Source organism: Paenibacillus sp. B01, from assembly GCF_009649995.1.
GTDB classification, from domain to species: Bacteria; Bacillota; Bacilli; order Paenibacillales; family Paenibacillaceae; genus Paenibacillus_O; species Paenibacillus_O pasadenensis.
In genome coordinates this window covers 2,260,689-2,318,359 of the sequence record NZ_CP045802.1, presented here as the reverse complement: position 1 = coordinate 2,318,359, position 57,671 = coordinate 2,260,689, and the positions used below count along the sequence as shown (strand labels likewise).

The 57,671-nt window shown below is 49.4% G+C and carries 53 protein-coding genes, 3 pseudogenes and 1 riboswitch (2 of these 57 cut by a window edge); of the genes and pseudogenes, 3 read left to right on the top strand and 53 right to left on the bottom strand.

The features are described from left to right. The 14 genes and pseudogenes from GE073_RS09895 to GE073_RS09830 all read right to left on the bottom strand — a co-directional run. Window positions 1-277, bottom strand: partial view of a type II toxin-antitoxin system RelE/ParE family toxin gene (locus GE073_RS09895; RefSeq protein ID WP_153783389.1) — the 5' portion only. The gene continues 41 nt to the left of window position 1, outside the view; 277 of the gene's 318 nt are visible here — the first part of the coding sequence; its start codon is at window positions 275-277; its stop codon lies off the left edge, out of view. Further along, window positions 255-545 (bottom strand): type II toxin-antitoxin system Phd/YefM family antitoxin, encoded by a 291-nt coding sequence (locus GE073_RS09890; protein WP_029197863.1) that lies wholly within the window; start codon window positions 543-545, stop codon window positions 255-257. Before GE073_RS09890 ends, GE073_RS09895 begins: the two co-directional genes overlap by 23 nt. 160 nt (window positions 546-705) lie before the next feature. Then, window positions 706-1,656: a DUF3991 and TOPRIM domain-containing protein gene (locus GE073_RS09885; RefSeq protein ID WP_153783388.1), complete on the bottom strand. Its 951-nt coding sequence runs from the start codon at window positions 1,654-1,656 to the stop codon at window positions 706-708. Window positions 1,657-1,676: 20 nt separating this feature from the next. After that, complete coding sequence (locus GE073_RS09880; RefSeq protein ID WP_153783387.1) at window positions 1,677-1,964, bottom strand: hypothetical protein; 288 nt, start codon at window positions 1,962-1,964, stop codon at window positions 1,677-1,679. Between the two features lie 250 nt (window positions 1,965-2,214). Further along, window positions 2,215-3,393: an IS110 family RNA-guided transposase gene (locus tag GE073_RS09875; protein ID WP_153783386.1), complete on the bottom strand. Its 1,179-nt coding sequence runs from the start codon at window positions 3,391-3,393 to the stop codon at window positions 2,215-2,217. A gap of 329 nt (window positions 3,394-3,722) precedes the next feature. Then, window positions 3,723-5,080: pseudogene (locus GE073_RS09870) on the bottom strand (transposase). A gap of 215 nt (window positions 5,081-5,295) precedes the next feature. Beyond that, the gene (locus tag GE073_RS09865) at window positions 5,296-5,733 is read right to left on the bottom strand and encodes an Hsp20/alpha crystallin family protein (protein WP_054943631.1); all 438 of its coding nucleotides are present in this window, start codon (window positions 5,731-5,733) and stop codon (window positions 5,296-5,298) included. A gap of 194 nt (window positions 5,734-5,927) precedes the next feature. Further along, window positions 5,928-6,971, bottom strand: a complete 1,044-nt coding sequence (locus GE073_RS09860) for an ATP-binding protein (protein ID WP_101807382.1) — start codon at window positions 6,969-6,971, stop codon at window positions 5,928-5,930. A gap of 158 nt (window positions 6,972-7,129) precedes the next feature. After that, window positions 7,130-9,349: a PAS domain-containing protein gene (locus GE073_RS09855; RefSeq protein ID WP_228551413.1), complete on the bottom strand. Its 2,220-nt coding sequence runs from the start codon at window positions 9,347-9,349 to the stop codon at window positions 7,130-7,132. Between the two features lie 124 nt (window positions 9,350-9,473). Next, window positions 9,474-10,832, bottom strand: a complete 1,359-nt coding sequence (locus tag GE073_RS09850; RefSeq protein WP_153783384.1) for an IS4 family transposase — start codon at window positions 10,830-10,832, stop codon at window positions 9,474-9,476. 158 nt (window positions 10,833-10,990) lie between these two features. Then, entirely contained in the window at window positions 10,991-12,037 is a 1,047-nt protein-coding gene (locus GE073_RS09845) for an HD-GYP domain-containing protein (RefSeq protein ID WP_228551411.1), read from the bottom strand. Window positions 12,038-12,045: 8 nt separating this feature from the next. After that, window positions 12,046-13,584: a flagellar assembly protein A gene (locus GE073_RS09840; protein WP_228551846.1), complete on the bottom strand. Its 1,539-nt coding sequence runs from the start codon at window positions 13,582-13,584 to the stop codon at window positions 12,046-12,048. Window positions 13,585-13,614: 30 nt separating this feature from the next. Further along, on the bottom strand, window positions 13,615-13,905 hold the full coding sequence (locus GE073_RS09835) for a hypothetical protein (protein ID WP_153783382.1): 291 nt from the start codon (window positions 13,903-13,905) through the stop codon (window positions 13,615-13,617). 30 nt (window positions 13,906-13,935) lie between these two features. Continuing rightward, a complete protein-coding gene (locus GE073_RS09830; RefSeq protein ID WP_194843334.1) occupies window positions 13,936-14,292 on the bottom strand; it encodes a response regulator in 357 nt (118 codons plus the stop codon). A 60-nt stretch (window positions 14,293-14,352) separates the two neighbouring features. Then, window positions 14,353-14,438: riboswitch (cyclic di-GMP riboswitch) on the bottom strand. Window positions 14,439-14,582: 144 nt separating this feature from the next. Here GE073_RS09830 and GE073_RS09825 point away from each other — a divergent pair. Further along, on the top strand, window positions 14,583-14,834 hold the full coding sequence (locus tag GE073_RS09825) for a helix-turn-helix domain-containing protein (RefSeq protein ID WP_153783380.1): 252 nt from the start codon (window positions 14,583-14,585) through the stop codon (window positions 14,832-14,834). A 430-nt stretch (window positions 14,835-15,264) separates the two neighbouring features. On the opposite strand, the pseudogene GE073_RS09820 reads toward GE073_RS09825, so the two are convergent. The 14 genes and pseudogenes from GE073_RS09820 to GE073_RS09755 all read right to left on the bottom strand — a co-directional run. Continuing rightward, window positions 15,265-16,047, bottom strand: a pseudogene (locus GE073_RS09820) (hypothetical protein); the annotation flags it as partial. A 108-nt stretch (window positions 16,048-16,155) separates the two neighbouring features. Continuing rightward, window positions 16,156-17,292 carry a Ger(x)C family spore germination protein gene (locus tag GE073_RS09815; RefSeq protein ID WP_153783378.1) on the bottom strand — a complete coding sequence of 379 codons (1,137 nt, stop codon included), beginning with the start codon at window positions 17,290-17,292 and terminating at the stop codon, window positions 16,156-16,158. Then, window positions 17,289-18,815, bottom strand: coding sequence for a spore germination protein (locus GE073_RS09810; protein WP_153783377.1), 1,527 nt, complete (start codon window positions 18,813-18,815; stop codon window positions 17,289-17,291). Before GE073_RS09810 ends, GE073_RS09815 begins: the two co-directional genes overlap by 4 nt. Window positions 18,816-18,817: 2 nt before the next feature. After that, on the bottom strand, window positions 18,818-19,891 hold the full coding sequence (locus GE073_RS09805; protein WP_153784709.1) for a GerAB/ArcD/ProY family transporter: 1,074 nt from the start codon (window positions 19,889-19,891) through the stop codon (window positions 18,818-18,820). Between the two features lie 471 nt (window positions 19,892-20,362). Beyond that, the gene (locus GE073_RS09800; protein ID WP_153783376.1) at window positions 20,363-21,304 is read right to left on the bottom strand and encodes a ParB/RepB/Spo0J family partition protein; all 942 of its coding nucleotides are present in this window, start codon (window positions 21,302-21,304) and stop codon (window positions 20,363-20,365) included. Between the two features lie 18 nt (window positions 21,305-21,322). Next, window positions 21,323-21,469, bottom strand: coding sequence for a hypothetical protein (locus GE073_RS09795; protein ID WP_153783375.1), 147 nt, complete (start codon window positions 21,467-21,469; stop codon window positions 21,323-21,325). A gap of 83 nt (window positions 21,470-21,552) precedes the next feature. Beyond that, entirely contained in the window at window positions 21,553-22,500 is a 948-nt protein-coding gene (locus GE073_RS09790; protein WP_153783374.1) for a DUF3991 and TOPRIM domain-containing protein, read from the bottom strand. Window positions 22,501-22,601: 101 nt separating this feature from the next. Further along, window positions 22,602-22,889: a hypothetical protein gene (locus GE073_RS09785; RefSeq protein WP_153783373.1), complete on the bottom strand. Its 288-nt coding sequence runs from the start codon at window positions 22,887-22,889 to the stop codon at window positions 22,602-22,604. Window positions 22,890-22,969: 80 nt separating this feature from the next. Then, window positions 22,970-23,923 (bottom strand): hypothetical protein, encoded by a 954-nt coding sequence (locus GE073_RS09780; protein WP_228551409.1) that lies wholly within the window; start codon window positions 23,921-23,923, stop codon window positions 22,970-22,972. A gap of 32 nt (window positions 23,924-23,955) precedes the next feature. Then, complete coding sequence (locus tag GE073_RS09775; RefSeq protein ID WP_153783372.1) at window positions 23,956-25,779, bottom strand: recombinase family protein; 1,824 nt, start codon at window positions 25,777-25,779, stop codon at window positions 23,956-23,958. 52 nt (window positions 25,780-25,831) lie between these two features. After that, window positions 25,832-26,017 carry a stage II sporulation protein R gene (locus tag GE073_RS09770; protein WP_153783371.1) on the bottom strand — a complete coding sequence of 62 codons (186 nt, stop codon included), beginning with the start codon at window positions 26,015-26,017 and terminating at the stop codon, window positions 25,832-25,834. Window positions 26,018-26,117: 100 nt separating this feature from the next. Beyond that, entirely contained in the window at window positions 26,118-26,978 is an 861-nt protein-coding gene (locus tag GE073_RS09765; protein ID WP_153783370.1) for a ParB/RepB/Spo0J family partition protein, read from the bottom strand. A gap of 208 nt (window positions 26,979-27,186) precedes the next feature. After that, the gene (locus tag GE073_RS09760) at window positions 27,187-27,486 is read right to left on the bottom strand and encodes a hypothetical protein (RefSeq protein ID WP_153783369.1); all 300 of its coding nucleotides are present in this window, start codon (window positions 27,484-27,486) and stop codon (window positions 27,187-27,189) included. A 163-nt stretch (window positions 27,487-27,649) separates the two neighbouring features. After that, on the bottom strand, window positions 27,650-27,982 hold the full coding sequence (locus GE073_RS09755) for a plasmid mobilization protein (RefSeq protein ID WP_153783368.1): 333 nt from the start codon (window positions 27,980-27,982) through the stop codon (window positions 27,650-27,652). A 298-nt stretch (window positions 27,983-28,280) separates the two neighbouring features. Between GE073_RS09755 and GE073_RS09750 the strand changes: the two genes are divergently transcribed. After that, window positions 28,281-28,499, top strand: a complete 219-nt coding sequence (locus GE073_RS09750) for a transcriptional regulator (RefSeq protein WP_153783367.1) — start codon at window positions 28,281-28,283, stop codon at window positions 28,497-28,499. A gap of 208 nt (window positions 28,500-28,707) precedes the next feature. On the opposite strand, the gene GE073_RS09745 is transcribed toward GE073_RS09750, so the two are convergent. The 5 genes and pseudogenes from GE073_RS09745 to GE073_RS25425 all read right to left on the bottom strand — a co-directional run bounded on the left by GE073_RS09745 (window position 28,708) and on the right by GE073_RS25425 (window position 36,938). Then, the gene (locus GE073_RS09745; RefSeq protein WP_153783366.1) at window positions 28,708-29,094 is read right to left on the bottom strand and encodes a hypothetical protein; all 387 of its coding nucleotides are present in this window, start codon (window positions 29,092-29,094) and stop codon (window positions 28,708-28,710) included. A 312-nt stretch (window positions 29,095-29,406) separates the two neighbouring features. Next, the gene (locus tag GE073_RS09740) at window positions 29,407-29,982 is read right to left on the bottom strand and encodes a hypothetical protein (RefSeq protein ID WP_153783365.1); all 576 of its coding nucleotides are present in this window, start codon (window positions 29,980-29,982) and stop codon (window positions 29,407-29,409) included. Window positions 29,983-29,998: 16 nt separating this feature from the next. Further along, the gene (locus GE073_RS09735) at window positions 29,999-31,036 is read right to left on the bottom strand and encodes a hypothetical protein (RefSeq protein WP_153783364.1); all 1,038 of its coding nucleotides are present in this window, start codon (window positions 31,034-31,036) and stop codon (window positions 29,999-30,001) included. A 431-nt stretch (window positions 31,037-31,467) separates the two neighbouring features. Then, window positions 31,468-35,448 (bottom strand): annotated as a pseudogene (locus GE073_RS25945) (N-6 DNA methylase); the annotation flags it as partial. Between the two features lie 1,214 nt (window positions 35,449-36,662). Further along, the gene (locus GE073_RS25425; RefSeq protein ID WP_232317042.1) at window positions 36,663-36,938 is read right to left on the bottom strand and encodes a TnpV protein; all 276 of its coding nucleotides are present in this window, start codon (window positions 36,936-36,938) and stop codon (window positions 36,663-36,665) included. Window positions 36,939-37,290: 352 nt separating this feature from the next. On the opposite strand from GE073_RS25425, the gene GE073_RS25420 reads away from it, so the two are divergent. Beyond that, window positions 37,291-37,527 (top strand): hypothetical protein, encoded by a 237-nt coding sequence (locus GE073_RS25420; RefSeq protein WP_228551407.1) that lies wholly within the window; start codon window positions 37,291-37,293, stop codon window positions 37,525-37,527. 337 nt (window positions 37,528-37,864) lie between these two features. On the opposite strand, the gene GE073_RS09725 is transcribed toward GE073_RS25420, so the two are convergent. From GE073_RS09725 to GE073_RS09630, 20 genes are all read right to left on the bottom strand, one after another. Then, entirely contained in the window at window positions 37,865-38,131 is a 267-nt protein-coding gene (locus GE073_RS09725; protein WP_084781212.1) for a helix-turn-helix domain-containing protein, read from the bottom strand. A 14-nt stretch (window positions 38,132-38,145) separates the two neighbouring features. Next, window positions 38,146-38,634 carry a hypothetical protein gene (locus GE073_RS09720; protein WP_049867106.1) on the bottom strand — a complete coding sequence of 163 codons (489 nt, stop codon included), beginning with the start codon at window positions 38,632-38,634 and terminating at the stop codon, window positions 38,146-38,148. Window positions 38,635-38,664: 30 nt separating this feature from the next. Next, window positions 38,665-42,495: a DUF5704 domain-containing protein gene (locus GE073_RS09715; protein ID WP_228551405.1), complete on the bottom strand. Its 3,831-nt coding sequence runs from the start codon at window positions 42,493-42,495 to the stop codon at window positions 38,665-38,667. Then, window positions 42,496-43,608: a copper amine oxidase N-terminal domain-containing protein gene (locus GE073_RS09710; protein ID WP_049867105.1), complete on the bottom strand. Its 1,113-nt coding sequence runs from the start codon at window positions 43,606-43,608 to the stop codon at window positions 42,496-42,498. A gap of 126 nt (window positions 43,609-43,734) precedes the next feature. Beyond that, the gene (locus GE073_RS09705) at window positions 43,735-44,706 is read right to left on the bottom strand and encodes a DUF916 domain-containing protein (RefSeq protein ID WP_049867104.1); all 972 of its coding nucleotides are present in this window, start codon (window positions 44,704-44,706) and stop codon (window positions 43,735-43,737) included. Window positions 44,707-44,775: 69 nt separating this feature from the next. After that, the gene (locus GE073_RS09700) at window positions 44,776-45,759 is read right to left on the bottom strand and encodes a hypothetical protein (RefSeq protein WP_049867103.1); all 984 of its coding nucleotides are present in this window, start codon (window positions 45,757-45,759) and stop codon (window positions 44,776-44,778) included. After that, window positions 45,746-46,294: a hypothetical protein gene (locus tag GE073_RS09695; RefSeq protein WP_049867102.1), complete on the bottom strand. Its 549-nt coding sequence runs from the start codon at window positions 46,292-46,294 to the stop codon at window positions 45,746-45,748. Before GE073_RS09695 ends, GE073_RS09700 begins: the two co-directional genes overlap by 14 nt. Beyond that, entirely contained in the window at window positions 46,291-46,683 is a 393-nt protein-coding gene (locus tag GE073_RS09690) for a hypothetical protein (RefSeq protein WP_049867101.1), read from the bottom strand. Before GE073_RS09690 ends, GE073_RS09695 begins: the two co-directional genes overlap by 4 nt. Before the next feature lie 67 nt (window positions 46,684-46,750). Beyond that, window positions 46,751-47,230, bottom strand: coding sequence for a hypothetical protein (locus GE073_RS09685; protein WP_049867100.1), 480 nt, complete (start codon window positions 47,228-47,230; stop codon window positions 46,751-46,753). A 72-nt stretch (window positions 47,231-47,302) separates the two neighbouring features. Next, window positions 47,303-49,372: a hypothetical protein gene (locus GE073_RS09680; RefSeq protein ID WP_049867099.1), complete on the bottom strand. Its 2,070-nt coding sequence runs from the start codon at window positions 49,370-49,372 to the stop codon at window positions 47,303-47,305. Further along, the gene (locus GE073_RS09675) at window positions 49,369-51,231 is read right to left on the bottom strand and encodes a Flp pilus assembly complex ATPase component TadA (RefSeq protein ID WP_153783363.1); all 1,863 of its coding nucleotides are present in this window, start codon (window positions 51,229-51,231) and stop codon (window positions 49,369-49,371) included. Before GE073_RS09675 ends, GE073_RS09680 begins: the two co-directional genes overlap by 4 nt. Beyond that, a complete protein-coding gene (locus tag GE073_RS09670; RefSeq protein WP_048743945.1) occupies window positions 51,228-52,067 on the bottom strand; it encodes a CpaE/TadZ family protein in 840 nt (279 codons plus the stop codon). Before GE073_RS09670 ends, GE073_RS09675 begins: the two co-directional genes overlap by 4 nt. Window positions 52,068-52,081: 14 nt before the next feature. After that, on the bottom strand, window positions 52,082-52,789 hold the full coding sequence (locus GE073_RS09665; protein ID WP_021877788.1) for a hypothetical protein: 708 nt from the start codon (window positions 52,787-52,789) through the stop codon (window positions 52,082-52,084). A gap of 11 nt (window positions 52,790-52,800) precedes the next feature. Next, window positions 52,801-53,922 carry an SAF domain-containing protein gene (locus GE073_RS09660; protein WP_021877787.1) on the bottom strand — a complete coding sequence of 374 codons (1,122 nt, stop codon included), beginning with the start codon at window positions 53,920-53,922 and terminating at the stop codon, window positions 52,801-52,803. 47 nt (window positions 53,923-53,969) lie between these two features. Continuing rightward, on the bottom strand, window positions 53,970-54,581 hold the full coding sequence (locus GE073_RS09655; RefSeq protein WP_049867097.1) for a hypothetical protein: 612 nt from the start codon (window positions 54,579-54,581) through the stop codon (window positions 53,970-53,972). Window positions 54,582-54,583: 2 nt separating this feature from the next. After that, entirely contained in the window at window positions 54,584-54,754 is a 171-nt protein-coding gene (locus GE073_RS09650; protein WP_021877785.1) for a hypothetical protein, read from the bottom strand. 84 nt (window positions 54,755-54,838) lie between these two features. After that, the gene (locus GE073_RS09645) at window positions 54,839-55,783 is read right to left on the bottom strand and encodes a ParB/RepB/Spo0J family partition protein (RefSeq protein ID WP_048743941.1); all 945 of its coding nucleotides are present in this window, start codon (window positions 55,781-55,783) and stop codon (window positions 54,839-54,841) included. Further along, window positions 55,731-56,558: a ParA family protein gene (locus tag GE073_RS09640; RefSeq protein WP_021877783.1), complete on the bottom strand. Its 828-nt coding sequence runs from the start codon at window positions 56,556-56,558 to the stop codon at window positions 55,731-55,733. The genes GE073_RS09645 and GE073_RS09640 overlap by 53 nt, the downstream gene beginning before the upstream one ends. A 245-nt stretch (window positions 56,559-56,803) precedes the next feature. Further along, the gene (locus GE073_RS09635; protein WP_069202412.1) at window positions 56,804-57,601 is read right to left on the bottom strand and encodes a Shedu anti-phage system protein SduA domain-containing protein; all 798 of its coding nucleotides are present in this window, start codon (window positions 57,599-57,601) and stop codon (window positions 56,804-56,806) included. Between the two features lie 18 nt (window positions 57,602-57,619). Continuing rightward, window positions 57,620-57,671, bottom strand: the 3' end of a protein-coding gene (locus GE073_RS09630) for a hypothetical protein (protein ID WP_021877781.1). It continues 638 nt past the right edge of the window; 52 of the gene's 690 nt are visible here — the last part of the coding sequence; the start codon falls outside the window, past its right edge; the stop codon is at window positions 57,620-57,622.

The window sequence follows — 57,671 nt, the reverse complement described above, 5'->3', positions numbered from 1 at the left end:
TGAAATCGACATACACGATTTCATCCTGAATTTGATACAACACCAGATACCATTTTTCCACGAACATCTTGTGATACTTGTTTGACGGGATAAATTCCGCTTCCAGAAAAGGATAGCGTTCCGGCATTTGCACTAAGGAACGTATCGCATGCAGCAATTCGTTCTTCGTTTTTCGCGCCGCATCAGGACTGTTCTCCGCAAGAAATCGCACATGAGCCGCCAGCATCTGGCGTGCGCGATCGGAAACGATGATCTTATAACGGGGCATCTTTTCCATGCTGAACCTCGTCAATAATGCCCTCTAGGTAAGTGTCCAGTTCATCCGGCGTCACACCAACTCGGCCCACCAAACGATCCTCTTGAACAGCGAGCAGTTCTTCGCGCAGCTTTAACATCCGCTCGCGACGGGAGAACGTCTCAATGTCCATCACGACAAGATCTCCTTCACCGTTCTTGGTCAGATAAATCGGTTCCCCGGAAGATTTGCATAGATCGGCGATTTCATTATAGTTTTGCCGGATACTGGCGGAAGGCTTGATTATCATCTAGCTCACTCCTTGTATAGCTGTTTATTGATTTTATTATACCTATTACATGCTATGCAATCAATGAGCTGTGCTTACCCCCAATTTATCTACATCCCATCCACATCAGTGAGAATCACATTTCCTGGTGCACAATATCAGACCCTATCGACATCCACCGCTATCGGGATGGTTCCCCATATCTTCTTCGGGATTCCATCAAATCGTTGTTTACATCCTTTCCGTACTTAGGCGGCTCATCGGATATAAGAAGGGCGGGGGAGAGGAGCCTCTGTATCGTGGCTGCCGCCATTCGCCCTGGATCATCATTGTCCAAGTGCAGGACAAGTCGATTCACCTGGGGAAAGCACTGCAAGTACTGCATTAGGGCAGCCGGGGGAGTAGGGTCTTCCCCCTCTGTCTTGGGCCTATATATTCCGGCCAGCGACAGCTTATGCGCCTGCCGCCAATCCCGGTCGGCGAGATGTTCCAGCGTACAGAAGGATAAAAGATCAATGGCGCTCTCAAATAGATGCAGTTCCGTACCGTTTCCCAAGGCCGGAATAGAAAACGAAAACCGCTTGTCGCTCCCAGCGGCTTCCCCCATATAACGGGTACTTGTCGTACCTCGTATCGCCGCATAGCGCGGCGTCCCTTCCTGGTCAAAACCGACGAATACCGCATTGTGGTTGCGTCTACTTTCATACAATCGCCCCGTTTCGAGACAGTAGTCTATCAACGTGCGATGGATACCGCGTTTGCTGAGATAGGCCATGACGCGATGCGATGTATGATTCGGTTCGGGAAGCTCAAACCGCGCAGGAGAAAAGCGTTGTTGCAAAGATTGCGTAAATGTAGGTGCGCTACCCGAATCAGCTCCTTCGATTTGCAGTACCGCATCGGAAAAAGACAAACCCCGCACTTTGATCAAATAGTCCAGCGCCGAGCGTCCGCCGATCCCCCTTGACCACCAGTACCATTTACCGTTGGAAATTTTCAAACTGTCGTGTGTCCGGGTAGTATAGACATTGCGAGAGCAACGTACCAGTTCTGCGGGCTCCCACATTTGCAAATACGTGAGTAAATCCAGACTTTTCGCACGTTCGATCTGATCCCTGCTTACATAACTCATTGCCGTAGCTCCTCTCCCGTTCATCGTGCCTTACCCCGCTTTTTGGGATACAGATAAGCTCTGCTTTCCTTCAACTCCGTAGCGCCATTCTTTTTCATGAATGCGTCTAAATCGCCTTCATAAACTTGACTGGTCACCCCGTTCGAATCACGAATGTAATAATACATGTCGCCAAATGCGTTCTTCTCTTTGGATATCAACTCCAATGTTGGCACGGTTTCTCCCTCCTCGGTCGGGCTAGTTCCGTAACAAAAAGGCGGTAGAATCGGGCAAAAGCATCCGCCGCCGCTTGGGATGGCATACATCATGTTCATTCCTCCGGAAATGCGAAAAGGACCCCGAAGTCGGAGTCCATTTCGTCTGTAATTTATCAATTTAATAGTGGGGCTATATTCGACCTGTGAAATGCTGCGCATCGAAGTCGTAATTTCCCAAACAACAAAACCAGCTAATGTTTGTCAAGCTTTTCAGCTTGGATTTCAAAGAGATTGTGGTACACTGAATTTATTGCATAGCAAATAATCCTTCTTGGCGGAAGGATTATGGGTAAATATGGGTTTATGTGCTGTAGGGCTGGCTCTTGCTAAGGATGGCAAAGATGTGATGGAGAAGCTTGTTGGCGCAAGCGATCACGACCACCTTGTAAGGCTTGCCCTCTATTCTTTTCCTGTCATAATAATTACGTATCTTAGCGTTAATACTTCCACGAATACCGCACTGTACTGCTAAATACAAAGCACGACGAAGCCTCTTGGATCCGCGTTTTGTAATTCGCGAACTCGTAGCCGTAAATTTCCCCGAGCTGAATATTCCCGGGTCCAAGCCGGCGAAAGCGACAAGTTGATTTGCGTCTTTAAATTGTCTTGCGTCGCCGATTTCAGCAACGATTGCGGCGGCAAGTTTATCCCCTATGCCTGGTATGCTTTTCACCAGTTCCACTTCTGGAAGAGCCGCTGCAATCTCGTTCATTTGCTTCTCTAATTCGCTTAGTTGCTCGGAGAACGCAAGCAGTAATGAGACCATTCCGCTCAAAGTAACGGTTTGGGAACGACTTCTTGGTTGGTCGCGCCAGTGAAGCAGAACTTCCCCTAGTCGCTCCGCTTTTTCTTCAGCCCACCGCCTAGAGTGGGACTTCCCCGTGTCTTCCCGAATTGCTTCCACATTATTCTCGAAATTGCCCTCCAGACAACGGGCCAGCACCTTTAGGGATGTGACAGAGAACAGATCACGAAAAACCTTTTCGTAGGCCGGAAAAACCTGATCTAACAGAGCTCTCGTATTCAATTTTGCTTGTATGAACATCCCCGTTACAAATTCATGCTGTCTGGTTACGTGTTGAAGCTCCGTGTACGTCTCATCCCATATACGGTGTGCAGTAACATCTCCTCGGTAATACATATCCGCCAAATGCCAGGCATCCGCAGCGTCCGTTTTCACCTTACGTAACTGTGTCCCTTTCGCCCGTTTCGACTGTAATGGATTGACGATGAAATACGTCCATCCACTACGCTCTAGATAAGCCGCAAGTCCACGGTGATAGTGGCCTGTCGCTTCAAGCACAACGATTGGATCGGTCTTTGTGACTGTCTGCAGCCCAGCAAGAAGCTCCCCTAAACGTTCAAACCCGCATTCCTCATGCGGGATACTCTCCAATTTCCCGTAAGGCTCGTTTCGTCTCAGGAACGCTTGTACAACACTTGATCCCTTTGCTACATCTACACCTACAACTGGCTCCATAGCAACCTCCATTAATTATTTGCCGGCACTCCCACGATGGTTCCAAACCCATAGCTTCGCTTGTGATGCGAGGTCTACGCCTCTACCAGCTCAAACATGGTCATTGGGGATAGTGGGAGAACAGTTTTTTCGGCGAGGTCCACTTTTGCCCCTAAAAGCCTGACGTTCTCCCGGCTACCGCCATCGTAAAACGACCATAAAGAAAGGCCAACCAGAAAAGACTGGTTGACCTGATAATACGAAAAGCCTGCCGCTCGATGAAGCGCAACAAGCTTTCTAAAATAATGTATCCGGTTTTAGTCGAAAAGCACGAAAGATAAATCACTAACTCAACTTTCGCAGCATGAAATCGGCAAACAAGCCTTGATGTAACTGGGCAAAACGGCAATCCATTGCTGGAGTTGACGCTGTATCAGAGCCGAAAGCTTTTTGCCGGCCTTCGTGGCAATTTCGTTGATGAGATCGAGCAATTGTTGTAAGGCAACCGCCCAATCGAGCGTACCGACTTCGTCGCATAGCAAATAAAACAAGCCTCCGAAGGAGCGCGCATCGGTGCTTTGCCGATGCTGCCAAGCCAGCAGGATGTAGCGCGAAAACACAAGCGTCGTATGGCTGATCAGCAAATCATAGGAGCGGCCTTGAAACTCTTTTTGCAAACGAAGCAGTGATTTGGTGCACTTGAAGAAGACCTCAATGTCCCAGCGAATCGCGTAGATGCGGATCACGTCCTCTACGGAAAGGGAAAGGTCTGTCGTCAAAATAGCGAGCCATTCATTCTTCTTCGTACGATGACGAACGAACACCACGCGAACCGGAATGTCTGGGGCAAGCTCGGTTCGAATGCAGCGGAGAATGCCACGCTTGTTGCTCACCACAGGAAACGCTGCCGCGTACAGTTCTTTGAGCGACAGCTTCCGGCCTTGAACCAGGAAACGCTTATTGTCATTCTTGACCATGCCGATCACGTCGAGCCCGCGGGCAATGACTTCGCCAATGAGAGGCGCATGCGTAAACCAGCTGTCCATCAAGACGTAGGAGGCGGTCGCCCTGCTGCCAAAGCGCGATCCAGCATGGACGCAATGACCTGCGGAGCCGATCGGAGCGATTCCTGACGGCGCTTGTAGCCGTGCGATCGTTTGTCGATGTTCTCGCTCATGCCGTTGATGGCAGACTTGCTTGAACTGAGCAGCGCGAAGTCGAGCGGCAAGAAGGTATGCCCGTCGGACCAGCCCATGGTGAGCATACGAAATCCTTTGTAATAAGCGCCGGTGGCATGATCTTTGAATCGGGCGAGCAACTCAACAGCCTTGCTGCGATTGCGTTCGAACATCGAATCGTCAACGATGAAGACGGTGTCCCGGTCGACAGACGTAAGAGTGCTGACCTTCCGTACCGTGGCGACACTGAGTGATGTCAGAAAGCGACGCCAGGCAAAGCCGGCATGATTGAGGAAGCGATACACCGCATCTTTGCCGGGAAACGATTCTCCCTTGCTGCTCTCGAGCAGACGAAACCAGTTCTTTTGATGAAACAACAGGACAAAGACGAGTTGGAACAGTCGGGCACAGCTGAAACCAAATCGCTTGCGCAACCCAGCTTGTCGAAGATGTTTCATGACGTTCAGTTCTTGAAAAGCAGACTTTAATTCGTTTGGCAGTTGATTAAGATCGGGCTGATGGTCTATCATGATGGAAGACACCTCTTCTGTTTGATAGTGATTGCTCGCACTTTCACTTTACCAAACGAAGCGGTGTTTTTCTATTTTGCAAGCCATGTATCTGATTGCTTAGTAGCCCTGTGGCTGCAAGGATTTAGGCTAGTTTTTGCTCTGCGAAAGTTGAGTTATTATGTGCAAGCGCCCATTTTTCATGTAACGCCTATATTGTGATCTCACAATTCATTTTAATGAAACTGCACATCAATTTGCCGTTGGGTATCGGCTTTTAATTTCGGCATGCGAACTTCAAGGACACCGTTGCGATACGTTGCTGTCGTTCCTTCCGTTTGAACGCGTGATGGCAAAGACACCGACCGTTGGAACCGTCCGACAAACCGTTCTTTGCGATGTATTTGTTCCTGTTTCACTTCATTCGCTTGCTTTATGGTCCCACTAATTGTAAGCATGTTTTCATCCACATCGATATGAAGGTCTTCTTTTTTATCTAAACCAGGGATTTCACAAGAAGCAATCACTTCATGTTCAGTCTCAAATACATCAATACGAGGGGTTGCAAATCCCAGACGCGCGCCGATTTCAGGAAAACCTTCGTTAAAAATTTTTTCCAAATCCCTTCTCCATAGATCGGTATTGCGAAACGAATCCCAAGGAATGAGCGGCATGTAATTTCCTCCATTGTCACATTATCTTTGTTTCAGCTTTGTTTTGTACTCTTCGGAAAATATTATTCTTTGCTACCCTGCATAGTTGATTGGAATATGCCTTTGGTCGGATACTCCCGGCAATAGCCCCCGAAAAGAATTTTTGAGGGTTTGTTGTGTAGCCATTGGCATTTACAGCAATGTTACCGACAATTTTAAGTTGTTCCCGTAAATGTCGGTAATTGAACGATAACATTTGTGCCGGTCTCCGAGCTTTCGAAATTCAAAGAGCCCCCCATTTTTTCGATCATAGCATGACTGAAACTAAGCCCAAATCCGATAGCGTCCGGTTTACTTGTAACAAACGGTAGGATGATTCGGGACTGCAGATCTTTTGGAATTCCTGCTCCTTGATCGCGAACAATGATGTGGATATAATTATCCGTAATGTTTATTCGGAGCGTTAAGACAGAACCTGGGGGACTTGCATCTAATGCGTTGTCAATGATTTCTTGCAGCGCCGCTCGCAGCAGCTTGGGGTCTCCTAACACAAAGCCGTTTCGCTCCGGATATTCCAAAGCGAAACGCACTTTTTTGTCTAGTGCTTGGATTTGTATACCGGGAACCCATTCCTGCATGAACGAAATGACGGAAACAGGAACAAATTTCAATTCGGAAGGCTTTCCAAAGAGCAAAAACCGCTGCAACGCTTTGTCGATCGTCTGAATTTGCTCATCGAGCAGCTTAAAGTATCCGGTCATTTTCTGATGAGGCAGAGATGCCGCAAATTGCAAAACGGAAACATGATCCTTCGAACTTTTTTCCAGAAGTTGAAGCGTCCCTTTGATTACCGCTAAAGGATTTAAAATGATATTGGCTGTGCCCGCCGCCATATGCCCAATCGTTTCCCTTCTTTCTTTCTCACATTGAATTTGCACGTACTGTTGAAAATCTTGGATATCGGCCATTAGAACAAAACATTCCCCTTTTAACTGAGGGTATACATAGGCGATCATGGATCGCACTTTGCCATCTAACTTCTCTTGTACGAGTACTCCCGGGTAATTCTTTTTATCCTGCAATACTTGCCCCACGATCGCTTGTATTGCCGAGTGTGCAGGGAATTCTTCTTCGGGGGTTACTGAGTACCATGTGTTCATGGTTGTATTTAACCATAAAATTCTGGCTTCTGAATCAACGACAGCCAGTCCAATATCCATTTGATCGGAATTCATAAGGAACTCTACGATTTGCTTCATCTCTATTAACGTCCTCCATTTGCTTCCTCCATTAACTCCCTTCCCGGCCACTTATCATGTGCAAACTGCAGTAAACAAGCGAGCGAATTTCTCGTCACGAAGTGGATGGGTTATGAATAAAATTAAACCCACTTTCAAAGAAGTTATTAAATTCGCTGTTACAGAGCGACGGGAAACGATACGGTGAAAGTTGTACCTTCACCAACCTCGCTTGCAACCTCAATATTCGCATTGTGATACTCTGCAATCTGATAACAAATGGATAGCCCGAGACCCGTTCCTGTCTCTTTCTGCGTAAAAAAGGGTTGTCCGATCTTTTGCAACAATTCTTGCGGAATTCCAACCCCGTTATCCCTTATGCTTACTTTAACCCATTCATCGCATCGCATTTGTTCGATCCAGACAGTTCCCCCTTCAGGCATCGCTTCAATGGCATTCTTAATCAAATTAATAAATAACTGTTTGATTTTATTTCCATCGCACCGGATCTGCACGGATTCCTTGGTTGGATGAAAGTGAATTTCAACATTATGTAAAGTGGCCTGCGCCTGAAGCAGCACGACGATATCCTGAATCAGCTCGGAAAGATCATGCCGCGTCATGTTCATCTCTTGCGGTTTGGCTAAGGCCAGCAGTTCATTTAGAATAAGTTCGATACGAGTTAATTCATCCTTCATAATATCGTAGTACTTACTTCCATTTTCGTTGCCGGCGCTTAACAATTGCAGAAATCCTTTCAGCGCGGTAAGCGGGTTTCGAATTTCATGCGCAATTCCCGCGGCCATTTGACCCGCTATGGATAATTTGTCTGCCTGATGAGCAGATTGCTTGGCTGCATCAAATTCGGTAATATCGTGCATGACACAAATGCCGCCCACAATTTTATTGTGAACAATGATCGGCTTCCCATGACAGAGAACGAGGCGATGCTCGCCATTCGACTTTTTAACGACCATTTCCAGATCGCGGAAACTTTCGCCCCGATACGCCCGATAAAGCGGGACGCGTTCCTTGCTCAACAGCGTTTTTCCATCCGATTCATACAATCCGTATGTAGAACTCCAGTGTTCGGGAGAAAGAGGTATCTGTACGAATTCGTGCAATTGTCTTGCGGCTCTATTCATGCTTGTCAATATCCCATTTTCATCACAAATCACAACGCCGACATCCATCATTTCGACAATACCACTCATGACACGTTCTTGAGTAGCCAGGACGTCTTCCAGCGTCTTTCGGCTCGTGATATCTCGAAAAACCTTAACTATTTCACGAACATTGCCCGAATCGTACCGTAGCGTGTTGCTTACGACCTCCACCCAAACAAAGGAGCCGTCTCTTCGACGTAATCGCAAAATGTTGACATAACCGTCTTCATTCATCCACTCTTGCGAGTTGTCCAATTTTTCTATATCGGGAGGATAGAACAGTTCCCAGACAGGTCTTCCTATCAATTCCGTCGCATCATAACCCAGCAATGGTTTGCACGCCGGCGATATGTAGTAGATAATGCCATTGATATTCAGTGTAGCAATCATTTCCCCCGTGTGGTCCGCTAACAAACGATACTTTTTCTCGCTGTGCTTCAGGGCCTTTTCCATACTGGATTGCAGGGTAATATCCCTTGCGATGCAATGCAGCCCTACGAGTTCATTCTGAATGAAATTCGGGATATGCAATACGCTGAATTTTAATATTTGGCCGTCTTTCGCTTCAATTGAAGTTTCCATTTCAAACGGGGCATTGGTATACGTTTCCGTCACGTGCTCCAGACTTTTCCAAATGATGTCTCCAAGTGTTCTTTCCAATTCGTATAAGTCATAGCCCAATAATTTCGTGCAGGCGCGGTTCACATAGCTGATACTTCCATCCAACATGACGTCGTAAACAAGATCGGAATGATTGTCAGCAAGCATTCTGAATTTATCCGCGTATTCCTCGTTCAATTCAACAAGCCTTTTGCGATACGTGATCTCCTGAATCTGGATCAAGAATATCCTTTCCGGATATTCCTCCACTTCGATGATCGATAGGGTTGTCGTTCCCCATTTGTGTCTGCCGTCAAGACAAATATAACGGTTTTCCATTTCGACATAATCGGAATTACCGCCTAACAAGTCATTGATGGATCCGTTATATAATGGAACGTCTTCCGTATAAATGATATCATGTATTCTCATTCGCAGCAGTTCTTGTTCTGTATAGCCCAGCATGTTGCATAGCGAGCGATTGACCATTTCCACTTCCCCGCCGAGCCGAACCATAGCTTTTCCGACAAGTGTATAATGAAATGCGTGGTGGGCGACAGGATGCGAAAGCAAATCTGAAATATCCATTGTGCAAGTAACCTCCGACTGTGCAATAAGCGTATAGGTTTGCATACTTAACGTTCTTCTGCAAAGCACCTACGTATGTACACCATTATATAGGCAATTTGTAACAGTTGGAACACATTCCGAGACTAGCTTAACTTGGAATCCCCCCCGAGCGGCTAGCCATATTAACTCAACTTTCGCAGCATGAAATCGGCAAACAAGCCTTGATGTAACTGGGCAAAACGGCAATCCATTGCTGGAGTTGACGCTGTATCAGAGCCGAAAGCTTTTTGCCGGCCTTCGTGGCAATTTCGTTGATGAGATCGAGCAATTGTTGTAAGGCAACCGCCCAATCGAGCGTACCGACTTCGTCGCATAGCAAATAAAACAAGCCTCCGAAGGAGCGCGCATCGGTGCTTTGCCGATGCTGCCAAGCCAGCAGGATGTAGCGCGAAAACACAAGCGTCGTATGGCTGATCAGCAAATCATAGGAGCGGCCTTGAAACTCTTTTTGCAAACGAAGCAGTGATTTGGTGCACTTGAGGAAGACCTCAATGTCCCAGCGAATCGCGTAGATGCGGATCACGTCCTCTACGGAAAGGGAAAGGTCTGTCGTCAAAATAGCGAGCCATTCATTCTTCTTCGTACGATGACGAACGAACACCACGCGAACCGGAATGTCTGGGGCAAGCTCGGTTCGAATGCAGCGGAGAATGCCACGCTTGTTGCTCACCACAGGAAACGCTGCCGCGTACAGTTCTTTGAGCGACAGCTTCCGGCCTTGAACCAGGAAACGCTTATTGTCATTCTTGACCATGCCGATCACGTCGAGCCCGCGGGCAATGACTTCGCCAATGAGAGGCGCATGCGTAAACCAGCTGTCCATCAAGACGTAGGAGGCGGTCGCCCCTGCTGCCAAAGCGCGATCCAGCATGGACGCAATGACCTGCGGAGCCGATCGGAGCGATTCCTGACGGCGCTTGTAGCCGTGCGATCGTTTGTCGATGTTCTCGCTCATGCCGTTGATGGCAGACTTGCTTGAACTGAGCAGCGCGAAGTCGAGCGGCAAGAAGGTATGCCCGTCGGACCAGCCCATGGTGAGCATACGAAATCCTTTGTAATAAGCGCCGGTGGCATGATCTTTGAATCGGGCGAGCAACTCAACAGCCTTGCTGCGATTGCGTTCGAACATCGAATCGTCAACGATGAAGACGGTGTCCCGGTCGACAGACGTAAGAGTGCTGACCTTCCGTACCGTGGCGACACTGAGTGATGTCAGAAAGCGACGCCAGGCAAAGCCGGCATGATTGAGGAAGCGATACACCGCATCTTTGCCGGGAAACGATTCTCCCTTGCTGCTCTCGAGCAGACGAAACCAGTTCTTTTGATGAAACAACAGGACAAAGACGAGTTGGAACAGTCGGGCACAGCTGAAACCAAATCGCTTGCGCAACCCAGCTTGTCGAAGATGTTTCATGACGTTCAGTTCTTGAAAAGCAGACTTTAATTCGTTTGGCAGTTGATTAAGATCGGGCTGATGGTCTATCATGATGGAAGACACCTCTTCTGTTTGATAGTGATTGCTCGCACTTTCACTTTACCAAACGAAGCGGTGTTTTTCTATTTTGCAAGCCATGTATCTGATTGCTTAGTAGCCCTGTGGCTGCAAGGATTTAGGCTAGTTTTTGCTCTGCGAAAGTTGAGTCACTAAATGGACTTATCACAGTAAGCTAGTCCGGTATTATTTTTGATTACGGGCCCAAAGTCCATGATTCTGTTTTTAGACCACCTTAAATCATAATATTGTCCCTCTGATTCAACTAGAGGATTAATCAAGTCGTCTGGATGGATCATTACAATCCGAGCCACTTTACCATCTGACAAAAGAACTGAATCCCCAATCATCCTGTTCATTAAGTTTATGATGAAACATTGAACAATAACTGGATCAAATAATCCGAATGCTCGTTGGTATATTTCCTGAAGTACTTTGTATAGTGGAATTGCTTTCTTATATACTCGCTCTGAAACCATCGTATGAAACACATCGGCAACAGCCACAATCTTACTAAAGTATGCAATCTCTTCACTAGATTTTCCGTATGGATACCCGCTGCCATCTTCTCGTTCATGATGTTGTAGGGCAACCAGCGCTTGTTGATCCGTCATGTTTGGAAGTTTAATAATCATCTCATACCCGAACACCGTATGCAGCTTCATTTCAGCATACTCATCCGAACTTAATTTGTCTGCCTTATTCAGGATTGAATGCGAAATTCTTTGTTTGCCCAAGTCATGCAACAGACCCGCAATAGCAAGGTCATTCAATTCTATGTCATGCAGACCCAACCATTTACCAATTAAATAGGATAGCACCGAAACTCCAATACAATGTCGATACGTATAATGATCTTTCTTTCTTAAACCCAATAAGACATTCGAAATATTATAATTGGAACACAATTCCTGAATCTTTGGCATTACCTTTTGACGGATCATTTGATTTGATGGCTTCTCGGTACTGTGGTGTATCTTTTCATATATAGATTGAACTTCAGAGATTGTTTCATCTATTATAAATTCGGTAATAAGTTGGGTGTCCGCATCCCATAGATTAACACCATGTTGTTGTAAGAGACCGAGATTATTATCATTTAATATGGTGCTCTTTGGTAAAAGCAAACTGCCTTGTCTAGAATAAATATTGTTATTTAATCTTCTCCCGATGAATGTTGTATTGTCGATAGGAATCACTCCCTCCCCTATGCAAGTCTCTTGATGCTGTTCTGATCAAAAGTCATTTCTTCTACTGGTTCAAAGATATCGGTACTATACCGATCAACAGTTACTCTGCCTTCAAACATTTTCTTTACAATTACCTTATTTATGGCTTTTAGGCTTGTCCCAACTCCAGTGAATCCACCTACATACATTGCAGAAATGGTATCTCCAGCCTCCAGTTTAGATCCCCTACATACAGAGTTATCTAGGAAGAATACGATATTGCCCGCTGAATAAAGATCACATTGAATAACACCTTCTCTTCGAATCAAAATATCCCCATTTGACTTTAATGTAGAGTTTTGAGCTTGGTTAATATTGATCTGAACTTGCGATTCTTGACTTAACGCAACTCTCATGAACGCTTCTTTCAATACACGAATGAAATCTTCCATTCTTGGAGCAGTCATCACTTCAACGATCTTGGTCGGTAACAAAAATAACTCCAAATAATCTTTTAATTGCAGCATAGCGTCCTTATTGTAAGTCTGAAGGCTTGAAATAACGCCAAGCAGTTCTTTCACAACTTCCCAAACCTGCTGATACTTGCTCTCGGTTACTAACAATAACGCTTGTCCATATCTAAACTGTAGTTTCTTCTTACTGATTTCATTCAATAATAATTTTACACTTTCCGCCATCTTCTCGAGGTAGTCCATTAACTGTTTAGAACCGTTATAAAGTCTGTTGTAGAGCATGCCGAAATACCCCGAATAAAGATTACTTCCAATTACATTACCCTTCACTGCAATACTTCCTGTGGCGGTTAAGGTTGAATTATAAACACTTCCAGATATATAAATGTTCCCCAGCGACTCAATAATCATGTTGTCCATGACATCGCCATACACAATAACGTCTCCAGCAAAAACGATATTACCTGTCTGCAAATCAACATTACCCGGAACAATGAATGCGGTGTTAATATCGAAATACTTAATCTTATTTCCAGTAACTCGCGGTCTTCCTTCTTTCCGTGCTATAACGATATCGTCAGGCGTTATTTCAACATTGCCTTTCCCTGCAATACGAATATCGTGAACGGGATCAGGAAGCAATAGATTACCAAAGACATCATACCCCATCTGACCTTCTACGGGAGGTGTCTTCTTTGCAATTACATCTCCGCTTTTGACAGAAGGAATATTCATATGATTCTTAAAATCAACAAAACCTCTTACTTCTGTAAAGATGTTCTCGATATTTTCTGAAAAGAAAATATCTAAACGAGCATCTTGACCCTGCACCGGAGCTTTTCCTCTGGCGATGGTCACTGGTCTATAAGTAGGTTGAATAATCTCGGTTTGAATAACTGTAACATCAAGATTCATTTTGATATTCATGTTTTCAACAACCGCGAGAATTTCCTGTAAGTTTAATGTTTCCAGAATAATTGAAGAATCTTCTTCGGCCGTAAGGGTTAAATCTAAAGTTGAGGTATGATCCGATAACACCCACGCATACCTCTGTGGACGATGAACAATCAAATACGCTGTTAACTTATCATCCGAAACTTCAATCTCAAATAATGGCTTTTCTTCAATCTTCCACTAAATGACGCTTTCTGATGATATTTTCATTCTTCTATTGATCTCTTGACCATCGACAAATAGGATGACAGGTAATTGAGCTTCAATCGTCGGAATTTTACCCCCATTGGAGGGATTCCCGATAATGATTTTACCCTGTTCGACTTTAATATATCCATCTTTTATTTGACCCTCTATGTTAATTCCCGCTACTGAAGATGACCCCATCCGTTCACTTTCCGACTCTTGGGAATCATGGTTAAGTTTCTTCAATAGCTTCAATATTTCTTGCTCACTGATAAAGTCTGACATACGAATCACCTCATCGACAGCAACTGAGAATTAATTTTCTAGAGCTGCTGTAACTAATCCTAATAATTCATTGTTGTCGAATGGTTTTGAGAGCACTGCAATATCTTTAGTCAATCCGTCATTTTCTAACACATCAATGGAGCCGGTGCATAGCAAGACTTTGACTGCAGAATCATCTTTTTTGATTTCTTTTATAAGCGAAATGCCATCCATGACAGGCATTTGATAATCAACTATCAACAAATCGGGTTTTGTATTGAAATAGGCGTTCAATGCCTCTTGACCGTTTGTCGCTTGTAAAACGACTTCATGACCTGCATCCGTGATTAAGGCTGAAATCAATAAGCGAATAGAAAAATTATCGTCTACAATCATAATTCTCGCCATAGGCATCCCTCCATTTGAAAATAAAAAACATCAAGTGATGTTATAGAGGTTCACCTTACCTTCGGTAACTTGGCTGCCGTGAAAATTATCTTCCTGAGGTCCATAATTTTGAGTCCCTACTTTCAATAGGTTTGTCGTTTCGTTCGTAAGAACTATGAAGTTCCTGTCGATTTAAATCTTATATAGTCCAATATTACTACATATATTTCTTAAAATAAACCCATTTTGTAGAGTATACTCCGTTGATATCACCTCCATTAACTAATGATAAAGCTCTAAAGGGGGTAACTATGACAGTTGAACTAGCCTTTGCTAAAATTCTAAAAACGTTGAGGATTAACAATAAGTTGAGTCAAGAAGAACTAGCCTTTAGAAGCGATCTTGATCGAACTTACATTTCAATGTTGGAAAGAAGTATTCATCAGCCGACCATTTCTACAATATTTGCCTTGTCCAGGGCACTTAACATCAAATCATCCGAGATGATTAAACTTGTAGAAATTGACTGTGAAAATGATATCGAATCGAATCAGAAAAATTAGTTGAAATAAGGACAACCAGAAGCCCGTCCAACTCGAGAAGAAGATCCACATGGGTTTGTGTTAATTCATCCTTAAGCAGCCTCTCTATTTCGTTTTGCCTAATTCGGAATTGTTCAACCTCCATTTGACTTCCAGCTTCCTTTGCAATTTCAATAAATCTTTGATCGAAAGCTGGTCTCAACCACTCTGGACCAATATTATTGGAACTATCTTTATAGATTACGGTTTTACTTTCTAGATTCTTAACTCTCCATCTCCAACAGTTCCTTGACCCAAGCTTCATCCGGCATCCTCACCAATGGAGCTCCAGAGTGTATTGTTTGTGTCATCAGTCGATGGAGCAATCGCGATAAAAACGTCGATTCCATATGTGTCCCCTCCTGCTTCCACTATAGCAGGAAGGAAGGGGAGGAACGACGGTGTCAGACCGTTATCGCTCACGGCCCATAGCCCGTCGTTCCGGCGCTTCCGGTTCTTCGTCTGGCACGCTGTCCACGGCTTCGTTTTCCCGTTTGTCCATATTTAGCAGGGCATTCAGTTCCGCTAGCTTGATTTGCTGCGGCAACATTTTGAGCAGCCGATCCTCCAGCGCGTAGCGTTGGCTCAAGTGGTTCGCTTTAAGCAGCTTGAGTTTCGACACTTGAATGTCCAAGTCCATCTTCTCCTTGATGTACGGATTGCCGGTCGCCAGCGCCTTGACCCCGGCATAAGAGAGGGCCGTCTCGTCAATGTCCTCGGCGGAACGCACCGGCGACTTGCTGGTCATGATTTGCGAAATGAAGCGTTGCTTGTTCTCCAGCGTCCACGGGCAATCCAGATCGTGAAGTGCAATCAGCTTCGTTTGCACGTTCGTGCCCGCGCAGGCGCTGACTTTGCTGCCTTCGTCGTCAGGGAGCATCGGATTGGCTAGCCGCTGATCAAGCGCCAGCTTGCGTCCGTCATTAGTGATCGTCAGCATATTGTCCTCGTGCGGCTCCACTTGCTTCGCTCGTACCTGTTCGGCGCGGCGGGCGAGATCCGCGACCATATCGCGTTGAAACTCACTTGGCGGTACGGATACATTGTGGAAGTGAGCTTTCGGCACGGGAAGCTGGAGCATGTCCGCCGTCTGGATGTCGGCCACTTCTTTGAACACATTCATCAATTCCGGCAAATTATAAAAACGGGCAAACCGGGTTTTCGCCCGATAGCCCGTTCCCTCCGGTGCAGTTTGTCAAGGAGGTTATAACTAAAATGAAACGGGCACCGGTCGCCCAATGCCCCATATAGGGGCAGTACCAGCGAAGCTGACACCACCCGCAAAGTAAATCACAACCAAATATCAAGGTGAAAGTTTATACCTGCCAGGGTACACGATTTGTACGTTAACGTTGATCGTTCGTAAGGAATCTTTGTTTAGTACAGTCCCAGATGCAATCCGTTTCCACGCATACGGATTCCTGCGAAAAAGAGATTCCCCTAGATTATAAATATCTATTCTCTTTTCAAACGCGGTTTGAAAGGTCTGCCTAATTTGATGCTCAATTTCTTTTTGAGCCAGTTGCGTGAGTTCTTGCTCCGTAACGTCTGCATGTAGCTCATTTACTCCGGCCTTCACCTTAACGGAAATATCGAAATATGCTTTGTCATATTTAATTTTTGGTTTGACGTCATATTCGGGTTTCTCTGCGACGAGAACCGCAAGAAGCTTGTTTTCGGAAAGCAAATCAACGGGCAGTCGGATTGTGTGTTTATTCAGCCACGGCAATCCTTTTATTTCTTCGAGGCTCATGCGTGCGTAGTAGTTGTCCTTATCGTATATTTGTATGCCTGAATATCTAAGCAGCTCGTGCGGTTTTTGATTTTCCTTCCATTGGCCCTTTCGAATCGATAACTCTGGGATGTAGCTTGTCTTCGCCTTTTCGTTTGAATCCATTACAAACTTTTGCAGGCGGATCGGAGCGAGGATCGAACGCTGCCGATAATTCTGCTCGGGGTTATGGAGAATCGAAGCCTTTGGAGACATTCTGTAAAAGGGTGTCGCCATTAAAATCTCATCGAGAGGGTCTCGCGTGCTGAAAACCCAGGCTAAGTACCTGATCTCGCGATATCGATTAATCAATTCCAACACATCGCCGACTTTTCGTTCCTTCAATAACCTTTCGCTGACTAAGAGTGTAGAAATCTGTCCCCAGTTTAACATCTGTTGCGATGTGCTGTAGAGATCATTTGTTGCTTCTGTAAGAGAGATACCTTTTCCTATACCGACCCAGACCGGAGGCTGTTCCGCTTTCTGTTGTCCTTCCAATTTTGCTACTGTCGAGAAATCAAGCAGTTGCGCATAAACGGTGTATTGACCATCCGCATAGTCTACTCCGACGGCAGTCGCATAGTTCATGTTTTGCAATTCATACTTGCTCCAACATCCGGTGAGAATGAAGGGAAGTAAAAGGAGAACAGTACATTTGTATACGTTCATTGCTGTCCCTCCCCTTGGCGTGTTGGATCTTGAGTATTTAACATGTCAGGCCGTGTCTTCCGCCATTTCCAAGGCAATCGGAACAAAGCATTGGCGAAATCTTTATAGGGAGGCGAAAGCGGAGCCAGGTAAGGCAATCCGCATGAACGTAATGAGGCCAAATGAGTGGTCACGATAAACAAAGCTAGCAAAAAACCATAGATCCCAAGGATGGCAGACAAGGCGAATATGAAGAAACGCAATATGCTAATGGTTCCGGCCAGCGACTGGCTGGACAAAGTCGAACCGAATACTTGCGTAATGGCTCCCAGAACAACAATGCCGGGGGACAAAAAGCCTGCGCGGATGGCCGCATCCCCCAGAATAAGTCCTCCTACTACCGTAACCGTAGAACCTACCGCAGAAGGCAACCGAACGCCGGCTTCCCGCAATATTTCCAAAAAGATGAGCGCGAGCAACATTTCCCCTGCCACGCCAAGAGGTATACCTAATCGGTTAATGCCGAGTGTGGCAAGAAGGTAATACGGCAGTTGATCTTGATGAAATGCAAGTATGGCAACCCAGAAACCGGGCAGCATGAGTGAAACGGACAAGCCCAGCAGACGAAGCGATTGCCCAAACGTAGCCGATAAAGCCGTAAAGTGGATATCCTCAGGTGTTTTCAGGAGTAGAAATAAATTGGCCGGAGCGATCAAAGCAGCCGGTGTGCCATCCACAATCAGCGCTACACGTCCATTCATGATGCAGTTGACGACAAAGTCTGGCCTTCCCGTGTAGCCCATTAAAGGAAACAAAGCTTTAGTGGGTTCCATTAATTCTTCCAGCTGAGTGGCGCTGAACGCTCCGTCAATTTGAAGACCATCTAATTTCGTCTTGATATCACGAACAATTTGGGGATCAACGATGTCTTGCATATACAAAATCGCAACGGTTGTTTTCGTCCGGGCACCTAAGATTTTCGTTTCGTAAACCATGCTTGTTGACTTGATTCGTTTCCGAATTAACGCGACATTGACTCCAAGTTCTTCGACAAAACCGTCTTTGGGCCCGCGAATTGAATTTTCAATATTGGATTCTTCGGGCTGACGAGCCGGTTTTTTCGATATGTCGAGTGAAAACAATGAAGTCAGTGCCGGAATATACAAAAGCAGTTTCCCCTCAAAAATGTCCGTTTCGGATTTCTGCTCCCATTCATGGTTGGAAATACGTTCAAGTTGTAATTGACATGACTCAAGTACTTCCTCGTTCTTCTGAAAGCCGTAATTTTCATAAAAACGGGTCAAGTGAGGAAGCGCTACATCCTGAATGAGTTGCTGACTGTCGCATAACCCATCGCAAAACAGTAAAACGATCCTCGACTTTTCGTCCCCTGCTTTTAATTTGTAAGCATGGTGCTTGACATCACGGCACATCTGGAACTCTTGAAGAAGAGCTTGTTCATGAAGCGGTTGTGTAACCGATGCTCTTTTTTGCGGCGAGAACGATGCAACACCTGCACCTTTTTTGCTGAAAAGCTTTATCATCTTCAATTTCTCCTTTTACTTCGTTTTGAAATCATAATTCGCACGACAAATACGAGAATAACTCCAACGGTAAAGACACAAAACGAAGGAAAGTAATATTGACTGAGCAGGTCTTGAAAAACCATATCGCTGGTTGGCAACAAAACAGCAACCAGCATGAATAAAGCGCCCAGAAACATAGGCAACCACTTATACTTTTGCAATTTCCAAATCTCGCCCAAGAGGAACAGGGAAAGGGATACTCGAATGTACGTTCCGGATAACCACTGGTAAATCGAGAAAAAATCGACATGCTCCACGTACTCGCCCAGTCGAACCATTCTCCATTGTTCGAAAGCGGGATATCGTTGGTGGGCCGCTTCATCAGGGCCGTACATGGCAATCGAGCCCATCAAAGGGCCGATGGTTAGACCGGATAATATAATGCAAACAAACATTAGACTTCTGAAGCCCGGCTTGTTCGTTAACTTGTGCTGAAATAAGATCATTAGCGACAACTCCAGCAATCCCCCGGCAGCGTAGGGAATACCTTTCCAAAGCGGGGATGTCCCATTTTCGAGCAACGGAAACAGCATGGTGTATTCTTTAAACTGAAAGTTTGCCGTCATGACAAGGTCGCCCAGAATAACAACAAAAGGCAGCAATATCCCGCTTAATATTGCAATGGTGCGTAGGCCTTGAGATGCCGCGAAGAAGCATCCGACAAGCGTTGTTCCCGCGAGAACAAGCAATGGAGATTGGGGCATATAAGTTGCAATTGTCCATGTTAGTGTGTCCTTAAAGGAAATGAGTCCAGTAAGCCATACGAGTACACTGTATAGGACAATTAAGTTTGCCGAGATGAATACTCCAAAATGTTGTTTTAACCAATCCCTAACATGCATTCCGTTCATGTTTTTTAGGATATAGCTCAGAATGCCAATCCAAATTGGCGAAGCGATTAAAACAAGAAGTACTACAAGCCAGGCATCTCGCCCTGATGCACCGAGCAGTAACGGTATGATGATGACGTGGTTCAGCAAACCGACAGAAAGTATTATGATCATGTATGACTGTAAAACTGAAATTTTCGGCATCAACTCACCTTACCCTGTGAAATACTAAATGGAAGCAGTACCATTACTTTCCCCATCTTCTTCATCTTCATCCCAAATTACTCATTTCAGAAATTCCTTTCGATAAAGATCCAGCTTTGATTCGGGAATTAGAACTTCGCAGCATTTATTCCCATATTGTCTCATTAAGTATGCTTTGGTATACCGATTTTGACCATTTTAGGTAACTTTTCTCGGAGGGGATCATTTGAAGCGAAATTGGGAGCTTAGATTTACGGAAAAAAATTCAAGACTGTTGCGTATGTCAAGGCCGGATTTAAATTGACCCACTAACGCCAACTTAAAAATGACCCACTCGCTGACCGTCTGCGCTTGGGGGAAGTGGCAGCTTCCCTCTCATCCGGTAGCTGTTGCTCCCATTTAATTACATCTACTTTGCGGATGGTGTCAGCTTCGCTGGTACTACTACCCCAAATACCAGCCAGGAAAAAGTCAGCGGCTGTTCTCGCGGCCCCGTTCCCTCCTTTTCTTCCATTCCTCCAGCAGCTTCAATATGGTCTGTTCCATCTGCTGGGCCGTATAGCCCTTCGGAAAATAGTCCTTGATGCTTTCCTTTTGCAGCTTGATTTGTTCCCGTTGACTCGGTTTTTCCTCGATCATGATTTTGAAAATCGCGTCCATGTAGAGCAGGCCGTTCGCGCTCAGTTTTTTCATGCGCTGGGCTTGGGAAAGGGAAGGGGTGCGTTCCTCGCTACCCATCGTTTCCAGCAAGGCTTCCTGTTCTTTTTCGGACAGATAGGACAGCTCCACGGCAGGACTGAACGCCACCTTGCCGCTGTCCACCATTTCCAGAAGCGGCGGAATCAATTCAGTCAGCCGGATATAGCGCTGCACCTGCGTCGCGCTCGTTCCTACATCAACGGCAACGCGCTCCCACGACTTCTGTCCGAGTTGGTCAGGAGTTCCGCTATCGGCCAAATCGTTGCGCTGCCCTTGCCGTTTGATGGCATCTAGCTTCATCTTGTAGGCCCATGCTTTTTCGGACGGCAACACATGCTCGCGGTGCAGATTGCTGTCCACCAGGGCGATAATCGCGGCGTTTCGGTCCATTTCACGAATGAAGGCGGGGACCGCAGCGATTCCCGCTTTTTCACAACCCGCCTTTCGTCGGTGTCCGGATATGATTTCATAACCTCCTCCATCCCGCGGTCGCACGACAAGCGGCGAGATCACGCCATGCTTCCGAATGCTTTCCGCGATGGCCTGCAACTCGTCGTTATCCGCAACATGATAGGGGTTGGGTTGTCGGTCCTGATCGTTACATCCGGTTGGATGTAACGATCGCGTCGCCCTGAAGGCACCTGCCGGGAAAAAGGGGAGGTGTATCGAAACGACAAAAAGACGCTGATCGCTCAGCGTCTTCGTGCGAAACATAATGGTATTTGGCTTCCATCAACGTTCCTTGCCTATTACCCGGCGTACACGATCCATCACCGTTTGATGACCTAAACGTGTCGGATCGTTTCGCGCTTCTTCCTCTGCCTCCAAAAGTGCTTTCTCAATTTCCTCGGCCTGCTCATTTTTTCCCTGTTCGCTCATGCCTTACCTCCTCGGAATTAGAATTTTGAAGCCACCTCTATTTTCGCCCGACACTGCTCTGATTACCATTGTACCGAGCGGTGCTATCGAGTTGGCTCCTCGCGCTGTTTACGATAAATCATCAGGTCGTCGTTAACGTCTTTCCTGTTTGGCGGTTCATCGGAAATCTCGTAGGTTTGGCTGAGTAATTGCTGAATCATTGCTGCCGCAGAACGGCCCGGTTCGTCGTTGTCCAAGTGAAGCACCATGTGCTCCACTTCAGGATAGCTTTGCAAATAGTTGGTAAGTGCAGCCGGGGCAATGCCCTCATCCTTGTTTTCTTTTGGGCAGTATATGCCGGCCAACGACAGTTGATGCGATTGTCGCCAGACTTTCCCGGAGATTTCCGAAAGGGTACAGTACGATAACAGGTCAATCGCGCTTTCAAACAAGTGCAACTCTGTGCCGTTATCATCGGCCGGTATAGCGAACGAATACCGTTTATCGCTGCCTGGCGCTTCGCCCATATATCGGGTTTTGGTTGTCCCGCGAATCGCCGCATAGCGCGGAGTGCCTTGCAAATCAAACCCAACAAAAATCGCGTTGTGGTACATTCGGCTTTCGTACAGTCGTCCCGTTTTGAGACAAAAATCAATTACGTCGCGGGAAATGCCGCGTTTGGAGAGATAAGCGATGACGCGATTCGAATTCTCATACGGTTCGGGAAGCTCCAGTCGCGCATTTGAACCATCCTGCTGGATGGCAGGAGTAGCTGGATCCATGTGAACGGGTGGATTACCGTCAATTTGCAGCACCGCATCGGGAAACGACATGCCTCTTACTTTAATGAGGTAGTCCAGCGCAGAACGACCGCCGATCCCACTAGACCACCAGAACCATTTACCGTTGGAGATTTTAAGGCTGTCGTGGGAGCGGGTCGAATAGGCGTTGCGCGAGCATCGCACCAGTTCGTATGGCTCGAAACATTGCAAATAGGTGAGCAGGTCCAATTGCTTTGCACGTTCGATTTGTTCCTTGCTTACATAGCTCATTGCCGTAGTTCCTCTCGAAAAAAGTAAATTAGCCACAACGGGCTTTAAAAATCGTGTCTCTTAATTGTAAGGCTGATTTTCTTTCATCCTGCTTCATTTGTTCATCGTGCCTTACCCTTCTTTTTGGGATACAGATAAGCTCTTCTTTCCCTCAACTCTGTAGCGCCTTTCTTTTTCATGAATGCGTCTAACTCGCTTTCATAGACTTGACTGGTCACCCCGTTCGAATCACGGATGTAATAATACGTGTCTCCAAATCCGTTCTTCCCTTTGGATATCAATTCCAATTCCGGCACGGTTTCTCCCTCCTCGGTCGGATCGGTTCCGTAACAAATAGGCGGTAGAATCGGGCAAAAGCATCCGCCGCCGCTTGGGATGGTATACAACATGTGCGTTCCTCCAGAAATGCGAAAAGGACCCCAAAAGCCGGAGTCCATTTCGTCATGTGATTTATACCTTTCCATTGCTGTTATCGCTCTCGATCCGCAACCCGCCGTTCGGGTGCTTCCGGTTCCTCATCCGACACGCTGTCCACGGCTTCGTTTTCCCGTTTGTCCATGTTCAGCAGCACATTTAACTCCGCGAGCCGCGCGGACTTCGTTTGCAGTTCCTGTTCTTGCTTGAACGGTGCCTCGATCTGTTCCTTCGCCGTTACCATCTGTTGCTTGAGTGTTGCGAGCTGGTCACGGCAATAGGCGAGCTTATTCGGCAAATCCGACAATGTATTGATTATTCGCGTGATATTGCCGCCTGCATCCGGTCCTAACGTAATCGTATGGCCCAATGCGCCGCGCAGCGTCACCTTGTATTCCTTTGCAAAGCTATCAAACGATAGCCATAAGGAAAAGCCCATGTAACTGCCTGCTTCCTGCGGATCGGGAGAGGTCATGCCTTTGCAGGCTTCCAGCAGGGCAACGCCCGCAGTAGCACGTTCCGAGTACGTGTAATCTTTGATGGTCATACCGGGAAAACGGGAATCGTCGCTGCTATCCTTTTCCGACGCTTGGGCGCGCATGAACAAGGCCACGTCCTGCTCATACCCGACAATGCGTTCCTCCGTAGACTTGATTTGCTGCGGCAGCATTTTGAGCAGCCGATCCTCCAGCGCGTAACGTTGGCTTAAATGGTTGGCTTTGAGCAGCTTGAGCTTGGATACCTGGATGTCCAAGTCCATTTTCTCTTTGATGTACGGATTGCCGGTCGCTAGCGCCTTCACCTCGGCATAGGAAAGAGCCGTTTCGTCAATATCTTCGGCTGACCGAACCGGCGATTTGCTGGTCATGATTTGCGAAATAAAGCGCTGTTTGTTCTCCAGCGTTTGATAAAGGTAAGCGTCGAACGTGTTCTCGGTCACATAGCGAAAAATATGCACCTCGCTGTTCTGGTTCCCCTGCCGGATAATGCGCCCGCTGCGCTGCTCCAAATCAGTCGGACGTGCTACGCGGACAGTCTATTTCATGCACCATTTAGACGCTTCTTGCCACGTATACGGCGCTTGTCGCTTTCGATTTGCTGCTGCTTGCGGACAACGGGCCTACACGTCGGACAATACTTTGATACGTTGGAAAGGGGCGTGTAAACTTCGCCGCAGCGCTGGCATGCTTTATCCGGCACAAGACACTGACGCGGCGTTACCTCGTGGATTCGCGCTGAGTCGAGTGCTCCCACAAACTTATAATAAATGCGGATGCGCTGCTCATAGCCGCCGCCCTCGACCTTCACACGCTCCGATATGGTGATGCGATCAATCAGTTCATTCACGATTCTTGCCGTCAGCTTTGTAATTCCCTTGTATTCGCTTATTCGTTTTACAAAGTCTGCAATACCTTTGTCGTTTCGCCCTTTGGCAAGAAGCTCCGCGTCTATGGCACTCAGACGGGCTTCAATGTCCAACTGCTCCTGCTCGTATTTCGCCGCCATCAGCAGATAATTGCGCTCGGTAATCTTTCCCATTACCTTGTCCTCGTACAGCGCGGCAAACAGCTTGTCCAGTTCAGCAACCCGCTTATCCAACCGCCGCCGCTCCTTGCCATATTCACGGGCTTCCTGATCGCTGATTTTGGACAGCCGTTGCTGCAACGTTTTAACCGCCTTTTCATCATGCACAGCCAGTCGCGCGTATTCGTTAATGTCGGTCATAACGGCGTTCAGCAGGTCGCGTGCCTCGATGGTATGCGAAGTGCAATACACGTTGCCGTATCGACCGAAATTATTGCAGCCGTATTGCACACAGTCGATAATGTCCGGGCGCTTGCGTCGGTGTGCGCTGGCCGCTCGCATGGCGTAGCCGCAATCTGCGCATTTCAATACGCCGAGGAATACGTTCTCGTAACCGTATCTATCTTTTTCCCTCCTTCGGCTGGTCATAAGCTGCTGCACCGTATCAAATTCTTGCTGCGTCACTATGCCCTCATGTGTTCCGGGAACCGTCTCCCATTCCTCCGGTAGACGGGAGGGACGCTTTTTGCTTTTCATGCTGATTGTCGGACGTTTGTACCCCGTCAGGTTCCCCGCATATACCGGACTCCGCAATATGCTCCGAACGCTGTTTTCGCTCCAAACATAACGGTTTTCCTCCGAATTTTTGAAATAGCGTTCATAACTTTTCACGCTTTGAGCGGCATAAGCTGCCGGACGCAATATGCGCTGGCCGTTCAGGTATTTTCTTATTCTTCCAATTCCGTATCCTGACAGGGCGAGGTCGAATATTTTGCGAACGGTCGGCGCCGTTTTTTCGTCAATGAGCAGATGGTTAATGTCAGCCGGGTCTTTGACGTACCCATACGGCGCTTTGGTTGCCATGAATTTACCGTTTTTGAACCGTACCCGATATGCAGACTTGATTTTAACCGACACGTCGGCCGCGTACATTTCATTCAAAATATTACGAAATGGCGTGATGTCCATAGCAGCCCGATTCAGGGTATCGACACCATCATTGACGGCAATATATCGAACGTCGTGCTCCGGGAAAAACACTTCCAAATATAAACCGCAATCCAGATAGTTCCGGCCAAGCCGGGAAAGGTCTTTGGTAATGACACAATCAATCAGCCCATTCTCGATGTCTTTCAGCATGGCTTGAAAATCCGGTCGTTTGAAATTCGTGCCGCTGTACCCGTCGTCCACATAGATTTTCACTACCCGCCAGCCTTGCCGCTTCACGTAGTCGGTTAAAATGGCTTTCTGAGTGCCGATACTGGCGCTTTCTTCTTCGTTTCCGTCATCCTTGCTCAAACGGCAATAGACACCGACATTGTAAATCTTGTCCGTTTTCATCGGTTTTCTCCTCCTTGTTGCTGACGGTTGATAACCGTCGTTTGCGTACATTCTATGTGCTGTCGTCCTCCTTGTCGAAGGTATGGACTTCCTCCACATGACGACGCAAATCCTCAAGCACAACAGGGAGTAGCGCATCGGTTGCGCTCTGGCTGCCGACAAATTCCCGTTCCACCACCAGCCGCGCCGGCTTGCGGGGAACGCGCTGCAATTTCTTTGGTTTCTTTTTATCCTTCATTCCCTCAAGTCCTTTCGTTTGATCGGTATACTTGAACAGGAAGGGCGGACGAAAACAGGACATCGGTTGCCCAATGCCCTGTTCACCAGCCGGGAAAAAATTAGCGACTGTTCTCGCGGCTTCGCTCCCGCTTTTTCCGCCATTCTTCTAACAGCTTCAATATGGTCTTTTCCATCTGGTGAGCCGTATAACCCTTCGGAAAATAGTCCTTGATGTTTTCCTTTTGCAGCTTGATCTGCTCCCGCTGATTCGGCTTTTCCTCGGTCATGATTTTGAATATCGCATCCATATCGAGCAGGCCGTCTGCACTCAGCTTTTTCATACGCTGTGCTTGGGAAAGGGAAGGGGTGCGGTCTTCGCTGTCCATCGTTTCCAGCAGCGCTTCCTGCTCCTTCTCGGACAGATAGGACAACTCCACAGCAGGATTCAACGCCACTTTGCCGCTGTCCACGACTTCCAGCAGCGGCGGAATCAATTCGGTGAGCCGGATATAGCGCTGTACCTGCGTCGCGCTCGTTCCCACATCAACAGCAACGCGCTCCCGCGACTTCTGTCCAAGTTGGTCAGGAGTTCCGCTATCGGTTAAATCATTGCGCTGCCCTTGCCGTTTCATGGCATCCAGCTTCATTTTATAAGCCCATGCTTTTTCGGACGGCAATACATGCTCGCGGTGCAAATTGCTGTCCACCAGGGCAATAATCGCCGCGTTTCGATCCATTTCACGAATAAAGGCGGGGATCGCAGAGATCCCCACCTTTTCACAAGCCACTCTACGACGGTGTCCGGATATGATTTCATAGCCTCCTTCGTCCCGCGGACGCACGATGAGCGGCGAGATCATGCCATGCTTCCGAATGCTTTCCGCGATGGCCTGCAACTCGTCGTTATCTGCGACCTGATAGGGATTCTCAGGGAACGGGTGAAGCTGCTCTATAGGGATAATCGTAACCGTTTCGCTCATCGGTCGGGTATCCCTCCTTTTTCTCGGCAGGTAACTTGCAGGCTGCGTGTCTAATACCCCGCCGTCATGCCGCCGCTTCGACTTCAAAGAAATTAGGGAGACATCTATATAAAAAGCGCCGGAACGGTGTCGACTTGCCGTCCCAGCGCTTGAATGGTCACTTCAAAGAAAAAGGACGCCATACGGCGACCTGAAAGTGATTAACTTTTTATTTGGCTTGCATGTTGGTGAAAACCTGAATCGCCATTATAAAGCCGCATTGCAAGCCGATTTCCATATATACATCCTCGCAGGCCGCTGCATAGTCATAAACCTTTGTCGTTATTTCTTCGTGCTCTGCCATGTTGGGAAACTTGCTTTTAATCATGTCAATAGCTGATTTGTGCGCTTCGTCAATGCGCTCCTTGTAGCCTTTGGGATTGATGTCGCCACCTTCGACACCATTCACTAAAAACTCGCGGATGCGCTGAATATGAAGTCTTTCAAAGATTTCCGAGATATGGTTCATACCTGTATCACCTCCCACTTTGGAGTCATTACGCCCACGCTGCTACTTTGAACAAAGGGATTTGTAAAATAATAATTTTCTATAAGCAATTTTTTATTTTACAACTTCATTCTAATACTGCGTTCTCTTTGCACACAAACCTGTGAAATAGCAGCGGAGAGCGTCATTCTTTTCTTCGTTCTGGTTCGGTCACCGCCTGTTTAATCTGCTGGACAGCACGACGCAAGCGGTCGGCTTCCTCCTGAAATACAGCTCGTTCCAGATGACCTGTTGCGTGAGCCTTCGCTGCGAGTTGGTTAAGGTTATTGCCGATAGCGTGAAGCTCCCGAATCATAACGTAATAATCTATCGGCGGCATTTCCTTCGGCGTATAGCCTTCGATAAGTGCGCGGATATATGTTTCACGAGGTAGCTTGGTTTTTTCCACTTGCTTCATCAGGTGGGCATACTCTCGTTCGCTCAGGCGAAGCAAAAATGAGATCGGACGCTTTCTCACCGAACGTCCCCCTTTCATCCATGTGTTCATCACAAACATAGCGTTCCGCAGTCGAGGTCTTAGGGGCGAAGCCCCTAACAAGCGAATATGGATATCCATATTCAGTGCTTGCTACAACGTGAGACATAGTCTCACGTTGTCAAAGGAACACCAACCGAAAAAAATGGGAAGGGCTTGGCTACGACACAGGACACCCGTATCGCAAACGTCAAATAGCTTGATCCGTTCACAACGCAGCAACATTTTCTTTGCTTTAGGAAAATAAAACCTTTATGATGACATAAGGGAGCGTGATTCTATGAGTATGGCCGTCAAGGTGAAAATGCTGCTCGCGGCAAGGGGAATGACCGTTGCCGATTTAGCTGATCGAATAGATCCGAAAACAACCAGGCAAAATGTGAACACCAAGCTGAAGCGCGATAATCTCTCGGAACACGACTTGCATCAGGTCGCGAAAGCCTGCAACGCGACATTCGAAGGGATGTTCACGCTCAATGATACTGGCAAGCAAATATAAGAAACGCACCCTCGCCGAGCGGTGCGTTTTTGTATCCGTTTGGGTGAAGTTCTTCTGATATTCCCCACAAGTTATTTCGAAAGCGTGCCTTCTAATTCCAAATAGTTTGTTTAAAAGACCCTTTATTTAAGGCCCCAATTCCTCGCAGCATGCTGTGTTTGTGTTGAGTAACACTCAATTTGCCCCCTCCCCCCGCGGCTTGCCTTAATCATTGTTGAGACATTGTGTATAGAGTAAGGCCCCATTTTCCTGCGAAAATCAGGTCGTGGTTTGTTCGAGGATCCCCGTGATTATAAACAACTAAAGTACCGGAATTATCGCCATCTTTCTTAAATTTTCCTCCTTCACAAGATACATAACCAAGTTTCATTACTGGCTCTGCGGATGTATTTTTTTCTTTCAAGCCATATTTTTTCCCTGCCCATTCTATCGTCTGAGGTGGTATTTCGCATGAAGGCGATTTTGCAACGATTGACCCCATCTCATTTTGTTGTCCCTCGTCAGTCTGGTTATCATTGGTCTGACGCTCATTACCATGAGTTGAGCATCCAGCGATTACTAGTGCAGCAGCTAAAGCCGTAATTTTGATTTTCATGGGTATAGCCATTCCTTTCGCTTTGCTCAATGCACAAAACGAGATGAAATCCGTCCGTATTGAGCAATTTGTGTATTCTTAGCCAACAAGGACTTCCTTGCACTAAAATCACATGGAGTTGATTAGGCCACCTATTTTCGAGGTAACCGTATGGTTCGCCCCATACAGATAGCCATATTTGCATAAGGAATACGGCAAACCTCATTTCGTATAGTACCCCAGCAATCATCTCGATTGTGTTACGTTTTGCGTTAATTTAAACATAAAGCTCCAATGATTGGTTAGAATCATCGGAGCTTTATTGAGTTCGAGTTATTTTTTATCATCGAAAGAATTCGTTGTTAGATCAAAAACATATTGTTTGCCATCACTTGCTGATACAGAAATAAATCTTTTGTCATTTACTGAAATCATTGTAAGAATACCATGTTTCTCTGGGGAATGGAAAACTTGATATTTACGTTGACCATTTACAGTTGTTGTTATAGTAATAACACCGTCTTGTAGATCGTCTACAAAATCGCCTTTTTTATTATCATAATTTCTAAAGTTACCAGATGCAACCTGTACTTCCGTACCTTCATTTACTGGTGAGGTATATGCGTAGACGGTCGTAATTCGAATACTTTTATCAACATCGGAAACCTGAGAAACCTCGGTAATTGGAATTTCTTTATCCGGTAATGGATCTGGGCGATATACCGGCCTTGCTGCAGCTGGATCACCTTTTGGAGCCTTAGGTGCATTTGCAGCTTTTGCTTCCCATTCTTGAATAAATTGTTCCATTTTATCTGGTTTGTTACCTGCAAAAGATTTCACTGATAAAGGGATGACAATCGCTGCCGCTATCGTAATACCTACACCAATTTTTATCATTTGACTTTTCATTTTACCTGTCCTCCTCTTACATCCATCTTATGTCTGATGAATAAACTGGTGTAGTTGCTGTTTGCGTATCGGCATTTAAGGCATTATATAAATACCACCAACTTTTTAATGGAGTAGCATTAGTACCGGTACATCCCCCTACCTGACTACAAGCTGTATATTGAGATAACGCACCGGTAAATGACATGCTTGACGATCCTGAAATTACGGCCTGTTTAGAAATATTATACCATTGTTTTCCGTTTGTATCCGTTACTGTCCCATTCGATAACGTGGATTCCGTTGTGCTATAAATTTCTGGGAACGCTAATGCCTTTGCATTTCCCCAAGAAACATAGTACATATCACTCACGGTCCATCCATTATCACAACTTGCTGTACCAGAAGATGGACAACCATCTGCAGCACCGAAATTCACGAAATTATTGGACAATGCAGCGGAAAAGCCATCTACCCAAGTTCTTGTTAGAGTTTTATCACCATAAAAATTAGGTTCGATATCTATCGCACCTTGAACAGATGTTTGACTCGACCAGCCATTGGAACTTAATTCCGACGCAATTTGAGTGACCATCGCGTTCCAAGCAGAGCCATGATTTTTAACAACCGTACTACCTTGGGTAAAAATGTTATTTGAAGTTGCTTTAGAGTTACTAGTTCCTACCCCAATAATGATTTTGGCTGCAGTGTTTGAACCTGTACAGATATAATATCCTTTTGCAAATTGGTCGACAGCATCTGCAATTTGACGAGTTGTATAAAAACTCGAACCAAAAATTGATGCTCCATAATTTGTGCCATTATACTGTGGGGCACCATAAGCGATGATGACATATTTATATCCCGAAAACCCGGAATTCTTGTCATCAGTACCTAGACTACATCCTGCATTATATGAAGTTGTAGTATTAGCAGAACCGTAAAAACTTGGACTTGTCGGTGGCATTGTAGGACTAGCAAAAGCATTATTGTAAGGAATAAGGAAACTGAATACGAAAAAAAGTAATGCCAATAACCCCGGACTTTTCCATTTTTTGATTGAGCGACGCTTCACTTTACTTCCTCCTCCTTCATGTAACTTTAATAAATTAAATCGTGACAGTTCATAAACACTATGACTACCAACCTAATATGTCAAACCTCCTTTTCGAATGAGCTACTCTGACATCGCTAAGTACAAAGCATCATAATTTTGTAAAATGGGCTCTGAGTTGCTTACTTTGCCTAGCAAAGTAAGGAGTGCACCGAGTCGTTTTCCAGATAGGATCCTCCAAAGCTCACCTAGAAAACTGCTCTGTATATATAGACACATTTTGTGGGGGAATAGTTGCGGAAAAAATGGAAAATTCCCAAAATCTTGGCTACCCAGCCTTAAGGCGAGTTAGTGGCCCGAGAGGGGCTATATGAGTGTGCTCGGAAGGTGCGTCCACCAGCTGTTGACGATGGTGTACACGCCAGAAACGCATCACACCCTCATTTCGGTCTCTACGAGACACTTATCCTTCCTTCATTACCGCTTTCGACTATCTGAGCGGTTCTGTAGTTACCTAAGAGACCAGGAACGTGTTCCCACATTTTCATTGTCCGCAAAGCACGTCCGACATCGCGCGGACGCCAAGGGCAATCAAGGTCGTGAAGGGCAATCAGCTTCGTTTGCACGTTCGTACCCGCCCCCATTTTGAATGTCGATCCGAGCAGGACCCGAACCTGCCCACTGCGTACTTTGGCGAATAGTTCTTTCTTCTTAACTTCCGTATTAGCGTCATGAATATAGGCAATTTCTTCAGGCGGTATGCCCTTATCCATCAGTTTACGCCGCAGCTCGTCGTACACGCTGAAAGTGCCATCCTGTTTCGGAATAGATAGATCGCAGAACACCAGTTGCGTGAGCCGCTCTTTCAGACTGTCCGTCCAATGCTGGTAGACGTTGTCCGCGCAAGCGCTGACCTTGCTTCCTTCGTCGTCGGGGAGCATCGGATTGGCCAGCCGCTGATCGAGCGCCAATTTGCGTCCGTCATTGGTGATCGTCAACATATTGTCCTCGTGCGGCTCCACTTGCTTCGCTCGCACCCGTTCGGCGCGGCGGGCGAGATCGGTGACCATGTCGCGTTGGAACTCGCTTGGCGGCACAGCAACATTGTGGAAGTGGGCTTTTGGAACCGGAAGCCGGAGCATGTCCGCCGTCTGAATGTCTGCCACTTCCTTAAAGACGTTCATCAGCTCCGGCAAATTGTAAAAACGAGCAAACCGGGTTTTCGCCCGATAGCCCGTTCCCTCCGGTGCAAGCTCTATCGCTGTGACGGTTTCGCCGAATGTGGATGCCCACGCATCGAAATGCTGCAAGCCTTGCCGCTTGAGCCGCTCGTATTGCAAGTAGCGCTGCATCGTGTACATCTCGGTGATGGAGTTGGAGATCGGCGTACCCGTCGCAAAAATGATGCCCCGGCCTTCGGTCAACTCGTCCAGATAGCGGCATTTGGCAAACATGTCCGACGACTTTTGCGCTTCGGTTTGCGACAGTCCGGCCACATTGCGCATTTTCGTATAAAGAAACAAGTTCTTGTACGAATCGGCTTCGTCTACGAAAAGACGGTCTACGCCCAATTCCTCGAAGGTAACGACATCATCCTTTCTGCTGGTGTCGTTCAGCTTTTCCAGCTTGATTTGCAGCGTCTTTTTCGTTTTTTCAAGCTGCTTGATTGCATACCGCTCGCCTTTGGCTTCCTTGAGTTCCCGGATACCGCTTGTAATTTCCGAGATTTGCTCATACAGTTGCTGGCGCTGACGCTCCGTTGAAATCGGAATTTTTTCAAACTGCGAATGGCCGATGATGATCGCATCATAATCTCCGGTGGCAATCCGCGCGCAAAATGTTTTGCGGTTTTTCGTTTCAAAGTCCTTTTTGGTCGCCACCAGAATATTCGCCGACGGATAAAGCTGCAAAAACTCCGCCGCCCACTGTTCGGTCAGGTGATTGGGTACAACCAGCATGCTCTTGTTGCACAGCCCCAAATGCTTGCTTTCCATAGCCGCGGCGGTCATCGCGAACGTTTTGCCCGCACCGACACAATGCGCGAAAAGGGAGTTGCCGCCATACAACGCCCTTGCAACCGCATTGATCTGATGCTGGCGCAGCCGGATTTCCGGGTTCATCCCAGTGAATCGAATATGACTGCCATCGTATTCACGAGGACGAATGGCGTTGAACCTGTCATTGTACAGCCTTGTCAGCCGTTCACGCCGCTGCGGATCTCGCCATATCCAGTCGCGGAACGCTTCTTTCATCATCTCCTGCTTTTGCTGAGCGATGGCCGTTTCCTGCTTGTTCAGGACGCGCTTTTCCACGCCATCTTCATACACAGTGTCAAATATGCGCACGTCCCGCAAATTCAGTGTATCTTCAAGAATCTTGTACGCATTGACGCGGTTTGTGCCGTAAGTAACGTTTGCCTTAATATTGTTACTGCGGTCATCGCTTTTGCCTTTAACGTTCCAGGCAGCCGTATATTCGGAATACATCACGTTAATGTAGGTCTGGTACATCGGCGGCGTGTCCACAAGTTCAAACAGGAATTGCCGAACGTCTTCCGGCGGCAGCCAGATTGCCCCCAAGCGGACATCAATTTCAGAGGCATCCAGGTCTTTCGGCTGCACCGCTTCAAGCGCTTTGACGTTTTCGCTGTAACGTTCAGCATCATAGGCCGCAAATTGTCTGGCCATACGCAGCTTCTCCCGCACGTTGCCGGATAAATACGCATCTGCCGTTTCAAAGATCGGTTGATCGGTTTCATCCCGATTTTCGGGATTGGGAAAGATGACGCCGCGTAGTTCCTCCATTAGTTGCTCTTCCGTCAAGCCGGTTAATTCCGCCATATACGGTAGATCGACACGGGCTTTAGCGCCGATAGAAACGGCAAGCGCCTCCGAAGCCGTATCCACCTGTTCCACGTTGGTGCGTTGCCGGATGGTGCGTTTGGTGAACATATCCGCCTTGCGCAGCAGCCGTCCTTCTTCGTCTACGATTTCAAGCGAACAGAGCAAGAAGTAAGAACTATCATCCGAAAAAGCAAGACTGTTGGCGCGGCTGTTTATCAGGCCGTAATGCGTTGTAAACCGGTCATACTGCGCATTCAGCTTGCGCTGCTGCTCCCGAATCATCTCATCGCTGTAGTCTTCGGTTTGATACTCGATCAACTCGCGCACGGTATCCCGTAGCTGAATCATCCCTTTGATGCGGCCTGCTGCCGTCGCGGAAGTGTCCACGCGCCGCATGCGGCTGTTTTCCCGAAAGTAGATGTGACCGTCCACCAGCGCAAAGCTGAAATTGCGGACAGACGGGTCAGCAGGGAGGGAGACTTCCTCCTCCTCCGGCTGTTCCTCCCGTTCCAAGTCAACCCACTCCGCATGGATGTTCGCTAGCGCCTCACGCAGCAGCTCGTCCAAAGGAGCGTCCGGGTAGGGACGACAGGTCGTTTCCTGTTGATTGCCATACATCCGATCATCGTAGGCCATCGTACCAAGAACCATTTCGGGGCGGGCCGCAAAGTAGCTATTCACCGGTACATCCTCTGCCGTAACGCCGAGCGAAAGCCATTCCTCGGTGTGCTCGCTGACGGCCATCATACGGTCCCGTTTTTGCAAAAACAAAATGTCGGCGGTCACTTCGGTTCCGGCATTCGCCAGGAACGCATTATTAGGCAGACGCACCGCGCCAAGCAGCGCGGCCCGTTCCGCGATGTATTTACGGACGGTTGGGTTATGTTTGTCCATCGTTCCTTTGGAGGTAATAAAGGCGATGATGCCGCCCGGACGAACCTTATCCAGCGTCTTCGCAAAGAAATAGTCGTGAATCAGAAACTTGTGCTTATCGTATTTTTTGTCGGCCACGCCGTAGCTGCCGAACGGGACGTTACCAATCGCGAGGTCAAAAAAGCTGTCCGGCAAGCTGGTCTGCTCGTAGCCGCTGACAGCAATCGATACTTGCGGGTAAAGCTGCCGCGCGATGCGCCCGGTGATGCTGTCCAGCTCAACGCCAAACAACCGAGCGTCCTGAAATGACTCCGGCAATAGACCGAAAAAATTGCCGATGCCGCAAGACGGCTCCAAAATATTACCGCTACGAAGGCCCATTCTCTCCAGGCAATCGTACATCGCCTTGATGACGGTTGGAGAGGTGTAGTGCGCATTTAGCGTGGAGGCGCGGGCGGATGCATATTCCTCCGGGTCCAGCAAATCTCGCAGCTCCGCATATTCGGGTCCCCATTGCGGATTCCCATCATCAAACGCTTGCGGAATCCCGCCCCAGCCCACATAACGGGCAAGCACAGCCTGTTCGTCCGCTGTCGCCTGACGGTTATCCTTCTCCAGTTTCCCGAGCAGCCGAATCGCTTCCACATTCCACTTGTACTTGGTTTTCGCGCCGCCATGTCCCAATTCGTTGTCCATGATTCGGTAGTTGCTGACCGGAGCCAATTCATGCCGAAGCTTGGGGGCAGCGGAAGGAGGAGAGGGAGTCAATCCCTCACCTTCATCATGTGCCGCTTGCTCCGGTTCGTCCACCAGTTCCGTATCCCATTCCGCGTGTTCCGAATCCGATTCCTGCTGGCCGGAAATCAGATGATCGTTCAGCGGATTCTCGCGCAGCATGCGCTCGAAATCCCGGCGATTCATTTCCTGCATGAATAACGGAAATTGAACGTCCTGCAGTACAACCTTTCGCGGCTCCATCTGCGCAATTTCGTATTCATCCGCACCGATAAATACTTTGCTGCCCTCAGTATACGCATAGTGCGCCCGAGCCCGGTTGGGTATTTGCTGCGACTCATCCGGCTGCACTTCCGAAAGCGGCAGATTGTGTTCCGTCTTTTCCGCCGCGCGCTGCCTGCGCTTCTCCTCCTGCTGCTCGGCATAGGCAGGCAATCGTTCTTCTTCCTGGCGGTTTAGATAACGGCCCGCTGCCAGCAGCTCGCCGATTCGCTTTTGCACCTTGATCCATGGCAACACTACTTTAACGTCCGGGTTCATAATAGAACCTCGTGTCACCGTAATTCCCTTACTATCGTGATTTTCATGAATATCGGTGCCGATCAGAGCAGGGAGGCGCCCGCCAGTGCCATATTCCCGTTTCAGAAAATCAGCGTTTTCCTGCGCCGATAACGACTGTTGGAAAAATAGCGCGATGCGATGCTTTCCGCTCTCAAAACCACTTCCACCTTGCAGAACAGCGTCGATGGCCGCTTGAGGAAGTGAAAAAGCGGAGGCTTTTTCGTCCTCCGCTTGCTTCATCCATAATGTCTGCTGCTGAATAGAAGGCACCGATGTACGAACAGGATCAAACTCGTTAAGGATCATCATGCTGGCGAAATGCCCGGCAATCACCGACCAATCGTAAAAGCTCTGCGCCGTCCGCTGCTCCGCCGATCCCGTCCAAAGATGCAGTACGTTGCGGTACGGCTCAAAACCGGCCTTTATGTCATCATCTAGCGTTAACTCCGTGATTCCCGGAGGGAACAGACTGCGTATATACAGCGTCCGTTCCCGATCTTCCTTATTCACATCAAAAAAGGCTTCGATAGCCGCCTTGCTCTCGGAAAGCGGCGCGGCGCGAAGCATATCGTTGATGATCGCTTGGTCATGAAAAAACGGAAGACTTCTGTCCTCCGTTTCCCGGTCGTACCATTTTAGTGATAAATCAGCTCCGTGAGAATCAGTTCCTCCGCTTGCTGCTTCAAGCTGTTCATGTGACTCGTCCAGCCCATCGGGTCGGTCGCCTTGTCCGGGGCCGGGTGCTGCCGAGTCAGTTCCTGCATCGTCAGGTTGATCTGCTCCCGTGCTGTCCGGTCGATGTCCGCCAGATGCCGGGTCAGTTGCTCCGACAGCATCAGGTGCGCGTAGGTTCCCTTCCGCTGCTCCTTGAGAAACGTCTTGTGCAACATCCCATATTTCCCGATGCTCATCGGTTCGGTCAGCGTCAGGTCGGGCAGCAGGTAATCCCCGCTCGGCGTGTAGGTCAGTTCCATGCTCAATCATCCTTTCGCGTAATTTAGCTTCATTTTGCGGCAAGGATTCTGGCCTTGCAACGGTACGACTCGCCTGTCGCTCTTTTTTTCGCTGCTCATCGCGGCGCATCGCCCGAACGGTGGATTCAATCTCGCGCAGCATCGTTTCAGCTACGTCGCTGATCGCCGCGCCCAAATGTGACAGCGCAGGGAGCGTATTGAAATAGCCGACACCGGACAGATCGTCAACGCTGATGTAACGGGAGGGTTCCAGACCGCAGCGTGTCAGCGCCATAAAGGTGACCGCGTGTTGAGCGGCTTCCCTGAACAACAGTTCCACATGCGGCTCATCCAGTTCTTCCAGCAGGCTGTTATCGCGTTCGGCCAGCAGCATCCGCACGTAATCGGCGCTGTGATCCTCCACCGCGTCTCGGGCAGCAGACAACAGCGTGTCAACCAACTCCATACCAGGCTCTCGTTCACTGCCAAATGCATTTTCCAGCGTTTCGATGACGGCTTCCGTATCCGGCTCCTCCATGCGCCATAGGGAGATGGGTTGTCGGCTGCGGCTCTGCGTGTCCGACACATCGAAGACATGACGCAGCCCCAGATGACTGCCCCGATCCTCGATCAGCGCGATGCCTTTTGCGCCGCGCTTTACCCAACGGTTCAACCGCTTGTTCCAGATTTCAATTGAAGCACAGGCCGTAGCATCGGGGCGCTGCGCGTAAATCAAAAGTTGATCTTGAAACGGATACTTGTAGTTCCAGGCTGCCGTTCGCAGAAAATCGGCCCAGCGCTCGGGGTGATCCGAAACCGCATGGGCCGTACTGGCGGCAAGCTCGGACATTCGCTGCAACTTGGCTGTCAAAGGTCGCACCTCCTCATACGAAGGTAATTTGGTTCGTCAGACGAATGCCTTCCTCGGAATATCTTGGCGTGAGCCGAATAAGTCCATTTTGCTGAAGCCGATGCAGGTTGCGACGCACAGCAGAAGTGGAAAGACCCACCTCTGATGCAAGTCGCCTGGACGAAAGCAGTACCGCGCCGTTTCGCCCGCCTGCACGATCCAGCAAATAGCTGTACAGCAGCTTCGCTGCAGGGGGAATAGATGCTCCGGTCAGCAACCGGTAACGGGCAAGATCATTCATAGAAGTGCATCCTCCTATCGTTCCAGTTCAGACTTCTGCTTTAGTGGTGCCGATGAAGGGGAATGGAGGGGCGACGACAATTCAATTATTCGCTCCGGCCGAGTGAAGCAATATAAATAAAAGTTATAGTCGCCGGCACGCGGAAAGCATCGCAGATAGTAACGATGCTTTGCCGTCTGTAAACAAAAGCCATAGACATCGCTGTGCCGCGCGCTTGGTAGACGGGCCTCTGGATGTTTTATACAAAAATCGTGCATGCCACTGCGGTTTTGAAGCAGCCCCTGTTCCGTCAACGCTTGAATGACCGCTCCAAGCTCCTCCCGAAAATCAGGAGTTTTCAACGAAGAGATATGTTCGAACCAAGTCGCCCAGAATGCCTCCCCATCTTTGCCGAAATCACCGCGCACATGCCCAATACAACCGCGCTCCGTATCCTTCTCGATGGAGGCGGAATAAAAATAAGCCTCATCCTCAGATGTGGCAATCTTCAGCTTCTCAATCATGCTCTTTTCCTCCCAAACGGTATGCTGTTTTTAATGGGTGCCGCCCGTACCAAAATCGTCGTAGCTGGACAAGTCGGCGTGATAAAACACAACATCCCCGTCTAGCAATAAGAACATCCCCCCGTAAGGATCGACAAAACTGCGCTGAAAACCTTCCATATGCCACTGGTTGTCCAGCGGCGCATTTTTATACTGCAAATGCGGGTGAGCGATGTCCTTATTGCGAATGGTTTCGATGTTAAAATTGACTACAAAATAGCCGTCACGCAGGAAGATCGGCGCATTGTCGTCCAGCCGGTGGGTACGTCCGTACTCGGCCAGATTCATGCCTGCTGGCACTGCATAGGGAGCAGCGGGAAGGCTATACTCGCCAAACCAGCGCTGCACCGAGGCATTAGCTCGTGCAGTATCAATGCCGGACGGCACCTGCATACTGCCGATAAACGTCCGGAGCTGCGAAGGAAGCAGCATGCCGTCGTAGCCACCGACGTAAATCCGCTTTTGCGCCGCTTCCCTCAAATACTGCTGTACATACGATGTCTGACTGCCGGAAGAACCATTCACCCTCCAAAGTGAACTGGCAGTATTGGTTAACTCCTGCTGCGACACATTGCGCAGACGGGTATCCAGCGTCACCAGCCGCTGCTCGGTGTCTTCCGTGGAGCCGATCCGAATAAACCGCTTGGTTCCCGAATGATAGTACAAGTCCACCTGTTGTCGGTTTTTGCCCTGCTTGTCAACGAAGTAAAAGGTAGGCGTGATTTTAATCCCGTCGCCCGCGCTGAACATGTTGCCGAGCGTTTTGACCTCAAATTTGAAGTGATAGCCTGTTTTTACGACAACATTTTTCTTTCCGCTCTCCGGGTGACTGCCGGGCCGAATCGGCAGCACGTAAGGGGCCGTATTGCCGCGCGCCGCGCCGTCGATCCCTTTTGTACCAACCCAATAGCTATTTCCGGTCGGCGTCGCACTGCCTGCCGCCGTTCTGAACACCTTTTCCCACTGGTAGTCGGCAACATCGGTAATTCGGAAGTCGAACAGACGGCCAATAACCTCAACCGCCACAACTTGTGTCGCCACATGATTAGTTAAGTCCAAATTGGCATTACTTTGTGATGTGAATGAAGCCGGACTGTTTTCGGCAAACGTGCGGAATAGTACATCATAATTTCCCTCATCTACCCAAACGGGCATGTAAAAAGTGGTTGTAAGCTGGCCGACAGGAATCGAAGTCCAGGTGTCCTTCGGAATCAACGTTGCGTGGTCAGCCTTGTATACATCGAATGGGAACCTTACCTGCTTGTCTCGCACATATTTGGCATAGTCCCGATTGCCGTAGCCGGTAATGTCCCGGTGCGGCCCGCTGGTAGGAATCGTCACGGTAAAGGGACGATCCAGAATAAGCGCCGAACGATCGGCTGTCGGCACCGTTTTCTGATTGTGCGCCTGATCGTTGGCTACTGATGCCAGATTGACGACGGGGGTATGCACCGTCACCGGATTGATGTCATTGATCGGGAAGCTTTGGTTCGATCCGCCGCCGATGCCCTTGACCAGCGTATAATAAATCGTGCCCGTGCTTGGCTGGCTCGCCTTGTTCGTTTTAGTCGGATCAATGACAAAGCCCGAACCATATAAAACGTCCTGCCCGATCATGGGAGATGCGGGAATCGCCCCCGGAGCGGGAGCCGTTTCCTCAACCGTCCGATTATCCATGATCGTTTGTCCGTTAAAGACGACCGTATCGTTTTTGACCTTGATTTTACCGACTGCATTTTCAGCCTCAGACTTCCAGTTCTCGCTTGGAACCGAAGGTCTACTGGAGCCGCCGTAAACCGTTTGTCCGGAAAGCACAACGTTGCGATACACCGGGTCCGTAATATGGGACGTAGCGGCTACATCATGGGTGGCGGAAACAGACGGTGTGGAATACCCGTTTGCTTGAAGCGTCACCGAACCGGAGGGAAGCGCGTAATTGACGACTGTCACCTTCTGTAAGCCATACACTTCCAAACGGTCTACCAGCCAATAGCTGTACTTTCGCTCCACGTTGTAGCTTTGGGTGACGGTTTGCGTGTCGGATCGGGATACCGGAACCGTGGTCGAATGGCCTTCGCTATCCGGCGGGCCGGGAACATATTCCGTCCAACTCAGCGTATACGTGCGGCTGACTGTAATCGGGTAAGATTTCGAGCCTTTCACTTCCGTGAATGTGTTGCGATACAAATACGCTTTGGCGCTCGCGTTAACATAAAGGCTTTCTGAGGTCGGAATGCCCTTCAAAACGTCAAAGCGTTCTGCGCCGCGCGAATCCGCCTTGATGATCGCCGATGCCGTGGCATCCATCGCCTCGGCTTGCTGGCTCGTGCCGGGTGACGAGGTATCGCCGCCATTGTCGCCTTTGCGTACGGTGTGATCCGAGGTGGAATCTCCGCTGTTACCATTAGCATCTTTCACGACGACCGTGATTTTGACGGTAATACTGGAGCCGGATGTGAATGGAATTTTGATCGGCAGCGATTTACTTGCCGTCAGCCCGCTGAGTGAGCCGGACTTATCGCTAGGCGTAACGAATGTTGCGTTCTCTATTTTTGTGATCTCATACGTTTTGAGCGGCACGGGTGACTTCGCTTCAAATACAAAATTTCCATCCACAGAGGTGACGGAAGCATCGACGTGATCTGGCGCGTCAATACGAGAGGTCACGGTAATCGGGGAAGGAATTTTATAGATGCCGACGAAGTTGGAGCCGCCAGAGCCAACCAAGATGGAGCGTTCGAGCAGCTTCGCGTCGCCTTTTTCTTGTATGAATAGCTTCTCATCCGGCTTCTTGTTGTTTGTGATATAAGTGCGAACAATTTCATATGTCTGGCCGCCAGATGTGAGCTGCGGATCAAACGTATAGTTCACTTCCTCTCCAGTCTCGTAGACGCCTTTGTCGACTTCCTTGAGTTTCGTACCATCTTCCTTTTGATAGATCGCCTTTACCGGGTTATTTTCAGCGTATTCGGCAATCGCTTCCGTTCCGCCAAGCGCAACCGTGAAGCTTCGCGTTCTCACCTTCGGATTCGTATCCGGATTTTCCTGCAACCAGCTTTTCTGCGTTAGGTCCTTCTTCGGCGATAGGTAGGAGCGGACAATACTGTACGTTTTCCCGTTATCCTCAATCGTCGCAGGAAACTCGTGGTTGATCGTCTCGCCGACTTTGTAGTCGCCCTTATGGAACGTGACCTCAGGCTGATTGAGGATCGTTCCTCTCACGGTTTTCGCAACGACATCGACAGGAAAATTCGCGCTGCGATAGGGGACGTGAATCCCAAAGTAATCATCGAGATCATCCGGGTGCGCCCAAGGTTCAGCGTTCTTGATTCCTTCTAACGTGTAAAATGGTCCTTTGCGCACGTTTCCATTGCCATCGACGGATACCATAATTGCGTACAAGTACAGGTCGTCGTTGTCCTTGATGTCTCCCATGCCTGCTTGCCACATGCCGTCCGTTACTAAATCTTCACTGACTTCGTAGTAGGTCGTGACCGGCTCTCCGGGAATTGGGGGGTTCGGATTTTGCGCGACTTGACGCACCTGTTGATTGACAAATGATGCGTGACTGCCGTTACGTGGATCACTACACTGTTTGGATGATGTATTCGTGCAGAGTTGGTCACGACGCACCGTCCAACCTACCGTTCTGTAGCGGATGGACGAGGTTGCTGCTGTGCTAGTGATTTCAAATTTGATCTTACCCTCATCTACCCGGACAGCCGGTGTCGCAGCATTCATAAGAAACGGAAAGCACGACAATAAAAAAGAGCATGCCAGCAGCATGCTCAACGTGATTCGTATGAATTTATGTTTGCGCATCTAGTTCGAGTCCGCCTTTCTAATGATATGATTGCGGAACAAACTTGCATTCGGATCGACCTTCAACGTACTTCCCCAATCGCCGCCTACATTAGTGGATAGAGAAATATCGGCGTAGCCTTCGTACCAAACACCTTTCTCAAACGTTTGTTTATTCGGGAACCACTCATCGTAAAGCAAGTCATTGCTTGCCTTGTACGAGACGAATTTAATCCTGAACTTGGATCGCACAAAGTTGTTGCCAAACCCATCTTTATAAATCATGGATGGCTCGGGATCAAGATAGCCTTCCATCTGGATTTGGTTCTCTTTGACCCATTCTGCGTAGCGGCGAATATGTTTCAGTTCGGCATCAGAGTTTTGCATTTTGGTAGCAAAAACCGCCTGCGCCCAAGCGTCATCAATCGTGTTGTAATTTACATTCAGCCAAAGCGCACCGAATGCTTTCAGTCTTCCCATCCAAATATCCACGTTCTTCTTGTTGAATTCCGGCTTCGTCGAGTAGAGGACGGATGAAACTTTGCTGTCTGTTGGATGCGAAAATGGATAGCCCATCTCGTACATTTCGTTCGGAACGTCCGCAAGAATGTATGGATAATCGCTCGCATTCTTCGGTAAGTCGGTCGTGCGAATCAAGCGCCCCCATTGGTCGATCTGCCCCGCGCTATCTTCGCTGGTCTTGATAAACACGGTGTCTGTCGGATTGTCCCAATCCACCTTCGCACCTAACACCTCGCTGACGAAACGGAGCGGCACAAACGTTCGACCGCCGCTCAGGATGGCTTTCGTATCCAAAGTGACCGCTTTGCCATCTACCTGCACAACATTTTGGTCAATCGTCAGAACGATAGATTGATCGTCTCTCGTAATCGGAACCGTCTGTGTTTTCGATTCCCAGCCGACTTTCGCTCCGAGCGATTCGGCGACAAAACGTACCGGGACGAGCGTTCGCCCGTTCTCATCAATAAACGCCTGCGCGTCGGGAAACCAGATTTTTTTGCCGTCCATGACGACGCTGACAAAGGTTGGCGGTTTACTGGCTGCGCTTGCCGTCAAACTGAATATACTTCCGAAAAGTGTCACAATGAGGAGGGATACTAACCTTCTTTTCAAATGCCTCACTCCCTAAAGAAATTGTGCGGAACTGGAAAAACTTGCTGTTGCCTACATCATAGTGCCGATTCTGTTGCCTGTCCACTGTCCGGCAGTCTGTCCTCTGCAGGAACCAGGAGCCGCTCGTTACTCCGTGCGCGAAGCCCTTCTTCTTATAACAACAACGACGATGACAAGAATCAGCAGCAAGCCCCCGTAGACGAAGGATGGGCGCAATCCAAATGAACCTTCATGATGCGGAGAAATGTCCCCAGTAGCTTGAATCACGGTTCCTGAAGGCATAGTCCGACCGTCCGTTACTTCAAAAGGGAATTCCTTCTGTTCTGTGCGGTCACCCAGCGTTGTCTTTACTTCCGCCATGTAAGAACCGGGAGAAAGCGGCCTGTTTAGGTCCGCCATGTACTGTGCGACCGTGCCTGCATAAATGGAATCAACCGTTGATTTCCTTTCAAACAAAAGCTCGCTGGCATCGTCCTGACGTTTGAGCCGCACCTCGATCTCCGGTTCGGACAAGCTATCGCCTTCATTGACCAGCAAAATCGTCAGGCTCGCTTTTCCGTTCTCCAGCGTATATGCGGCCGCGTGCGGGACAGCCTCAGGAGGCTTCGCTTCGTCCAACTTGTAGTTGAGGACGACCTGCAACCCGATTTTACGCGCCGCCGATTCCCTCATACTTTGATCGTAGACGCCGATGACGGACACGTACTGGCCCGGCTCCACACTTTCAGGTATCTGCATTTCCATTGTAAAGCTTTGCGTCTCGCCAGCCTTGAGGGTTATACTGCGATCCGGCGCCCTGTACCATGCAGCCGAACCGGTATCGGGATCGCTCGGTAAAGTAAAATCCTTTCCGCCGCCCAATGCAGGCATGGCATCGGCCGCATAGAGCAGCGCTGTTATTTCCTCATCAGTGGGATTCGTGACGTGAACCTTGTACTCTCGCTTATCGCCGGGTACTATATCCTCGACATAAGCGCCCAACTCCGGATTGATCCGGTCGGAATCCCCACTGATGACCAATTGCTGCCCGTCCATAGGGTTGGTAAATCCGGCGGCTATCCAAAAAACGATTGCCGCCAGCACCAGTCGAATCCACATGATTGATGAACTCCTTTGCTTGTATTCCGCTTGCCATCGCTTACATGAGCGAATAGGCATACGTTCCTGCTAGAAGGCCGAGCCGAGGCAAGTCAGGGGCATATATCCCTTGCGTGCGGCTGCTTGCTCGCTGGCAAACGTTTCTTCGGTCGGATAGGTGTAACCGCAGGAACTGCGGTAGTACACCTTCATACTGCCTCTCCTTGCCCCGATGATCGTTGGACGTTTCACGATGCGGCTCCCGCCAAGCGCATAGTTGTTGTACACCTTTGCTCCCATCGGGATACCTTGTACAAAAGCCAAAACGCCCACATCATCCACCGTATTGTGCCAGTCCTCATCGGAGATCAGAGGCAGGGTGAACGTGTAGGACAGGCCATTTCGAGAGACTGTTTCGTTATATCGATTGATCCGGTAGGCCAACTCGTCCTGGATCGCCCGGACAATCGTGCTTCGTCGTACCTGCTCGAAGAGCGCAGCATCCTGCAAAAGCGGTATCGTCGTTTGCTGCCGGATGTCCTGCCGCAAGCCCTCATGCCAGCTTCGGCTGGCCGCATCGTAAGCGAGTACCTGCTGGTCAAGCGTAAAGGACAGGCTGTTACCCGCCGCATCGACATACGCATAAGGCTTCTTCGTTCCCCAAGCCGGATTCATGACGGTTTTTCCGTCAGCCCCCGTCCATTCTTGCTCGGAATAGACGTAAAAGCCGTCGTAGCCGACGATCACGATAGCCGGAATGTAGCGATGCAGGACACCTTGCGACACCAGATCATCCGCAGCGCCGAAGCCCGTGTCCAGCGTCCGGTAGAACGCCGCTAGTGCTTCTTCCTTGTTCAGCGCGAAATGCTTGGCCGAGGCATATTGCGCTTCCTGCTGCTGGCTTGCGTTAACGACGAGCAACCTCGCGGCGTCGTCCACCGCCGCATCTAGTGCAGCATCGTAACTCATCTCCGACAGCACCGTCCGTCTCAGGGTATCCGTCTCATTCCGATTGACGATCGCGAAGGGAAGAAACAACAGCGCGCCGACGATAGCCCATTCAATCCATTTCATTGCGCACCACCCCGCCATACGGAATCACGATTTTTTCATTCGGGCTAATGGTATTGTTCAGAAAATCAAAGAACAACGTGCCTGCCGTCCGGTTCGTATTGCGCACAATTACCGAAAAGCTGTCGCCCGCGCGCATCCGATAACGACGGTTTGGGTCATCCTTTGCTGCCAGATTGTCGGGGAACAGCTCCGGCAGGATCTGCGCATTGAAAAACGCATCGTACTGTACCTCGTAGTTGCCCTTAAAGGTTTCGGGCCGTGTCGGATCGTCGTAAACCGGCACGTACTTCTTGCTGTCATGCTCCATCTGAACGTCGAAGGTATTGCCGGTCGCCGCAAGCGCGGTCATGAAATCGTTGTACATCGTTGGCGTGATGCCGCCTTTGTCCCGAACCGCATCGACGAAGGCTGTCGTCGCGCGCAAGGCAACAAGTTCCGAAATATCGTCCTGCTGGTCAAAGGCGGCAGAGAGCGGGTAGAGATAGAGCAGCAGAACAGCGATCAATACGGCGAAAATTTTGATCAGACTGTTCATGGCAGGCTCCTTAGTGTCAGGCGCTGCAAGTGACCAGAAACGTCCCGTTCATAGGCGGGCTGATAACGCCCCTTTAGACGTATGCCTGCGGACGAAAGCTGCTCCCGTTCCAGCGGCGGCGCGAACCGAACGCCGTCTACCACCATTTCCGCATCTCCTTCATCTAGGCGAGCGATAGCTTGCAGCACTTCCGCACCGGATACCGAACCGTCGCCCGAGAGCGGTACAGCGATTTGCTGCAAGTTACGATCCTGCGATTGGCCGGTTACATAGGCAAGCGAATTGAGTGAGGCACCGGTCTGAAACAAAATCAGACCGCTGCCTGCGGCCATGAGGAAAACGAGCAATGCTGCGCTCATCTCCAGCATCGTTCTTGGCGCATAGTTCATGTGTTACACCTCCTTCATGACGAAAGCGTCCAACCTGGGCCGGACGCTTTCGTAACCTCATCCGACCTTATTGCTGCCGGAAGACGATGCCGCGAATGACATTGCTGCTGTCCAGCACCAGCGTGCTGCGGAACTTGCCGCTTGGATTAACGTAGTTGATATCCGCTTCGTCTACGGTCTGGCTAATCTGGCCGGGTGCGGCTCCGACGATTGCGCCGTAGGTGATGCTATCCAGAGGCACACCGGTATTGATAACCTTGCCGTACCACTGACCGGTCGGGTTTTTGCCGGTAACGATCTGGATGCCAAATTGGTCCTGATCGCGGAACTTGCGAAGCGCGTTGACAACCTGACTGCCCGAAAGCGTCGTATTGTCATACACCGTAAACGCCGTTTGTGAAAGCTCCGTCTGGATATTGCTAAAATTGCTTTGAGCCGCCTTGGTCGAATCCTGGGCGGAAATAAACAGCACGACAGCCAGTGTAATGAGTGCGATGGCAAGGAAGATTCCTGCTGCCATGACAAGTGCCTTCTGCGCATTGGACATGTACAATTCTCTCCTTTGATTAGGGGATAAAAAAAACGCCTTCCCGCTGATGAAGGAAAGCGTCTATATGGGTTACTGGATGCGTTGAAGCTGATCGTAGTACACGGTCATCTGATGTAGGCTGACGACGACAAGCGGAATGACCAAATACCCGAATATCAACGTCATCAAGGGGGCAAACCCGATCCAGCGTCCCCAGCCTGCCTTTTGTTCAATTAACTGTTCATACTCCTGCTTGCGCTGCTCCCGCGCAAACGCCTGCTCTGCTTCGAGATCGTCGAATGCCTGCCGGATCGTCAAATGCTGCGAAGCCATTTCCAGCTTTTCCACGATCCGAACAAAAGGTAGAAACGGTGCATCTTCTTTGAGCTGCGCAAGCGCCTGCTCCTCACCCTGTTCAAAGTGAAGAAGGCAGGCTTGCAGTGGCTCCTTGAAGACCTGCGCGAACTGCTCCATCCATAACAGAAGCTGTTCAACCGACATCCGATCCATCCCGGCGAGCATGGCAATCACGGCCTGCAACTGATCCACCTCGTGTTTCATCTCCATCTGCCGCATACGCCGCTGGAACAGCCGAATACCAACTGGCAGCGTGTACCCGCCCCATCCTGCGGCGAAAGCCAAAAACGCTTCCCACCACGCCAGAAAAGGCTTATTCAGCTTCTCCAGCTTGCCCAGGATGCGCCGCGCCGCCTCTCGAAGCTGATCCTCCTTGACCTGTGCAGCCGGGTCCTTGCGCAGCAGGCTGATGACGCTATTTTCGCTTCGCGGCCTCACCTCCTTTAATTGATCGAGCATCCTGCGATCCAGCGCGGCGGCTTCCCGTGCCTTCGTTTCCTCCTCCGGGGACAACTGCCCGAAAAGTGTTCCCGGCTTCACAGGTGAATACAGCACCTGATGCCGCTCCGCTGCATGCAAGGACACGAATAAGCCCAGCACCGCCAAAAAGGCTGCGAACCCGGCTACGATCCGCTGCACGTAAAACCATTCGAGACGTAAGGGAGAGGCTGTATCCTTGAGCAGCCGGGTTATCCGTTCCGCTTCTCGCGAGCCGGGAACCGGCCCCAGCCGGTGGGCCAGCCAGCGCATCCACGGCCAGCCATAAACCCGTTGCTCCCATCTTTTTCGGCTGGTGGGCCTTGCTGTCGCATCCAGCTCCGACAGGTTGCGCAGCAGCACGTAGCATAGCCACACGACGACAAGCAGACAGAGTTTGGCGGCCCAACCGAAAGCGCTGGCGTAGAACGTGTCCATTGCCGGAAAAAAGTGGCTAGCCCAGGCTTCAATCGGACGGGTAAATAGCAGCGGCAGCAGCGCGATAACGGTCAGCCCCTGTAATAAGAAGCTGAGACGCTCGCGACGCAGCAATTCCAGATTCAGTTCGATGGACAGCTTTTCCAGTCCCTTGAGGTAGACCGAACCGCTTTCCGTTTGCTGATCGCCATGCTCCTTGATGAGATATGACAATCCCGCAAGGCCCTGCAAATAACGATTCGGGGCATGCTCCACATATTGCGCCAGTTTATCTTCGGCGTCGCTGTCCGTCAGCATGTCGTACAGCTCTTGCCCGTGCAGCGCCATTTCATACGGCGCGCTGTCCGCCGATTCATAGACGGCTTCATCTACCATCCCGTGACGATGGTAATGATGTCTCACATCCCCAAGAAACAGACGAAGTTGTCGCAGCAGCCGCATTTCGAGCCGATAAACACCCATATCCGAGAGGATGCCGTGGCCGACCCAAAGACCAATGCCGAGCATCGCCAGCGTGTAAGGGTCGCGCACCGCCAAAACAAGCGGAATCGCGGCCAAAAACAGGACAAGCCACATCAAGAGCGCCGATTTCATCACCTCAAGCCGCAGCTTCCATTCGTCCCCGAGCCGCAGGATGACCAATCGCCTGCGAAGGTGCAGCAAGTACATCCTTAAAACCGGCATCTGCTCGCAAACGCTGTATAGCTGCTGCATGAAACTGTAAACCGCCTGCTTGCGAGGCGCTTGCCCCGGCTTACGCAGCGCTTCGTAGCGCCGGACTGCCGCCACCTCCGAATCACGCCGGGACAGCCACAGGAAGGCCGCGACAGCGGCAAGAAAGAGCACGGTTGCGATGCCGAGCAGAGGGGAGAGCCATTCCTGAATCATGTCTCATCCCCCCAATGGGATGCCAGAAACGCATCAAAGACGGCCTTATCGGGGCCGCTCAAGTATTCCGCAATCTCGCAGCGACTTTGCTCGGACAGGGGATGAACGGCAGCGTAACGGCCGTTGCGGTATTCGACGAGATTTCGGGCGGTGTACAGCGGGCGATCCGTCGAGCGGCGGAAGTATTCGAGCGTCGTTTCCATAAAGGCTGCCATCCGTTCGTCCTTTGTCATTTTCCCGCGAAAGGCTTCCGGGTACGCCGTCTCCTGCGGCACTGGGACGCATTCCGTAATGCGCTCGATATAGCGCCGTCCGTCCAGGTCGCGGCGGAGGTGAATATCGAAATTGACGACGCTGACGACCTGCTGCTCCGCCACACGCTCGTTCGTAAACACCTTTGTTTTCAACAAGGAATTGCGGAGAGACAGCACAAGGTCACGGAAGGTTTTGGCGTGATGCGTGAACAAGGTGAATAATGACGCCACCTGTGCCATCTGAACCATCCAAGCGGCGACCGGGTCGGTCGCTACCTCGCCCAAAATATTGACAGAGCCGTCCGTCTTCTTCTGGATGTCCAGCCCCTGTTGACCGGAAATCGTCTCGGTTTCGCGCAGGCTGACGATGTTGCGTTCTGGATAAATTTTGCGCAATTGAAGCTCAAAGCTCATTTCCTGTACCCGGATCGGCAGCACTTCTGGAATATGACGAACCATCGCCATAAGCAGCGTTGTTTTGCCGCTGCCCTGCGCGCCGGTAATCGCGGTGATCCGCGCACCCGATACCAAGTAACGAATGAGGCCAATCGGCAATTCCGCGCCTTCGTCCTGAATCAACTGCTCTAGTGTCGCGCTTTGCACGTCGAATTTGCGCACAAAAAAAGCCCACGATTCACTGAATCGGGGGCGTAGCACGACGACGCGGGAGCCGTCTGCCATTTCATTGACCTTAAATCCGTTCGCCTCGGACAACTGGCCGGGAAAATTGTGCTTGTAGATGATCTGGCAAACGCGTCGCAGTTCCTGCTCGGAGCCGAAGGACAAGAAGCTCAGGTGGATGGACTTCCCCTTGTAAAACAGCCATATGCTGTCATGCGAACGGGGCAGCGACTGAAGCTGTGCGTCCTCCTCCAGCGACCATTCGCCCTCCCACATGAGCGGCGGCAGACCGGATACGCCCCCGGATACGCCGTCCACACGCATGTCGCGCAACTCGTCCACGACGCTGAATCCCTTGTAATGCTGATAAATCCGCTGGACGACAAGTTGGAGCTTATCGTCCGTCGTCAAACGCGGCGCTTCACGGGCGAAGACGCTACGAATATCCTCCGCCGTAATCCGGTACGTTTCAAGCTGGCCTTCCTCGTTTCGTCTTTGCCGATCCCATTCATAGGTTTGAACGAGCCGGTCGAGCGCATGAAGCCCGGCTTCCTTTTTATATGTGTAAAGCAGAATATCAAACTGGTCTTGCGCGGAGAGGGACTCCGGCTGATGAAATGGCAGCAGGAGGTTCAAATTCGCATCGTCCAACTCATAGCGCTGCACGAGCAGGTCGGCAATGATCTCCTTGACGTATTCCTTGTCCCGCAGATCACCGGAGGTGCAGCCCCGCAGCGCCTTTTTCAGCTCCGCCCGTTTGCTTTTTCGGCGGCGGTATTCTTCCTCCGACAAACCGAAGTCGGCTAGGTTGCTGCTGGTTAACTCGTGTAGCGTTGCTTTTACGAAAGTGGTCATCGCTTCCAGCGTATATACCGATGTGTCGTCCGTCCGTTCCGGCAATCGTCGGCTCAGGCGCAAATAAAGGAAGAAGATTGAAAGCAACAAGAGCGCGATCAGGATGAAGGCATTGAGCAAAGCCGTCATGGCGTGTCGCCCTCCTTCCCTTCGAAAAGGTGCTGCCTTGCGCCTGCGCTTTCTATCACAGCCTGCGCCAATCGTCGCACCTGCTGCACGAACAGGTGGTTCTCATGACCGCTTGCTATCTTTCTGTTGCGAAACCAGAAAGGATTCGCTTCGCCATGCTGTGCCGCATCCATCCAGCCTGTATTATGTGCAACAGGGTACACGGTCGGTCCTATACGGAATTGACGCATGAGATTTTTAGAAGTGAGCGTCGAATAAGGGTCGTACTGTCCGAACACGAGCAGCGTTCTTCGGCCTTGCAGCATCGCTGCTTCTGCCGATTGAAAAAATCGCTCTAGAAGGAGACGGTTTTGCGGCAGGCAGACGACCCATACGTCGGCCTGCTGCCGCAGCATTTCGTCCCAAGCCGACCCGCTGCCGCTCCCCCCATCCAACAGCACTACATCGTAAGCGCGGCGGGCAACCGCAAGCAGCGGTGTGAGCCATTCCTTTGCCGTTTCGATAAAGATATCCTCTTGCTTGATGGAGCCGGGCAAAATATCCAGGCGATCCCGCAGTAACGGATGGGCATAGTCACGCAGCATGACAGGCTCCAGCTTGCGGTTTTTCAGCAGACGCAAGAGCGCATCAATTCCCGTGTCCGGGGTATGCATGTCCTCTCTTCCGGCAGGTCGATAATAGGCTCGTTCGACAGCGGCGTAACTGCTTAGCAAATGCCCAAGCAACAGCAATCGCGCCGAATATTCCAAACCCATGCACGTCGCCGCGGCGAGCAGATTAGTCGTTGTCCCGGCCTGACCTGATACAGGACTCCAAAATACAACGGTAGCTCCCATAAACGTTCTCCTTTCTACCACACCCGCACCCGTTTACGGGCGATTGCCCAGGCTCGTCGCGCTGTCTTGCGGTCGCAATCGCCAAGCTGCTCCAGCATCGTCAGCAGCATCTCGCGAAACGCCCCGGTCAGCCCGCGAAGGTCGATGCGGCCGTGGTGTTGATTGTTCAAATCGACGGCTGCATCGCGTTCGTCAAAAGGGAAGCGAAACACCGTATCCTCCAACTGGATATGCCGCAACCGCTTTTCGGCTCGCCACGCTGCCAACTTTCCCGGTATGTCAGGGGAGAGCAACTCGAAAAACGAGATAGGCTCTTCCGTGTTCTGTAAGCCGAGACGAAGCATCAGCTCCTCGTTTTTCTCCAGCGATAACCGCCTTCCATCCCAGCACCACACCCGCTTATCAAACTGGGACAGGTTGTGGTGGAAAACAAATTCCGTATGGTCAGTGTCCACCAGCATGATGTCGTATGCCGGTGTCGTCCCTGCCTGTGCCAAGCCTCGTTCAAGCTGTTCGGGAGTGAGATAGCCGTAGGCCACATCCATACCTTCATAATCCTGAACGGCGCTATTGGCATAGGCGTGCGGCAGATAACCCCGAATCGACTGCGTGACGGTGGAATCCACCAACAGCACTTTATTCCCCAAGGCCACAAGCAAGCGGCCAAGCACCAACAAAGCATGCGTCTTGTCCGCTACGCCGATAAAAACAATTTTTTTCATATCCGCACTCCTCATTGATTGAAGATGTTTTCCCACTTATCTTCGCTTGCCGGAGGCGCTTCGGTTGCAGGAGGCATACCCGATGGCAGCGACGGCGAAACGGCAGGAGGGGGCGTCTGTTGATTTTTCGGAGATTGAGTAGCTGCTGCACCAGCAGCATCACTCACGCTAGGCTGCGGACCATTCGTCGAAACTGCTGATTCTCCAGACTGCGGTGTGCCTACTGGCTGTGTTCCGCCCATGGCATTGCCCTGCCGCGTCGTCATCCGTTCGTTTTGCAACTGCTGCTGCACGGTTACACTACCGCTGGTGACGCGAAGTTTGTCCGAGTCGCTGACCGCCTTCAAATTGCCATCCAGCGTTTGACGCAGCGCGCGGGCAAGTTCGATTTTTGCGGTTTCGAGCAGATTGGGATCGACCGCCATCAGGTTCAATACCTTCTGATTGGCCGGATAGTTGACCACAGCCGCTTCCTGTAAGCCCGGCTCGATGTACGGGAGGGCATACAGCCGCGCTCCCTGCAAGTACGCATCAATAATTGCGCTGGACGTTTGGAGGATGTCCATCTCATTCAGTTCCAGCCACACAACCGTACCGGACAGCTCCTGTACCTTCTTTTTAGATAAAAGAACAAAGTCCTCGCCGGTTGGAAAGCCGATGCGAACGTCTATATATTGGTTAGGCTTGAGATTAGAGGGAAGCTGAATGACCTGAAACTCCTGTATGCGCAAATCCTTCGGAATGGGCTGTCCTTCGTACAATAAAGAGGAAAGTAGCGGCATTCCTGATGCAAGCTCGATCTTGGCGTTTTTGCCGATGATGCTTTCCCGGTCGGTGATTACGCCCGGCGGAACCAAACTGACGGGCATCGGAACAGCCTTGAGGTCATCCGCTTTGAGCGAGACGCCTGCCGGTATCGTTTTTGCAGTCGTCCAGACATTTCGGCTGTTTTGCTGCTCCTCCTTTTTCAATTGCTGAATCTGCCGCTCATACTCCTCTTTCATCTGTTGCTGCTTTTGCTGCTGGTCGGTGTGCTGCATCAGCATATACAAGGCCGCTGCTACCAGAAGCGCCACGCTGATCGCAATGGCTCCCATGATGAGCGTCTTGCGGTGTCGATACGTCCATGACATCGTTCACGATCTCCTTTCATTTATATAGAAGATACCTTGCGCTTCTCTTAACGCGCTTCGCCTCGCGGACGCGGCTTTGATGGGGCTTGCTCCGCTTGTCGTTGTGCCAGCTTCTCGGCCGCCCATGTGGGCGTATGCTCCGGCTTCAGGAACCCCATCAGGTCTTCCCGGTTATAGCGGTATTCATCGCCGGAATAGAGGGTTTCCGCATAGACCGCCCGCCCACGTGAGTTCCCCGAAGCCCCGAAACCTCCCGTTACCCAAATCAACTGATGGTCTGCCGTGCGAAATTCCGGCCGCAACCAATCCAAACGGGTCACAACAATTCTGCCGCCGAGATCATCGTCACTTTTGATGGGCAGGCATTGGTCCGGTTGAATGGGAGGCATCGGCTCCGTGATCGTAGCGCGCTCGGTCTGGAGTTTCTCGATTTCCCATTGCAATAGCTTGGTAAATTCCTGCATTGCGACTAGGTAATCCTCATATCCTTCTGCACCGTAATACTGATCGATACCAAACAAATTATTCTGCGAGCAGTAGCAAACCAAATAGGGCTTTTCGGTATTCGTGATGTCGATGCCTAAAACAACCTCCACCCTGCCAATGGGTAGCGCTTGATAGACTTCGTAGTCACCGGCCATTCGTTTCTCTTGCTCCATCGTCAGCCCTCCCGGTTCTTTTTGCGGTCACGTTTCTTGTGCCAGCCTTCGGCTTCCTGAGCCTGCTTGCGCAGTTGTGCTTCTTCCTCCTCAGATGGCCTACTACGCGCAAAACCCGGCTTTTCTTTCATCAGACGTTCATACTGACGCCGTTTTCCTTTCGTAAAGTCCATTGGATGATCTCCTCCCCGAAAATGGGCATAAAAAAAGCTCTCCGTCAGGGGAGAGGGTGCATGAACAAGGCGGCAACGGGGGAATTACCGTTCGTGCTCCCTCTGCCGCCTTTTGTACCAGCTTTCCAGCAGTTGCACGATCAGGTCTTCCTTTTGTTTTTCCGAGAAGTCTCGTGGGAAAAAGCGGTCGATTCGTTCTCGCTGAATACTCATTTTTTCTTTCTGATTCGGCTTTTCCTCCGTTAGTATGGTGTAAATGACATCTGTATTCAGCCTGCCTTCTTGACTCATCTTTTTCATACGCTGAGCCTGTGCAAGTGAAGGCGTGCAGTCCTCTGCCTGCATGGTATCGAATAGGGCTTGCTGTTCTTTCTCGGCCAAGTAAGATAACTCAACGGCAGGATTAAAGGCAATCCGTTTGTCGTCTACCATTTCGAGAATGTGAGGAGTGAGTTCGGTTAGGCGAACGTATCTAAATATTTGGTTTTTGCTTTCGCCCATCTGTTCTGCTAATATCTCGCTTGATTTCTTTGCAGCAGACTTGTTCCCAACTTGGGAACGAGTTAAATCTGTTCGTTGTCCTTGTCTGTTCATTGCTTCCAATTTCATTTTGTAGGCAAAAGCTTTTTCACTCGGAGAAATATACTCCCGTTGCAGGTTGCTATCCACCATGATGATAGTCGCCTGATCGTCATCCAACTCGCGAACGAGACATGGAATTGTCTCCATACCAGCCAATTCACTTGCCTTCTTTCGACGATGGCCGGATACCATCTCGTATCCACCGCCTACCTTTGGCCGAACTAAGCCGGGAACAAGGACACCATACTGCTTGATACTATCCGCCATTTCTAACATCGCTTCATCCGCCCTTACCTTAAAGGGATGACCGGGAAATTCACTAATTTCAGCCAATGGAATATCCATCACCTTTTCCCGTTGCGAATCGTTGCGGCTTTCCTCTGTCGAGAATAAATCATCGACTTTGGTCAGCTTTATGCTGGCGAGCCGATCTTCTTTCGCTGCCAATATCCTGCACCTCCTTCGTAAGTGCAGCGTAGGCTTTAGCAACCTGTCCGTTCGGATCGTGGGCGTAAATGCTTTTACCCTTGGCGCTTGTTTCCGCCGCGCGGATGGACAGGGGGATTTCTGTATTGAATACACGCAGCTTATCCCCATAATCCCGACGCAAAACTAAAGAAATGTCTTTGGCGAAATTGGTTCGGCTGTCTACCATCGTGAGCAGCACACCGTCCACAGCCAGCTTCGGATTAATTTGACGCCGAACGCGGGCAACCGTCTGCAAAAGCTGCGTCATGCCTTTGGCGGGCAGATAGTGTGCCTGTACCGGGATGATGACGCTATCCGCCGCTGCCAATGCGTTGATCGTCATCATGCCCAAGCTCGGCATACAGTCGATCAGGATATAATCGTAATCTGCTTTTACGGAATCGATGTACGAACGCATAATCGTTTCCCTGCTCATCGTATTGACGAGCGCCACTTCGACCGCCGATAATTCGATGTTTCCCGGCATCAGGTCGATACCTTCGTGATGGTGCAAAATACCTTCCCTCGGTTCATACGGCTCCTCCGTCATGCCCTTCACTAGCATTGTGGCGAGTGAAATGGACAGACTATCCGGTTCATGGAAGCCTAACGAATCCGTCAGGTTGCCCTGCGCATCCGCGTCCAGCAGCAAAACTTTCTTACCTTCAGCCGCTAAGCCAATACCGAGATTGACCGCCGTTGTCGTTTTGCCGACGCCACCTTTCTGATTGGCGAGAGCGATTACTTTGCTCATCCAACAACTCTCCTTTCACGCAAAAAAGCCGACTGCACTGAACATTCAATAGTTCAGACAATCGGCTTTTTTGAAAAGTATCTATATAAAAAGAGAACGCCCCCGAAAGTGGAAGGCATTCTCTTGGACATTCATCGAATATAGCAATCTGGCATCAAAAACAAATCGCGAAACTATTCTCTTTCGTTCAACATATCTACCCATCCCACGCCCAAATCCAAGTCACTTGACCACAAGGATATTTCTTAATACGTTGATCGTCCAATGATCTCGGTAACATTATCGTATAAATTATCGAAGTGAAGAAGACTAATTTTATCGTTATCCTTCATATTGCGTTGAATCCAGTAAGTATTTTCATCAAAATCTTCGCGGCGTCCCGCTACAACTGTGTAATGAATCCGCGTTTTATCTAGTTTAAGAAATTCGCGGGGTAGTTCCATGTTCGGATGTTTGTATTTGTTAAACGATTCTTCAAGCGTGGGAAAATTAGGTTCAAGGTATCGTTTCCATTCGTTAATTTGCTTAATCCCCTTACGAAACGCCGCACCTAATTCGCCGTCTTTAATGGTAATGTCTTTTTTGGGGTGTTCCAATTCAACGAGAATAAATTCGTAGCCGCCTGATCTCTTCCCAATTATCAGATAATCAACGCGGTATGTATTGCCGAACCAAAATTCCGGTATAACGTAGGCTTCATGATGCCCGAAGTTGTGGTCTTTGAGAATGGAACCAATTATAAAATACGCTTGGTTCTGTTTTATAAACCTCATGATCGAAGCTTCGGTGGCATCCGGCTTGTCTAGTTCAACAAGGAACTTTTCCGTTAGATGGTTCAATCTATCTTCTTCTCTCAGTTCTTCGACATCCAAAAAATTGTTTGGAAATAAGCTCATGAAATGCCGCGCTGCCTTCGGATATTCTCTATAACGACTTCTTTTCCGCCATCTTCCTGTGCCTATTTTTTCATCTTGTTTCATCGCTTCCCATGTAATTCTTTCTTCTTCGGTAAGTTTCGTATAATCTCGCGAATACAATGACATTTTAACGATTCACCCCTATTAAAAACCGATCATCGATCTAAATGGCGTATATCCAGTTACAATCGTAACA

Coding starts and splice junctions, on each gene's coding strand:
- GE073_RS09720 (WP_049867106.1), bottom strand. CDS start 38,634: ATGATTGAGAAGCTGAAGATTGCCACATCTGAGGATGAGGCTTATTTT.
- GE073_RS09750 (WP_153783367.1), top strand. CDS start 28,281: ATGAGTATGGCCGTCAAGGTGAAAATGCTGCTCGCGGCAAGGGGAATG.
- GE073_RS09660 (WP_021877787.1), bottom strand. CDS start 53,922: ATGTCATGGACGTATCGACACCGCAAGACGCTCATCATGGGAGCCATT.
- GE073_RS09665 (WP_021877788.1), bottom strand. CDS start 52,789: ATGAAAAAAATTGTTTTTATCGGCGTAGCGGACAAGACGCATGCTTTG.
- GE073_RS09635 (WP_069202412.1), bottom strand. CDS start 57,601: ATGTCATTGTATTCGCGAGATTATACGAAACTTACCGAAGAAGAAAGA.
- GE073_RS09760 (WP_153783369.1), bottom strand. CDS start 27,486: ATGAACCATATCTCGGAAATCTTTGAAAGACTTCATATTCAGCGCATC.
- GE073_RS09810 (WP_153783377.1), bottom strand. CDS start 18,815: ATGATAAAGCTTTTCAGCAAAAAAGGTGCAGGTGTTGCATCGTTCTCG.
- GE073_RS09705 (WP_049867104.1), bottom strand. CDS start 44,706: ATGTGGATTCGACTGGTGCTGGCGGCAATCGTTTTTTGGATAGCCGCC.
- GE073_RS09690 (WP_049867101.1), bottom strand. CDS start 46,683: ATGAACTATGCGCCAAGAACGATGCTGGAGATGAGCGCAGCATTGCTC.
- GE073_RS09880 (WP_153783387.1), bottom strand. CDS start 1,964: ATGATGTATGCCATCCCAAGCGGCGGCGGATGCTTTTGCCCGATTCTA.
- GE073_RS09675 (WP_153783363.1), bottom strand. CDS start 51,231: ATGACGGCTTTGCTCAATGCCTTCATCCTGATCGCGCTCTTGTTGCTT.
- GE073_RS09825 (WP_153783380.1), top strand. CDS start 14,583: ATGACAGTTGAACTAGCCTTTGCTAAAATTCTAAAAACGTTGAGGATT.
- GE073_RS09875 (WP_153783386.1), bottom strand. CDS start 3,393: ATGGAGCCAGTTGTAGGTGTAGATGTAGCAAAGGGATCAAGTGTTGTA.
- GE073_RS09740 (WP_153783365.1), bottom strand. CDS start 29,982: ATGAAAAGTCAAATGATAAAAATTGGTGTAGGTATTACGATAGCGGCA.
- GE073_RS09830 (WP_194843334.1), bottom strand. CDS start 14,292: ATGGCGAGAATTATGATTGTAGACGATAATTTTTCTATTCGCTTATTG.
- GE073_RS09765 (WP_153783370.1), bottom strand. CDS start 26,978: ATGAGCGAAACGGTTACGATTATCCCTATAGAGCAGCTTCACCCGTTC.
- GE073_RS09785 (WP_153783373.1), bottom strand. CDS start 22,889: ATGTTGTATACCATCCCAAGCGGCGGCGGATGCTTTTGCCCGATTCTA.
- GE073_RS09855 (WP_228551413.1), bottom strand. CDS start 9,349: ATGCAAACCTATACGCTTATTGCACAGTCGGAGGTTACTTGCACAATG.
- GE073_RS09885 (WP_153783388.1), bottom strand. CDS start 1,656: ATGAGTTATGTAAGCAGGGATCAGATCGAACGTGCGAAAAGTCTGGAT.
- GE073_RS09800 (WP_153783376.1), bottom strand. CDS start 21,304: ATGTTTCGCACGAAGACGCTGAGCGATCAGCGTCTTTTTGTCGTTTCG.
- GE073_RS09835 (WP_153783382.1), bottom strand. CDS start 13,905: ATGTCAGACTTTATCAGTGAGCAAGAAATATTGAAGCTATTGAAGAAA.
- GE073_RS09790 (WP_153783374.1), bottom strand. CDS start 22,500: ATGAGCTATGTAAGCAAGGAACAAATCGAACGTGCAAAGCAATTGGAC.
- GE073_RS09795 (WP_153783375.1), bottom strand. CDS start 21,469: ATGAGCGAACAGGGAAAAAATGAGCAGGCCGAGGAAATTGAGAAAGCA.
- GE073_RS09745 (WP_153783366.1), bottom strand. CDS start 29,094: ATGAAAATCAAAATTACGGCTTTAGCTGCTGCACTAGTAATCGCTGGA.
- GE073_RS09815 (WP_153783378.1), bottom strand. CDS start 17,292: ATGAACGTATACAAATGTACTGTTCTCCTTTTACTTCCCTTCATTCTC.
- GE073_RS09860 (WP_101807382.1), bottom strand. CDS start 6,971: ATGAAGCAAATCGTAGAGTTCCTTATGAATTCCGATCAAATGGATATT.
- GE073_RS09650 (WP_021877785.1), bottom strand. CDS start 54,754: ATGGACTTTACGAAAGGAAAACGGCGTCAGTATGAACGTCTGATGAAA.
- GE073_RS09640 (WP_021877783.1), bottom strand. CDS start 56,558: ATGAGCAAAGTAATCGCTCTCGCCAATCAGAAAGGTGGCGTCGGCAAA.
- GE073_RS09775 (WP_153783372.1), bottom strand. CDS start 25,779: ATGAAAACGGACAAGATTTACAATGTCGGTGTCTATTGCCGTTTGAGC.
- GE073_RS09685 (WP_049867100.1), bottom strand. CDS start 47,230: ATGTCCAATGCGCAGAAGGCACTTGTCATGGCAGCAGGAATCTTCCTT.
- GE073_RS09865 (WP_054943631.1), bottom strand. CDS start 5,733: ATGCCGCTCATTCCTTGGGATTCGTTTCGCAATACCGATCTATGGAGA.
- GE073_RS09725 (WP_084781212.1), bottom strand. CDS start 38,131: ATGAATGATCTTGCCCGTTACCGGTTGCTGACCGGAGCATCTATTCCC.
- GE073_RS09680 (WP_049867099.1), bottom strand. CDS start 49,372: ATGATTCAGGAATGGCTCTCCCCTCTGCTCGGCATCGCAACCGTGCTC.
- GE073_RS09850 (WP_153783384.1), bottom strand. CDS start 10,832: ATGATAGACCATCAGCCCGATCTTAATCAACTGCCAAACGAATTAAAG.
- GE073_RS09805 (WP_153784709.1), bottom strand. CDS start 19,891: ATGCCGAAAATTTCAGTTTTACAGTCATACATGATCATAATACTTTCT.
- GE073_RS25425 (WP_232317042.1), bottom strand. CDS start 36,938: ATGAGCATCGGGAAATATGGGATGTTGCACAAGACGTTTCTCAAGGAG.
- GE073_RS09770 (WP_153783371.1), bottom strand. CDS start 26,017: ATGAAGGATAAAAAGAAACCAAAGAAATTGCAGCGCGTTCCCCGCAAG.
- GE073_RS09700 (WP_049867103.1), bottom strand. CDS start 45,759: ATGAAATGGATTGAATGGGCTATCGTCGGCGCGCTGTTGTTTCTTCCC.
- GE073_RS09670 (WP_048743945.1), bottom strand. CDS start 52,067: ATGGGAGCTACCGTTGTATTTTGGAGTCCTGTATCAGGTCAGGCCGGG.
- GE073_RS09890 (WP_029197863.1), bottom strand. CDS start 545: ATGATAATCAAGCCTTCCGCCAGTATCCGGCAAAACTATAATGAAATC.
- GE073_RS09715 (WP_228551405.1), bottom strand. CDS start 42,495: ATGCGCAAACATAAATTCATACGAATCACGTTGAGCATGCTGCTGGCA.
- GE073_RS09655 (WP_049867097.1), bottom strand. CDS start 54,581: ATGGAGCAAGAGAAACGAATGGCCGGTGACTACGAAGTCTATCAAGCG.
- GE073_RS09695 (WP_049867102.1), bottom strand. CDS start 46,294: ATGAACAGTCTGATCAAAATTTTCGCCGTATTGATCGCTGTTCTGCTG.